Raw genomic sequence first — 56050 nt, forward strand, 5'->3', positions numbered from 1 at the left:
TGGGCGCACTGGGCGTTTTTGGCAAAGTCGGCTACGCCGTCACGGGCTGCTTCGCGACGAGGGTGAGCACGTCGTAGGTCGCGACGACCTCGTCGCGCTGGTTGCGGAGCACGGCATCCCAGCGCACCTCGCCGTAGTCGTCGGTCTCGCGCGGGGTGATCTGCTTCGCGGTCAGCTCCACCCGGATCGCGTCGCCCGGCGACACCGGGGTCACGAACCGCAGGTTCTCCAGCCCCGAGTTCGCGAGCACCGGACCGGGCTCCGGGTCGACGAACAGTCCCGCCGCCCACGAGACGAGCAGGTACCCGTGCGCCACCCGCCCCGGGAAGAACGGGTTCGCGGCGGCGGCCTCCTCGTCCATGTGCGCGTAGAAGGTGTCGCCGGTGAAGGCGGCGAACGTCTCGATATCGTCGAGGCTCACCGTGCGCGAGCCCGACGCGACCCGGTCGCCGAGGCGCAGCTCGGCGAGGCTCTTGCGGAACGGGTGCCGCCCGGCGTCGGTTGGCGCCCCCGGATGCCACACCCCGGTCAGCGCCGTGAGCATCGTGGGCGAGCCCTGGATCGCCGTGCGCTGCATGTGGTGCAGCACCGCCCGGATGCCGCCGAGCTCCTCGCCTCCGCCCGCGCGTCCGGGTCCGCCGTGCACGAGATGCGGCACGGGCGAGCCGTGGCCCGTCGACGTGCGGGCGTCGTCGCGGTCGAGCACGAGCAGCCGGCCGTTGTAGGGCGCGATGGCGGCCGCGAGCGCCACGGCGACCGCCGGGTCGTGCGTCGCGAGGCTCGTCACGAGTGAGCCGCCGCCGCGGGCGACCAGGCGGGCGGCGTCGGCGAGCCCGTCGTAGCCGAGCACGCTCGCCACCGGTCCGAACGCCTCGACGTCGTGCGCCGCGGACGCGTCGGGGTCGTCGAAGGTCAGCACGATCGGGGCGAGGAACGCCCCCTCCGCCCGCGCACCCACCGGATCGCCGACATCGCCGATCGCGATCCGGCCGCCGGCCGCCTGCAGCGCCGCCACCTGGCGGCGCACCTCGTCGCGCTGGGCGAGCGAGGCGAGCGGTCCCAGCGTGACGCCCTCGGTGCGCGGATCGCCGAGCACCACGCGCGCGTCGAGCCGGGCGCGCACGGCCTCGACCACGGCATCCACCCGGTCGATCGGCACGATCGCGCGCCGGATCGCCGTGCACTTCTGCCCCGCCTTGGCCGTCAGCTCGGTGACGAGCTGCGCGACGTAGGCGTCGAACTCGGGCGTGCCGGCGACGGCGTCGGGCCCCAGCACGGACGCGTTCAGCGAGTCGGTCTCCGACGTGAAGCGCACGCCGCCGGTCTGCACCGCGTCGTGGGACCGCAGGCGGTCCGCCGTGCTCGCCGACCCGGTGAACGCGACGAGGTCGCCGAGCCGCAGGTGCTCGAACAGCTCCGGCACGGCGCCGGAGACCAGCGAGAGCGTGCCCGCCGGCAGCAGGCCCGAGTCGACGAGGATCCGCACCCAGCCCTCCGTGAGGTACGCGGTCGGCGTCGCCGGCTTCACGAGCGTCGGCACCCCGGCCAGGAACGCCGGCGCGAACTTCTCCAGCGGCCCCCACACCGGGAAGTTGAACGCGTTGATCTGCACCGCGACACCGGGCAGGCGCGTGTAGACGTGCTGCCCGAGGAAGGACCCGTCGGCCGAGAGCGCCTCGGGCGGTCCGTCGACGTAGACCGTCGCGTTCGGCAGCTCGCGCCGCCCCTTCGACCCGTAGGTGAAGAGCACGCCGATGCCGCCGTCGACATCGATCGCCGCGTCGCGCCGGGTGGCCCCGGTGCGTGCCGACAGCTCGTACAGTTCCTCCTTGCGCTCGGTGAGGGCGAGCGCGAACTGCTTGAGCAGCAGTGCGCGCTGGTGGAAGGTCAGGGCGCCGAGCGATGCCTGACCGATGGTGCGGGCGTGCTCGAGGACGGCGGCGAGGTCCAGCCCACGGGTGCTGATCGAGGTGACGAGCTCGCCGGTGGAGGCGTCGCGCACCGGCGTGGCGTCGGCCTCGTCGGCGGGCATCCACCAGGCGTCCTCGACGTAGCTGGGCAGGATCGTGGTCATCGGGCGCCTTTCTCGGGATCGGGCCAGTCGAAGAACCCGGCACCGGACTTGCGGCCGAGCCGGCCCTCGGCGACCATGCGTCGCAGCAGCGCGGGCGGCTCGAACCGGTCGCCGAGCTCCGCGGCGAGATGCTCGGCGATGTCGAGCCGCACGTCGAGCCCGACGATGTCGGTCGTGCGCAGCGGGCCGGTCTGGTGGCGGTAGCCGAGCGTCATCGCGGCGTCGATGTCGTCGGCGCTCGCGACGCCGGCCTCGAGCATCCGGATCGCCTCCAGCGCGAGCGCGACGCCGAGGCGCGACGACGCGAAGCCGGGCGCGTCGGCGACCGTCACGGGGGCCTTGCCGAGCTCGCGCACCCAGGACTGCGCCGCGGCGACGATCGACGGCTCGGTCGCGGCGCCGCGCACCACCTCGACGAGCGACGACGCCGGCACCGGGTTGAAGAAGTGCAGGCCGAGGAAGCGCTGTGGACGGCGAAGGCCGGTGGCGAGGCCGTCGATCGACAGCGAGGAGGTGTTGGAGGCGAGCACGGCATCCGGGGCGAGCAGCGCCTCGACGCCGCCGAGGGCCTCCGCCTTGAGCTCGGGCAGCTCGGGCACCGCCTCGATGACGAGCTCGCGGTCGGCGAGCGCGCGCCGGTCGGCGACGACCTCGAGCGCGCCGAGCAGCTCGTCGCGCGGGCGCGAGGCTCCGTGGCGCTCGAGGCTGCGATCGACCGAGACCCGGATGCCGTCCCGCGCGCGGTCGAGCACCTCCGGCCGGTCGACCACCACGACCTGCGCCCCCGCGAGGAGGAACGCGTGGGCGATGCCGCCGCCCATCCGGCCGCCGCCGAGCACGCCGACGCGCGCGGGCACGCTCACGGCCGGCTCCGCCGCTGCAGGAACTCGGTCATGCGCCGCCGCTTCTCCGGCGACTCGAAGAGCACCGCCTGGGCCTCCTCGTCGACCCCGGGATGCTCCTCGCGCGGGGCGGCGAGCACCGACTTGGTCATCCGCGTCGCGAGCGGGTCGTTGCGCCCGATGCGGTCGGCGAGCTCGTGCGCCGTCGCGATGAGCTCCGCCGACGGGACGACCCGGCTGACCAGGCCGGCGGCGAGCGCCTCGGCCGCGTCCAGGATGCGGCCGGTGAGCAACAGCTCGGTCGCGAGCGATCGGCCCACGATCTCGGGCAGGCGCCACATCGCGCCGGCCGCGGCGATGATGCCCAGCCCGGTCTCGGGGTTGCCGATGCGCAGGCCCTCGCCGGCGATCCGGATGTCGGCGGCGTAGGCGAGCTCGGCTCCCCCGCCCAGCGTCCAGCCGTCGATCGCGGCGATCACCGGCATCGGCAGGCGCGCGATCCGGTCGAAGATCCGCGCGTTGATGCCGGCGAGCGCATCGGCGGCCCTCCGCTCACGCAGCTCGGCGATGTCGGCGCCGGAGGCGAATGCCGCGGTCGATCCGGCGAGGATCAGGATGCGCGGATCCGTCTCGAGCTCCGCGCAGACGGCGTGCAGCTCGTCGACCATCGCGCGGGAGATCGCGTTGCGCACGTCGGGGCGGTCGAGCACGACCTCGACGCGATCGGCGGCCGCGGTGATCCGGACCTCGCTCACGCCCGCTCCAGGATCAGGGACTGCCCCTGGCCGACGCCGACGCACATGGTGGCGAGACCGTACCGCGCGTCCTCGCGCTCCAGGCGGCCGAGGAGCGTCACGACGATCCGCGAGCCGCTGGAGCCGAGCGGATGGCCGAGGGCGATGGCGCCGCCGTCGGCGTTGACGAGCTCCTCGTCGAGGCCGAGCCGCCGGATCGAGGCGAGCGACTGCGTGGCGAACGCCTCGTTGAGCTCGATCGCGCCGAGGTCGCCCACCGTGAGCCCAGCGCGGGCGAGCGCCTTCTGCGTGGCGGGGACCGGCCCGAGGCCCATGATCTCGGGGGCGATCCCGGCCGCCGCCGAGCCGACGACCCGCGCCCTCGGCCGCAGCCCGTACCGCTCGACGGCCGCGCCGCTCGCGACGACGATCGCGGAGGCGCCGTCATTCAGCCCGCTCGAGTTGCCGGCCGTCACGACGCGGCCGCCCCGTACCACCGGGCGCAGCGCCGCGAGTCTCTCGAGGCTCGTATCGCGGCGCGGTCCCTCGTCGACCGCGACGACCCCGGTCGCGGTCTCGACGTCGACGATCTCGGCGGTGAAGCGCCCGGCCTCCATCGCGGCGACCGCGCGCCGGTGCGAGCGCAGGGCGAACGCGTCGGCCTCGTCGCGGCGGATGCCGTCGAGCCGCGCCACCTCCTCCGCGGTCTCGGTCATCGAATACGTCGCTTTGTCGCGGGCGAGCAGTCGCGGGTTGGCGAACCGCCATCCGATCGACGTGTCGAAGGACTCCCCCGGCCCGCCCCACGGCTTCGCCGGCTTGGCCTGCACCCACGGGGCGCGCGTCATCGACTCGACGCCGCCGGCGATCACGACGTCGGCGTCGCCCGCGCGGATCGCCTGCGCGGCCTGCACGATCGCCGTCATCCCCGAGGCGCACAGCCGGTTGACCGTGTACGCGGGCACCGCATCGGGCAGGCCGGCGAGCAGCACGCTCATCCGGGCGACGTTGCGGTTGTCCTCCCCCGCCTGGTTCGCGGCGCCGAGCACCACCTCGTCGATCGCGGCCGGATCGACGCCCGCCCGTCGCACGGCCTCGCCGACGACGAGCGCGGCCAGGTCGTCGGGCCGCACGCCCGCAAGCGCGCCGCCGTGGCGGCCGACGGGGGTCCGCACGCCGCCCACCAGGAATGCGTCGGCCACGCTGCCTCCGATTTACTGACCTGCCGTTCGGTTATGATTTCACACCGGATCGGGGGCGTCAACGTCCGTGCCCGGGCGACGGATTGCCGTCCGGCTCGAGCGGCGACCGCCGCATCCGGTCGATGGCAGGGCCTCGGTCGTGCCGATCATGCCTTGGTGCGTCGGCGGACGGCGGCTCGCCGGATCAGGCCGATGACGAGGGTCGCGACGAACAGGATCACGCCGATGATCGCCAGCCACAGAAGACCCTTGATGGCGAAGCCGACCACCGACAGGATCGCCCAGAGCACCAGCAGCACGATGACCAGGATCAGCATCCATTGACGGTAGGCGCAGGACGGAACGCGATCCGCATCGCACAGTCAACGCTCGGGCGCCCGGTGGGTGCGCTCCGCCCCGGAGGAGAGGCCTGCACCCGTCCGGTCGCGAAATGCTGGTCCGGCGGGCACCCGCGACACCGCGCGCCGGTAGACCTCCAGATAGTCGCGCACCATCCGGTCCACGGCGAAGCGGCGCTCGGCCGTGCCCCGGATCCGGATGCGATCGAGCCGGGCCGCGGGCTCGACGACGGCGTTCGCGGCGTCGAGGTCATCGACGACGTAGCCGGTGACGCCCTGGTCGATGATCTCGCGCATCGATCCCCGCCGGTAGGCGATGACGGGCGTGCCGCAGGCCATCGCCTCGACGACCGACAGGCCGAAGGGTTCGTCGAAATGGATCGGGTGCAGCAAGACGGCGGCCGAACCGAGAAGTCGCGACCGCTCCTCGGGGCCGATCGACCCGAGATACCGGACGTGCTCGCCGTCGAGGTGCGGGGCGACCTCCTCGTCGAAGTAGCGCTGGTCGTGGATGATGCCCGCGATGATCAGCGGCCGTCCGTTGCGCCGGGCGATCTCGATCGCATCCGCCGTGCCCTTGTCGGGATGGATCCGTCCGAGCGTCATCAGGGCGTCGCCCGCGTGCGCGCTCGCCGTCAACTCGGAGAGGTCGATGCCATGGTGGATGGTTGCGGCGTAGCTCAGCTCCGGGCTGCGATCGGAGTCCGAGATCGCGACGTAGTGGGCCGCGCTCGGCACCTGCTGGGCCGCTCGATAAGCCGGCAGAATCCGCGGTCCGGAGAATCCGTGGATGGTCGTGACGACGGGCGCGCGCCACGACCGGGAGAGGGCGAGCGGAAGCCAGTCGAGATGACTGTGGATCAGGTCGAAGTCGCCGGAGCGCGCGATCGCGTGGCCGACGTGCAGCGCCTCCTGCACCCGGCCGTCGAGCTCGTCGTCCTCGGCGTAGCCGTAGGGCACGACGGCATCCAGAGTGGCGCTCGTGACCGAGTCCGCGGTCGCGAACAGGGTCACCTCCTCGCCGGCGGCGACCAGGCCCTCCGCGAGCAGGCCGGCCACGCGCTCCCACGGCCCGTAGTGGCGCGGCGGGGTGCGCCAGGCGACGGGAGCCAGGATGCCGATCCTCATGCGGCGACCGGTGTCAGCGCAGCCAGCAGCTCGTCCAATCCGACCGAGCCGACGCGGATGTGCGCATCGCCCACGCCGTACGGCAGCCACAGCGTCCCGTCGTGCAGCAGCGCCCCGCAGGAGTAGACGACGTTGGGCACGTAGCCGTCGCGGAGCAGACCGTGGGGATACAGGAGCGGGTCGTCCAGCTGGGCGATGACGCGGCTCGGATCGTCCAGATCGAGCAGCACCATGCCGAGGCTGTAGGTGCGCATCGGTCCGACGCCGTGGATCAGCACCAGCCAACCTCGGTCCGTCTCGATCGGCGAGCCGCAATTGCCGCTCTGGACGACATCCCAGAGGCGGCTCGGGGCATGCACGATGCCGTCGTCCGTCCAGACCAGGCCGTCCTGCGAATGAGCCAGCGCGAGGTTCTCGCCATCGGTGCGGGTCAGTGCGAGCTGCCGGCCGCCGACGCTGCGCGGGAACAAAGCCATCCCCTTGTTGACCGCAGCGGCGCCGGACAGACGATGGATGCGGAAATGCCGTAGGTCGGCCGAGACGATCAAGCGGGGGGCGATCGTGCGCCCGTCGTAGGCCGTGTACGTCGCGCGGTACTCGCGGCTGCCGTCGTCGTTCTCGACCTGGACGAAGCGCGCATCTTCCATACCGTGGCTCTCCTCGGACGAGAAGGGCAGCAGCACTCGCTGCGTCAGGTCGCTGGAGTCGGCGAAGCGGGCGTGGTAGGCCGACCAGGCCATGGCCCGCACGACCTCGAGATCGCCGTGAAGGTCGCGGCGCTGGGCGAGGTCGACCGGGAGCTCGCGAATGGCGTCCTCGATCTGCCCGCTGCGAAAGGAGGCCGGCAGCCCGCGGACGATCGCGGCGGAGAGCTCATTGAGCCGCGTCTCCTGCTCGAGCGCCTCACGGAAGTGGTCACGCGTCCAGTCGCCCTCGCTGATGGTCGCGCTCGACAGCGGGAGGTCCCGATGCTCGAAGACCCAGCCGGCGGAGCCGATCACGGCCGAGGCGAACCCGATGGACGACACGTGGCCCTCGCCGATCGCCCGCAGCGCGACCGCGACGCGAAGCTCTCCGGGGGCCAGCCCGCTCTGGTCGGGGTGCGGCGTCGCGCTGGGGTTGCACAACGCGGCGCCTTCCACCGCGTACTCCATCGTGAAGACAGCGCCCAGCACGATGGTCTGCTCCGGGGTGAGCTGCGCGGGACGCGATCCGGAACCCGCGGACGCGACCGTCTCGGCATGGCGCGTCAGCAGGTCGATGAGCCCGTCGTGTCGTTCGCCGAAGTCGCGGACGATGGCCTCGGCGCTCTGCCGGAGAGTGATCGGAGGGAGGGCCAGGACGCGGTCGACGATCTCGCCGGCGCGAGAGCGAACCCGGGTCGGCCCCTCGCCCGGCAGGAAGAGCCTCGCGGTCACCCGCGCCGGGTCGGCGTGCAGCCCGGCGCCTGCGTCGGTCAGATCGAGCGCGCCCATCACAGGGTCCGGTGGTCGGTCAACGACCGCATGTGCTGAGACGTGCTGAGAGCGGCGAGCGTCGACTCGGCTCCGCGGTTCCGGTTGCGGCCGGCGGGTTGCAGCCCGTCGAATCCCGCCCCCACGGCGGGATCGATCATGGCGACCCCGGCATCGTTGTCGCCGAGGAACCAGGCCCACGCCATCCGCACCGTGTCCGCCCACCGTTCCCCATGTCCCAGGCGATGAGCGCATGCGGCCGCATCGGCGATGTCGCCGGCCTCGATCGGCTGCTGGTCGAACTGCGGGCCGTCGTCGCCGCGCCCCCGGCCGAGCGCGCCCGTGACGGAAAGGTGTCCTCGACGGGTCTGCACGAGCACCAGGAAGGAGAGCGCCGCGAGTCCGCGCTCGGTCAGGCGCCGGTCGCCGAGTGCCGCGCCCGCGACGAGCAGCGCGTGCGGGATCGTGCCGTTGCCGTAGCGCAGGCGGGGCTCCGGCCACGGCCAGGTCGCATCCTCGGACTCCGGGATCGCCGCGACGCCGTCGATCAGCAGCCGTCGTGCCGTCTCCGAGCGCGGATCGATCGCCAGCACCGACGCCGCACCGATCACGGCCGACGCCATGGCGCGCAGATGGGGGGATCGCTGTCGGGCGGCCCGCTCGAACGCCACCCGCGCGCGCTGTCGCACGGAAGGATCGACCGCGGAGGCGGCCGTGACGCCGAGGGCTCGGATCGCACGCCCCCACCAGTCGCCGAGGCCCTGCTCATCGGTCCAGGCGCCCATCCGGCTCAGCCGGTTGTGCGCCCGTCCGTTGAAGGCGATGGCGGCCTCACTGAATCGCAGGTAGGTCTCCAGGAGGTCGGCCGCCGTGGCGGAATCATCCTTCGAGCCGACCACCACCATCAACCCCCGGGCGACATCGTCGAGGCAGTAGCCGTGCTCCCGGCGAGGCGTCGAGTGATCGGCGTGCTCGAAGAGGCCCAGGTGGTCGCTCATGGACGCCAGATGCGTCAGGGGCAGCTCGGTGGTCTGTTCGACGAGACGACGTTCATCGAGTGCGATCATGCGGTGAGCACGGCGGCGTGTGCGATGAGGTCGTCGGCGAGAGTGCGATACCTCGGCGCGATGTCCGCCCAACTCGTCCCGGTGATCGCGGCGGCGACCGACCGATTCGGAGAATCGAGCCGGCCCAGCGCCGCCCGCACGCCGTCCGCGATGGCAGCCGGATCCTCATGGGGCACGACGGTGCCGACGCCGTCGCCGAGAAGCTCCACCGCATGGGGGAAGGCGGTGGCCACCACGGGCTTGCCCGCGGCGATCGCCTCGACCAGGACGCCGGATGTGACCTGCGTGCGGGAGTCGTAGGGAAGCAGCACCAGGTCTGCGGAGCCCACCCGCGCCGCGAGTTGTGCGGCATCCAGGTAGCGGTCCTCGAGGACGACCCGATCCTCCAGTCCCAGCTCGGCCACGAGGGCATGCAGGCTCTCGCGGTATGTCTCGCCCTCGTGCGCGACGACCTTCGGATGGGTCTGACCCGACACGATGTAGCGAACGTCGGGCTCACTGCCGGCCAGCGCGGCGATCGCGCGGATGCCGTGCTCGATGCCCTTGCCGGGTCCGATGAGGCCCCAGGTCAAGACGGAACGATGGTCGCCCGCTTCACGCGGTGCCGCCGCCCATGCGGGGACGCCGTGAGGGATCACGCTGACCTTGCGGAGGTCGATCGCGTAGTGCTCGCGGAGCCGGCTGAGCGCCGCCGCGGTCATCACGACCAGGGCGCTCGCCGACCCCGCGACCCGCTCGAGGACCGCGCGCTGGCCGGCCGTGGGCGCATCGAGCACCGTGTGCAGGACGACGATGCTCGGCACGGTCAGCAGCTCGAGCACCCGCACGGCATCCGATCCGTCCTCGCCGCCGAAGATGCCGTACTCGTGCTGGACGATGGCCACATCGCTCGCGCTCAGCGCCCGCGCCGCGGCACGGATCGCCGACTCATCGGCGGCTCCCACGGACGCGAGTTCCGCCACGATCCGCGAGCGGGTCCGGATCGCCGCGACCGCCGGCTGCGCGAGCTCATCCATCATGCGCACGATCCGTGCGTCCGGCTCGCCGTCGCGCGTGATCGCCATCGCGAGCGCCTCGGTGAAGGTCGCAAGGCCGCATCGCGTCGGGGGATAGGTGCTGAGGAAGCTGAATCCGGTCACGATGGACCTCTCACTCGTTCCGAGACGACGATGTCGTGATCGGAAGATGCGAGACGTCTACCGAACGGTATCTCTCGGGGAACAGCGCACCCTCGGGCCATCCGGTTCACCCCGCGGACCGGACCGCGCAGGCTATGACGTCCAGTGTACGCCGACCGTCTTGCGCACGGCCGGTGATTCCGCAAGCCTCTGCGATCGCGCGGGCAGCGGGGACAGAGTGGAGCGCATCCAACGAAAGGGAGATGCCACGATGTCCGGCTCTGAAGGACAACAGATGAACGACGAAGCCCTCCGCCGCGCGAAGCGACCGCTGACCCCGCTCGCCGGGCCCTACGGCCATCCGTTCCACTCGCTCCTGGTCACGGTGCCGATCGGCACCTGGATCGGGGCGCTCATCTTCGATATCGCCAGGGCGGCGGGTGCCGACCACGGGTACCGGGACGCCGCCGGCTGGTTGATCCTGATCGGCCTGATCGGCGCGGTGCTGGCCGCCGTCCTCGGCCTCATGGACCTCAGCCGGCTCCGCTCGGGCACCCGGGCGCAGCGCGTCGCACTGATCCACATGACCATCAACCTCGTCGTGGTGGTGCTGTTCATCGTGAACCTCATCGTGCGCGTGAACACCGACGGCATCGCCGGCCCGCTGACGCTCGACATCATCGCCGTGGTGCTGTTGGGCGTCTCGGGGTTCCTGGGCGGAGAGCTGGCGTACCGGTACGGCGTGCGGGTCGCCGACGAGGAGACGCAGCGCGCCGCCTACCAGGGCGCTCGACGCGGTTGAATGCCGGATGAGCTCCGAGGGCGTGCGGCGCACGGTGTCGGTCGTCATCCCGGTCCGCGACGACGCCGACTTCCTCGAGCGCTGCCTCGAGGCGCTCGACCGGCAGACCGTCGCGCCCGACGAGATCGTCGTGGTCGACAACCGGAGCAGCGACCGCACGCCGACCATCGCGCGGCGCCGGCGGGTGCGGCTTCTCGAGGAGCCGATGCTCGGGATCCCGCCCGCCGCGTCCGCCGGGTACGACGCGGCCTCCGGCGAGATCATCGCGCGGCTCGACGCCGACTCCGTGCCGCCGCCCGGCTGGACAGCTCGCATCCACGCCGCCTGGGACGCGGAGCCCGGCCTGGACGCGATCACCGGCCCGGGCCGGCTGGACTCCGTGCCGCGGCTGCTCCGGCCGATCGCGACGCTGCTGTACATGCGGTCGTACTTCGCGCTGTCGGTCGTGCTGCTCGGTCGCCCTGCGCTGTTCGGCTCGAACTTCGCAATGACGCGGGACGTCTGGGCGTCGGCCCGCTCGCGCGTGCATCGCACCGACCCGCGCGTCCACGACGATCTCGACCTGAGCTTCGCGCTGCCCCGCGGCTCGCGCGTGCGCTACGAGCCGGGGCTGGCCCTGCACATCTCGTCGCGGCCGCTGCGGACGCCGCTCGGGATGGCGCTGCGCATCGGGCGGGGGGTCCGCACGATCGCCGTGAACCGGGACGCCCTCGTCGGGCCACGCCGGCGCCGGTCCTGACGTCCGGCCCCGGCCGAGTCGTACGATCGAGGGGTGAACGCGATCCGGATGGAGGTCCTCGGCGCCTGCGCCGACCCGAGGTAGGTCCTGTCGACCCGCGTTCCCTTTTTCTTCTTCTCTCGACAGGACATCCCTTCATGCACGCCCTCTCCGAGGACGCCGTCCGCGCGTCCCTTCTCAACGCGAGCCTGCGCGAGCACACGGCGCTCGCGCTCCCGCCCGGATTCGCCGAGCTGCCCTGGCCCGACCTCGACTACCTCGGCTGGCGCGATCCGAAGCAGCCGCTCACCGGCTACGTCGTCGCGCTGGTCGACGACGAGCCGGCGGGCGTGCTGCTCCGGCAGGCGGAACGCGCACCACGCGCCCGGGCGCAGTGCTCGTGGTGCGACGACGTGCAGCTGCCCAACGACGTCGCCTTCTTCAGCGCCCGGCGCGCCGGGCACGCCGGGCGTCGCGGCGACACGGTCGGCACGCTCGCCTGCGCCGGCTTCGAGTGCTCGCGCAACGTGCGCCGGATGCCGGTGCTCGCCTACCCGGGGTTCGACCGGGAGGCCGAGCGCCTGCGCCGGATCGACGCGCTGCGGGAGCACGTCGGCGCGTTCCTGCGCCGGATCAGGGACGGGGACTAGGCCGCCGCGACCGGCTCGTCGGTGACGACGACGACCCCGCTCGGCGCATCCAGCAGGGCGACGGTCTTCTCCGCCGCCGTGTCGATCTGCACGCGGGGCGCGGCCGGGAGCTGCGCCTCGTTGTAGGTGCCGGGACCGTAGAACTGCCCGTAGCTGAGGAGCACGCCGCCCTCCGCGAGCACGCTCGACTCCAGCTCCCGGACGGCCAGCGCATCCGGGCCGTCCGGAAGCTGCCAGGCCACTGTCTGGGCGAGGATCTTCGGCGACCCGCTCGCGCGGGCCGCGTCGATGATGTTCCGGTTGCCGACCGTCCGGATCCGGGCGTTGCGTTCGGCGTGCTCGGGAATCCGCGTCACGTCGTCGGGGAGGTCGGTGAGCTCGTTCAGGACCACGTCCGGCCGGAAGGCGGCGACCGCCTCGATCAGCGCGTCGCGATCGAAGACGTCGACCACGACGGGTTCGGCGCCGAGGTCGGCGAGAAGCGCCGCGTTGCTCGAGGACCGCGTCATCCCGGCGACGGTGTGTCCGCCCTCGACGAGCAGCGGGATCAGCCGGCGGCCGATCACACCGGAGGCTCCGGCAAGGAAGATTCTGGACATTCGGGGGTACCTGCTCTCTTCTGGATGGATCACGGACCGGCTCACACGGTGCGCCGGAGTCGCAGCTGCGCCAGGAGGCTGACGAGCGTGAGGAGGATGGTGACGATCGTGTAGCCGACCACCGCGGGCACGGTCCCGAACGGGGTGGCGAGGACGCCCTCGACCACGATCGGCACGCCGAACGCGAGGTACGAGACGACATAGACGGCCGCGACCACGGCCGCACGCTGATGCGCGGGGGCGAGCGGCAGGATGAGCCGGATCGCACCGCTGAACGACGCGCCGAACGCGAGACCCGCGATCGCCTGACCCGCGAGCACGATCGCCAGGCTGTCCGCGGAGATGCCCGCGACGATGCCGAGGGAGCCGATCAGGGACGCGGCGATGCCGATCCCCGTCGCCCGTCCGGCGCTCATGCGCGTTAACAGCAGCGCGACGAGCGTCGCCACGGCTGGAGCCACGAATCCCGTGAAGCCGTTGACGAAGCCGCTGTCGAGCGCGAAGACGCTCCGGACCATGGCGGGCGCCAGCCCGCCGGAGAGGCCGGCCAGCATCCAGACTGCGGCGATCACGGGCGCGAGCGCCGCGAACTGGGCGCGCGCCGGGGCGGGAACGGTGACGCGAGGGACGAGGGACCGCGCCGTGCCGCCCTGCCCGCCGGCGGTCTCGGGCGAGGCGATCACGGCGACGCCGCCGACGACGGTGAGCACGATGAGGACGACGAAGACGATCTCGTTCGCGTCGGGACTGAACTGGAGCGCGAGGCCGGCGAGCAGCGAGCCGAGCGCGAGCCCTCCCGTCAGGCTGACGTTGCCGAGGACGGCGCCGAGGTTCTTCCGGCCCCGCGGCGCGAGCTCAACGAGCGCTGCGGTGAAGGCCGACGTCGCGGCCCCGCTCGCGACGCCCTGCACCACGCGGCCGGCGATGACCCAGCCGATGTCGGTGCCGACCAGGAACAGCACGTCGGATGCGAGCTGCACGACAAGCGCACCGGCGAGCACGGGTCGACGGCCGACGTGATCCGAGAGGGAGCCCAGCGTCAGCGCGGCGACGAGGAAGCCGACCGCGTAGACGGCGAAGGCGACGTTCAGCATCGCGGGCGGGAAGTCCCATCGCGTCTGATAGGCCACGAGCAGCGGCGTCAGGGCCCCCGCGCCGAGATAGAGGCTGGAGAAGGCGACCGCCGAACCGGCCGTGGCGACACCCGCGGGCAGGAACCGAGCGGAAGATGCGGAGGTCATCGGGACTCCTCGACGTGGACGACGACACCGAGGGATTTCGTGCCGACGACTGCCAAGCTAGTCAGATGTGGACTGGATTTACGGACCACTCACTCGCCGGGATTACAGACCACTTCCGGTGTCAGGATCGGGCTGTCCCCCACGACCTCGCAGAGCGACTCCAGCGCGGCGGGCCAGGCGCTGTCCGAGAGCGCCGAGAAGTTGACCACGAGCGCGTCGAGCGGCACCGACGCGGACTGGTCGGGATGGCGGAACTCGGCCATCCCGCTCACGACGAGGCCCCGGGCCTCCGCCGCCCGCACGGTCGCGGCCTCCCCGCCCGGCGGAAGCTCCAGCACCACCTGGAGGCCGGCGCTCATCCCGAGCACGCGGACGCGCGGCGCCGACCGTGCGAGCGCCTGGATCAGCTCCTCCCGGCGGCGCCGGTACTTCTGCCGCCGCGCCCGCACGTGGCGGTCGAATGCTCCCGACCGGATGAACTCGGCCAGGGTGAGCTGATCGGTGACGCTCACGGTCTCGACCCGGCCCTTGCCCTCGCCGACCATGGCGATCAAGCGTTCGGGCACGACCATCCAGGCCAGGCGCAGTGCCGGACCCAGCGATTTGCTGGCCGTGCCCAGGTAGACGACGTGATCGGGATCCCGGCCCTGCATCGCGCCGATCGGCTTGCGGTCGTAGCGGAACTCGCCGTCGTAGTCGTCCTCGAGGATCAGCCCGCCCGTCCTGCGCGCCCACTCGAGCGCGGCGATCCGCCGCTCCGCGGAGAGCGCGACGCCCAGCGGGAACTGGTGCGCCGGGGTCAGGAGCACGCCGCCGATGTCGGGGCGGGCGTCCAGTTCCCCGATCCGCGCGCCCTCGTCATCCACCGTGAGCGGCGGCGTGGTCAGTCCCTCGTCGTTGAGGGTGAGGCGGTAGATGTCGAGGCCGTAGCCCTCGACGGCGATGGCTCCGGTTCCGGAGCGGGCCAGCCCTCGCGCCAGGAGCGTCAGTCCGTGATGGAACCCGGAGGTGATCACGACCGTCTCGGGCCGGGCGATCACGCCGCGAGCGCGCCCGAGGTACTCGGCCAACGTCGTGCGCAGTTCCCTGCTCCCGAGGGGGTCACCGTAGCCGAAGGCGCTGTAGGGGGCTGCGGGCAGTGCCCGACGGGCGGCGGCCAGCCACGGACCGTGCGGGAAGTCCGCGAAGTCGGCGGCACCGGGGCTGAGGGTTCGCGAGGGCGCCGGTGCCGCCGGGGGCGCCGGATCCGGTTCGGCCGACCACGGGACCCGATCGGCGACGTGCGTCGCCGATCCGTGCCGGGCCGTCAGCCAGCCCTCCTCGACGAGGTCGGCGTAGCAGTCCGTCACCGTCGCGCGCGCGATGCCGAGGTCCGCGGCGAGCGCCCGCGAGGCCGGCAGCCGCGTCCCGGGCGCGAGCCGGCCGGTGCGGATCGCCTCGCGGAGCGCGTCGGTCAGCGACGCCCGGATTCGCGAGCCCCGGAGCTCCAGGTGCAGATCGATCCCGGCGCGCGCGAGCATCTCGACCGGCGCGCTGCTCGCGGCCTCCGGCATGCGTGCAGCGTAGCCGTCGATGTCCCGTCGCGTTCGCCGCGGGTCACGGCCGCCCCCAGAGCGTGACGACGTCCGCATCCAGGGACCACGCACGCTCGGGATGCAGCCCCGCCAGACGCAGGGCCTCGACCTGCGCGGCGCCGTGCCGGCTGCGGGTGACCAGCCAGACCCGGTCGGAACGACCGATGAGCCCCGGGGTGAGCGGTCGGGTGAGGTCCCAGAGGCCATCGGTGCGCTCGTACGGCGTGACGAGTCCGAGGTCGGTGACCCCGCGGAACGCGTCGGGGTAGGCGTGCAGGGCGAGGCGCGGACGACGGGAGTGCCGCACGCCGTCGTCGAACGCGATCCCGTCGCCGGGGTGCGATCGGGCCGCGATCAGCGCGGCGACCTCGTTCCAGTCCGTGCCGGCGTTGCGCGCGGTCGGTGCGCGCTGCGACACGACCGTCGGCGCGGCCAGGGCCGCCACGAGCGCGATCGCGACCGCCGAGGCCGGTGCCCGTCCGACCGCCGGGAGCCGGCGCACGGCCTCCTCGACCCCGACGGCGAGCAGGAGCGCGACCCACGGAGCGGTGAAGCCGACGTAGCGCGCGGCGTAGAACCCGCCGAGCGCCGCGCCGAGGGTCAGGATCACGACCGACGGCACGAGCGCGCCCACCAGTGCCACGATCCCCGCCCGGGCGAGCGGCGCCCGCCTGAGGACTGCGACGACGGCGAGCAGCAGGGACCCGCCCGCCGCGATCGCGAGCGCGGCGTCGCCGAACCACGGCGTCACGAGCACTGTGCGCGGCGTCGGGGCGCGGTCGGCGAGGAAGCCGACCTGGGAGCGCTGACGCCATCCCGCGATCACGACGGGCGCGCTCAGGACGAGGGCGATCCCCACGGCCGCGGCGAACCGGCGCAGCGCGGCGCGGCGCTCGGGGGCCCGGGTGAGCAGCACGACGAGCACGAGATGAGCCGCGACGACGAGCGCCGTGTCGAGGAAGAGCGTGACGAGCACGCCGAGCCCGACTCCGTAGCCGAGCCAGCGCCATCCGGGCCGCGCGACGGCGCCGCGCGCCAGGAGCAGGCTCAGGGCGACCACGCCCGCCATCTCGAGCGCCGCGGACCGCGCGTCGCTGCCCGCGTACGCGACGCGGGGCAGCACCGCGAACACGAGGCCGGCGACGAGCGCCGGACGGAGTCCGCCGCCGAGCGAGCGCACCAGGGGCACCATGCCCGCGGCCGCGAGCGCGACGGCGAGCGCCGAGAGGGCGCGCACCGCGACGGCGTCGGAGCCCGTGACGACGACCCAGACGTGCAGGATCGCGTAGTACAGCCCGTGCACGGCGTCGATCGAGCCGAGCTCGTCCGCGAGCGACCCCCAGGAGCGCCGCGCCGACATGATGCTGACCACCTCGTCGCCCCACAGCGACGGGATGCCGGCGCCGGCGAGCGCGACGGCGGCGCCGACCACGCCGACACCGCAGGCCGCGGCGATCGCGGGCCGCCGGGATGCCGGGGGCGCGTCGACCGGCACCGCGACGAGGGTCGTCACGCGGCCGCCTCGGCGGCGAACTCCCGCATGCCGTCCTCGAAGGCGACGACCGCGCTCCAGCCGAGCTCCCGTCGCGCCCGATCGGACGACGCGGTGATGTGTCGCACGTCGCCCAGGCGGTACTGCCCGGTCACCACGGGCGCGGGCCCCCCGACGGCCGCCGCCAGCGACGATGCCAGCTCGCCCACCGTTCGCACGACACCGCTGCCGATGTTGAACGCGCGCAGCCCCGGATCGGCGATCGCGGATGCCCAGTCGAGGGCGGCCAGGTTCGCGGCCGCCACGTCGCGCACGTGCACGAAGTCGCGGCGCTGACCGCCGTCCTCGAAGACCCGCGGCGCCCGGCCGTGCGCCAGCTCTGACCGGAACAGCGCGGCGACACCGGCATAGGGGGTGTCGCGTGGCATCCGGGGGCCGTAGACATTGTGATAGCGCAGGGCCGCTACGCGTCCGTCGACCGCCCGCGCCCACGCGCTCGCGAGCTGCTCCTGCGACAGCTTGCTGACGGCGTACACGTTGCGGGGATCCGGCACGGCCGACTCGTCGACGACCTGCGGCACGAGAGCGTGCCCGTCGTCGCCGATCGGGTCGAAGCGCCCCGCCTCCAGATCCGCGACGGATCGCGGGGGCACCGCGACCGGGCCGCGGGCGTCGCGGTACGCGCCCTCGCCGTAGACGACCATCGACGACGACAGCACCAGCCGGCGCACCTCCGCGCGCGCCATCGCCGCCAGCAGCAGCGCCATTCCCGTGACGTTGACGCTCGTGTACTCGGGCGCGTCGTCGAAGTCGACCCCGAGCCCGACCTTCGCCGCGAGGTGCACGACCGCGTCCATCCCGCGCAGCGCGGAGTCGGCGGCGCCCGGACGGGTCAGGTCGTCGTGCATCAGCTCCACGCCGGCCGGCACCCGGCCGATCGCGCGATCGAGCACGCGCACCGTGTGCCCGCTCCGGATCGCCCGCTCGACGACGTGCGATCCGATGAACCCGAGGCCGCCGGTCACCAGGATGCGGCTCATCGGGCGAGCACCGCATCGATCGCGGCGGCCGGCAGCAGGCGGCGACCCGCGTAGTCGTCGGGGATCGCCGCCACGATCGCCGCGATCGCGGCGCGGATGCGCGGAGCCGCCTGGGCCATCCGGCGCAGCACGAGCTCCGCGTCGGCGCCGTCGCCCGTCGCCGCGCCGTCGCGTTCGGCATCGATGTCGGCATCGATGTCGGTCACGAACGAGAGCGCGACGAGGCCGACGCCGAGCTCGGCCGCGAGCACGGCCTCCGGGTACTGGGTCATGTTGACGATCTGCGCGCCGGCCGCACGGAACCAGCGGGACTCGGCGCGTGTGGAGAACCTCGGACCCTGCACGACGACGCTCGTGACGCCGTCGACCGGGCTCTCCCCCGCGGCGCGCAGGGCCGCCGCGGCGAGGCGCCGGAGCTCCGGATCGAACGGATCGGCCGCCGGCAGGTGCTGCACGTCGTCGTCGAAGTAGGTGTCGGCACGCCCCCAGGTGCGGTCGATGAGCTGCGACGGGAGCACCAGGTCGCCGGGGCGCAGCGCCGGATCCACGGCGCCGACCGCCGACGACGACACGATGGCCCGCACACCCAGGCGGGCGAGCGCCCAGATGTTGGCGCGGGCGTTGATGCGATGCGGCGCGAGCCGGTGCCCCTCCCCGTGCCGGGGCAGGAACGCGACCCGCCGGCCGGCCAGCTCGCCGATCGTGACGGCATCCGACGGCGACCCGTACGGCGTCTGCAGGTCGATCCGCTCCGGATCGTCGAACAGCCGGTACAGTCCGGAACCGCCGATCACGGCGATGGCGACGGACGCGGTGGCGCTCATCGGGAGGTCCTCTCGGGCAGGGGCGCGCGGGCGCCGAACGGGAGTCGAAGGCGGGAGACGACCGCCGGGATCTCGGCCCGGTGCCGGACGGCGAGCGCGACCAGCAGCACGATCACGGCCGCTCCGAAGGCGGCGCGACTGGTCGCGAGGCCCGGATGCAGCTGCCGCACCGTCATCGCGACGGTCACGACGAGCCATTCCGGCCTGCCCGCCATCGCCGCGAACGGCACGAGCAGAAGCGCGTACCAGGGGTAGGCGGGGGTGACGATCAGCAGCGTCGCGCCGACGACCGCCGCCTGCACGCCCCACGGGCGCTCCGGATCGGCACGCCAGACCGCGAACGCCGCCACCACCGCGACCAGGACCGCCGCGCCGACGGTCGACCACGATCCGGGCAGCACGAGCGAGAGCAGGGCCGAGCGCGATCCCGACTCGTACCCCTCCTCGGAGAAGTACCCCGGCAGGTATCCGATCACCTTCGGACCGCTCGCCAGCAGGTAGGGCGCGTAGACGGCGGCGACGGCGCCCGCCGCGGCCAGCACCACCGCCACCGGACGCCGGCGCAGCAGGGGTGGAGCGACCAGACCGGGGATGAACTTCGTCGCGACGCCGAGTCCGAGCAGCACGCCGCCCACGACGGCACGGCGACGGCGGAGCACCGGCACCGCGAGCACCCCGGTGGCGGCGACCGCGAACAGCACGCCCAGCACGTCGACGTGCGAGTCGGTCACCGCCTGGTCGAGCACGAACGGGCACCACAGCCACAGGGCGCTCCACCGCGGATCGCGCCCGCCGCGGCGCAGGAGGAGGGCGAGCAGCGCGCCGACCGCGCCGACCAGCAGGAGCCCGCCGACCTGGAGCGGCGCGTACGCGGCGGTCGTCGGCACCAGCGCGCGCACCGCCGCGAAGTACGCCTCGCTCACCGGGGGATAGATCGTCGGCACCCGGGGCCGGTTCAGCGCGGTGCACAGCAGGGCGCCGCCGGGCTCCTCGCGGGTGCTCATGATCCGCTGGCCGGCGCAGCGCCCGTCCACGGGCGCCGGGTACAACCACCCCGGCCGCAGCCCGGCCAGCGCCGACGAGGCGGGCACGTGCTCGTAGGGCGAGACGCCGGCATCCTGCACGATGCCGTCCCAGGCGTAGCGCGCCGAGTCGGTGCTCAGGTGCGGGGGCCCCGCGAGCGCGGCACCGCCCAGCACCGCCGCGCCGACGACCACGAGCACGAGCGCGGCGCGCCCGCGCACCCGGAACAGCAGCGTGACGGCCACCGCGAACCCCGCGAGCGCGATGGCGCCGACCGCCGTCAGCGGCCAGGCGCCGGAGCGGTCGAACAGCTGGAAGGCGTGCCCGACGACGACCGCCGCGACGGCCACCGCGAGCGCCGCCGCGGCGCCCACGATCGGCAGCACCACGCGCATCCCTCGATGCTCGCCTGCGGGTCGCGGCCATCCGGCCCGAACGCGGCATCCGTTCGCGGACCGTAAGAACTGCCGCGCCCCGCTCGGGCCGGCACCGGCGAGCATCGACTCGTGACGCAGCTGACCGAGCGCCTGGGCGATGCCCTCGAGGCCCGGATGCGACGTGCGCAGGGCGGGCTCGGCTCCCCGGTGCGCCGCCCCCGCTCCGCGGTCGTGCTCGGCCGGCTGCTCGGGCCCGCGTTCCTGATCTGCTTCCTGACCGGGCTGTACAGCCACTTCCTGCAGGATCCGCTGCCCGGCATGGTGTTCCCGACCCGGCCGGCGTGGATCTACCAGCTCACCCAGGGCGTGCACGTCACGGCCGGCCTGGCGCTCGTGCCGCTGCTGCTCGGCAAGCTCTGGTCGGTCTACGGCCGGCTGTTCGAATGGCCGCCGCTGCGCGGGGTGCTGCACCTGATCGAGCGCGGACTGGTCGGCGTGCTCGTCGCGACGGCCCTGCTCGAGCCGGCGATCGGTCTGATCAACACGTACCAGTGGTACCCGTGGCCGTTCCCGTTCCGGCAGACGCACTTCGCCCTGGCCTGGGTGCTCGTGGGCGCGCTCGCGGTGCACGTGGGCGTGAAGCTGCCGATCATCGTGCAGCACTGGTCGCGGCGCGAGCGCCCGCGGCCCGACCGGCCGCCGATCGAGCGCCACGGAACGGAGGGTCGGGATGCCGACATCAGCGCCTGAACCGCGGCGCGACCTCCTGACCCGCCGGGCGTTCTTCGGGACGATCGCGGCGGCATCCGGCGCCCTCGTTCTGCTCACCGCGGGCCAGAGCTTCGCACCGTTCGACGGGTTCAACCTCTTCGCGCCGCGGCGGTACGGAGCCGGGCCGCAGAGCCTTCCGATCAACCGGACGGCGCGCAAGGCGGGCGTGCGGGATGCCGCCCTCGACCCCGGCTGGCGGCTCGAGGTGGAGGCGGACGGGCGCACCGCCGCGTTCAGCCGCGCCCAGTTGCGTCGCCTGCCGCAGACGGAGGCCGTGCTGCCGATCGCGTGCGTGGAGGGGTGGAGCACGTCCGCGCACTGGCGGGGTGTGCGGCTCGCCGAGCTGTTCGCGCACGTCGGGTCGACGACGCCGCGGGGCATCCGGGTGCGCAGTCTGGAGACCCACGGCGCGTACCGGGTGACGACGATGGAGACCGAATTCGCGCGCGATCCCACGGCCCTCGTCGCGCTCGAGCTGAACGGCGAGGCCCTCGACCTCGACCACGGCTACCCCGCGCGCATCATCGCGCCCGGGCGTCCCGGGGTGCTGCAGACCAAGTGGCTGGCCCGCCTGGAGGCGCTGTGAGCGCGGCGCCGCGGGAGCTGTCCGCCGGGGCGTTCTGGGCGATCCGGCTCACGCTGTACGGGATCGGCGTCGCGCTGCTGGTGACCGGAGCGGTGCTCCTGTTCGGGCGGCCGACCGGACCGCGGCTGACCGGGATCGTGCTGTGGCTGGGCTGCGCGATCGTGCTGCACGACGCGATCCTGGTGCCGACGCTCACGCTGGTCGGCCGGGTGCGCGACGCCGCGGGCCGCCGGATCGGGATTCCATCCGCGGCGGTGCAGCTGGTGAGCGGCGCACTCGCGATCGGCGCCCTGCTGACGCTCGCGGTGATCCCCGAGCTCTGGGCTCAGCACCTCGGACCGGCCAACCCGACGGTGCTGCCCGGCGACTACGGGCCGCGCCTGCTGCTGGTCTGGGGGCTGCTCGCCGTGCTCTGCGCGGCGGGCATCGTGCTCATCACGCTGCGCGTGCGCCGGCGCTCCTTCGCAGCACGCTGAAGCTGCGTCCGCCCCGGGTCCACTGCTCGTCGAGGCTCAGCCCCGCCTCCGCCGCCACGGCCGCGAGCCGGGCCGCGCCCAGCTCCGCCCACGGGAACACCGGACCCCGGCGTCCGGTGTCGTCGCTCAATCGCGCCAGATAGCGCCGATTGCGGCCGGCATCGACGTGGGTCTCGACGTGGATCCGCCCGTCGGGGGCCATCAGCTCGCCGCAGCGCCGGAGCAGCGCGCACGGGTCGCCGCCGATGCCGATGTTGCCGTCGGCGAGCAGCACCGCGCCCCATTCCCCGTCGCGCGGCACGGCGCCGAACACCGAGCGGCGCAGCACGGGCAGGCCCTGTCTGATCGCGTGGCGGACCGCGGCCGGCGAGACGTCGACGCCGAGGGCGATGCGCCCCGCCAGCACGGCGGCCCGCACCAGGCGACCCGGACCGCATCCGACGTCGAGCAGCGAGCCGCACGTTCGGCGGACGAGGGCCGCATCGACGTCGTCGTGCCGCATCCACCGCCCCACCTCCAGCGCGTCGGCGCGACCGCCGGTCAGCACCTGCACCCGCAGCAGGCCGCCGCCCCGCTCGAGGGCCGCCTCGTACGGATCGCCCCCGAACGCCGCCGGCTCGCGACGCTCGCCGACGACGACGCTGTGCCGGATCACGATGCGGCCGGCGCCGCGGAGCGCGCGGCCGCGGCGAACGCGGCGGCCGTGCGACTGGCCGGGATCGCCCGCGCCACGGCGACCAGATCGGCGATGCCGTCGATGTCGCTCAGGGTGGGCAGCGGCCGCACCCGCAGACCGGCGCTCCGCAACCGACCGACGGTGCGCTCACCGGTGTCGTTGCGCGACATCGGGATGCCGCGCACGAGCGACCCGTCCGGTCGGCGCACCCCGAGCGCCCAGAACCCGCCGTCAAGCGCCGGACCGAACCACGCGTCGACGTCGTCCGGCCACGGCCGCAGCACCGGCCGGATGGCGGGGCCGAGCTGCGGGGTGTCCATCCCCACCAGCACCATGGGCTCGTCGAGCCGGTCGAGCAGAGCCGCGAGGCGCTCGTCGAGCGTTCCCCCGGGCTGGCGCAAGAGCTCCCAGCCCGACGCCGATGGCGGCGGATGCCCGGCGTCGCTGTACAGGATCCGGCGGCTTCCGAACCCCTCGAGAGCCGCCAGGGTGTCGTCGAGGCTCGCCGCGGCGACGGCGGCCGCGGCCGCGAGGCTGAGGGGCGGATGCAGGCGCGTCTTCACGCGACCCGGCGCCGGGTGCTTGGCGACGACGACCACGGCGGTCATGCGCCGGCCGCCCGCAGCTGGGCCGTCATGTCGCGCACGGCGCTGATCGCCCCGCGCAGGTCGCCCGACACCTTGGAGCGCCCGATCCGCGGACGGTACGGCACGTCGAGCTCGGCGATCCGCCACCCCGCGCGCGTCGCCGCGACCAGTGTCTCGAGCGGGTAGCCGCTGCGCCGATCGGTCAGGCCCAGGCCCAGCATCGGCTCCCGCCGGAACACTCGGAACGGCGGCACGTCGTGCACGGCGATGCCGAGCCGGCGGCGCAGCCGCCAGGCGAGCAGCTCGTTCGAGAGCCGTTGCGGTGCCGGCCACGCGGCACGGGACACGGGCCGGCGGCGACCGAGAACCAGATCGGCGGTGTCGAGCAACGCGACCGCGGCGGGCAGCAGCCCGGGGTCGAGCGAGCCGTCGGCATCGAGCACGGCCACGACCTCGGCGGTCGCCGCGACCAGGCCGGCGTGCACGGCGGCGCCGTAGCCGCGACGCTCCTCCCGCACCACGACCGCGCCGGCGGCCGCCGCCACCTCGACCGATGAGTCGCGCGAGCCGTTGTCGACGACGATCGCCCGGTATCCCCGCGGCAGCGCCGCGAGCACGCCGGGCAGTGCCGCCGCCTCGTCGAGGCAGGGCAGGACGACATCCACGCAGGCGCTCACGCCGCCACGCTAAGGAGGGCACAGCGCGGGCGGGCCGCCGAACCCTTACGAAGTGGAGACGGACGCCCTGCGGCGCCGTCTCCACCGGCTCGGCGCCGGCCGGGCGCGCGAGAATGGCGTCACCATGAATTCCGCGACCGCCGACATCACCGACCGCCGGGTGCTGGTCGTCGACGATGACCCCGCGGTGCGCGACGTGGTGTGCGACTACCTCGACGCTGCGGGCCTCATCGTCGACCGCGCCGCCGACGGGTTCTCGGCGGTCGAGGCGGTGCGCCGCACCCGGCCGGACGCGATCGTGCTCGACCGGATGCTGCCCGGGATCGACGGCCTCGAGGTGTATCGCCGGCTCCGTGCCGAGGTCGGCCCGATCCCCGTCGTGATGCTGAGCGCGCTCGGCGCGACCGATCAGCGCATCGACGGCCTCGAGCTCGGCATCGACGACTACCTGCCCAAGCCGTTCTCGCCGCGCGAGCTCGTGCTGCGGGTCTCGGCGCTGCTGCGCCGCAGCGTCGACGACACGACACCCGAGGCGCCCTTCCGGCTCGGCCGCTTCTGGCTCGACGCCTCGAACCACCTCGTGACCCTCGACGGCGAGCCGCTCGTGCTGTCGATGCGCGAGTTCGACCTGCTCGCGTACCTGCTGAAGCACCCGGATCGGGTGCTGAGTCGCGACCAGCTGCTGCGGGCCGTCTGGGGCTGGGAATTCGGCGACCGATCCACCGTGACCGTGCACGTGCGGCGGCTACGGGAGAAGGTCGAGGCCGATCCCTCGAACCCGACGACGCTGCAGACGGTGTGGGGCGTCGGGTACCGCTTCGTCTCGGAGGTCGCCGCGTGACGATCGGCGACATCCTGGCCATCGTCGGCATGGCCGCCTCCGCGGCGGGCGTCGTCGGCCTGGTCGCGATCTCCCTCCTCCTGGTGCTGCGTCGTCGCACCCTCACCCTGCAGCTGCAGGTGGTCTCGGCGGCGGGGGTCGTGGCGATGGTCGCCGGGATCGCCACCGTCTCGCTGGCGATGTACCTCTCGTCCCACGACCTGCTGGTCTCGCTCTGGGTCAGCGGCGTCGCCGCCGTCGTCTCGCTCGCGATGGCCACGGGGCTCGGCGTCGTGCTGCGCCGCTCGGCAGGACGGCTGCGCACCGCCGTGCGCGCCGTGGGCGACGGGGAGCTGGTGCCGGTGGCGTCGTCGTCGGGGTCGGAGCTGTCGGCACTCGCCGCCGAGCTCACCTCGACGAGCGAGCGGCTCGCGAGCGCGCGGGAGGAGATCGCGCGGATCGATGCCTCGCGGCGCGAGCTCATGGCGTGGATCTCGCACGACCTCCGCACGCCGCTCGCCGGCCTCCGCGCGATGTCCGAGGCGCTGGAGGACGGGGTCGCTCGCGACCCGGCGAACTACTACCGGCAGATGCGCGACCAGGTCGACCGCTTGAGCGCGCTCGTCGACGACCTGTTCGAGCTCTCGCAGATCCAGGCCGGTGTGCTGCGCGTGGCGGCGGCGCCGGTTCCGCTGCGAGCGCTGCTGACGCAGGCCGCCGCCGAACTCGCCCCGATCGGCCTGCCCCGTGGCATCCGGATCGAGGTCGACGCCGACGACGCCGAGATCGTCGCCGACGCGCGTCTGCTCTCGCGCGTGATCGCGAACCTCGTGGTCAATGCCGTGCAGCACTCCCCCGACGATTCCGTGGTGCGCGTCACCGCGCGACGGCGCGACGACGGCCGCGCGCACCTGACCGTGCAGGACACGGCCGGGGGCATCGCCGCCGAGCAGCTCGAGCGGATCTTCGACGCCGGCTGGCGCGGCGATCCCTCGCGCACGCCGGAGCCGCTGGTCGGCCGCAGCGCCGGCGCCGGGCTCGGGCTCGCGATCGCCCGGGGCATCGTGTCCGCCCACGACGGCCGCATCGAGGCGAGCAACGTGGCCGGCGGTAGCCGGTTCGACATCCACCTGCCGAGCCGCGCGATCGGCGAGCCGGCCGGAGCCTGACGCCGCCGGGTCAGAGACCGAGCGCGTCCAGCTGCGCGAGCACCTCCGCGGGCTCGGTGCGGGTCGTGTGATCCGGCCGCGCCTCGATCCAGCGCAGCACGCCGTCCGCATCCAGGATCGCCGTCGTCGGCATCGGCAGCCGCGGTGTGCCGTCCGCGTTGGTGGCCGCCACGTCGAGCCCGTTCTCGAGCTGCAGCGCGCGGGACTCATCACCGGGCTGGGTCACGACGCCCAGATCCTCGGCGATCCGGTTGCCCGGGTCGGAGAGCACCGTGAAGGTCAGCGCGTGCTTCTCCTGCATCGTGAGCGAGCCGTCCGGGTGCTGGGGGCTGATCGCGACGAGCCGGATGCCCCGGGCGGCGAGCGGCTCGACGAGCTGCTGCTGGTACACCCGCAGCGCGACGTTGCAGTATGGGCACCAGGCGCCGCGGTACAGCACCACGACGATCGGCGAGCCGGCGGCCGCGGCGGCGAGCGAGGTCGGCTCGCGGTGCACGTCGAGGAGGGCGGCGTCGGGGAAGGGCTGCCCGATCCGACCGCTGAGGTCGGGCCGCGGCAGGATCGCCAGCGCGACCTGCTCGCGGGAGTACGCGCTCTCCGGGCGGCCGGCGTGCGGGGCGCTCACCTCGTCGGCGATGGGGGTGCTGGTCATGTCTCCTCCAGGGGGTCGGAGCTCCATCCCAGCCGCGACAGAATGTACTGGCGAGTACAATCGTCGAATGAGCACCTCAGCCCCCGCGCTCCCGGCGACCGCGAAGGGCCGCGCGACGCGCGAGCGCATCGTCTCGGCGGCGGCGCGGCTGATGCTCGTCGACGGCGTCGCCCGCACGACGCTCGACGACGTCGGCGCCGAGGCGCGCGTGGGCCGGTCGCAGCTCTATCACTACTTCGACGACAAGGCGCGGCTGGTCGAGGCGGTGATCGCGCACCACGCGGAGTCCGTCCTGGGCGGCGACGAGCTCGTGCGGCTCGACGACTGGGAGGCCTGGCGGGCCTGGCGCGACGCGGTCGTGGCCGGCCAGGAGGCGCAGGCGTGCGTCGGCGGATGCCCCCTCGGCTCGCTCGCGAGCGAGCTGTCCGACATCGACGACCGGGCGCGCCGCGCCCTCGGCGTGACGTTCGACGAGTGGGAGCGCCGGTTCCGCCGCGGGCTGGAGGCGATGGCGCGCCGCGGCGCGCTCGCGACCGGCGGCGCACCGGGCCGACTGGCCACGACGGTGCTCGCCGCCCTGGAGGGCGGGCTCCTGCTGGCTCAGCTGCGCCGCAGCACCGCCCCGCTCGAGGCCGCGCTCGACGGCGTCCTCGAACTGCTCGGCGCGCCCGAGCGGCCGTGAGCCGATCGGGTCAGACGGCGATGGGGCCCAGGCGGTCCTCGGCCGCCTGGCTCTCCGCGATCAACGCCAACCGATGCAGGTCCGCCTCGATCTGCCGGCGGTCCAGGTCGACGCGAACCGCCGCCTGCGCCCAGGCCGCTCGCGGAGTCCATCGGAGGACCACGTCGACACGCGTGTGGTCCTGATCGATCGGCGCGAACCGGATCTCGCCGCTCGACGCGCTGCCGCGCCAGCGGAAGGCACCGGGTCCTGCCGCCAGGGCCGCCCGGTACTCGTGGCGGAAGGGGCCGATCGCGATCGTGCCGCTCACCGAGTCCATGCGCACCTTCGCGGTGCCGAGACCGTGCACGACGTGGTGGCGCACCGCGTCCCAGCAGCACTCGCGGACGACCGGGAGGGGCGCCGCGACGAGACGGGAGACGACGACCTCGCGCGCCCGGGGAACAGGACGGGGAGCACGGAGTCCGCCGACACGGGCACGGACGGCGGTGGCGATCGACATGTCCCGACGGTACAGCGCCCGGGCCGCCGCGGGGTGCGATCCTGAGAGGACGCGCAGTCGGGATCGGCGATCCGGGTCAGGCGCCCACCAGGATGGCGGCGACCGTCTCCCGGGCGATCTGACGCTCCTCGTCCGTCGGAACCACCAGCACCTCGACGCGGGAGCCCGCCGCGGCGACGCTGCGGGGTGCGCGCGACGGGGACTGGTTCGCAGCCGCGTCCAGGCGGATGCCCAGGAACTCCAGCCCCGCGACGGAACCGGCGCGCACGACCGCGCTGTTCTCCCCGACGCCGGCGGTGAACACCACCGCGTCCAGCCCGCCCATCTCGGCGGCGTAGGCGCCGATGTAGTGCCGGATGCGGTGCAGGTAGACGTCCAGAGCCAGGCGGGCGGCGGGGTCGCCGCTCTCCGCGGCGTCGACCAGCTCCCGCATGTCCGCTCGGCCGGCCAGCCCGAGGAGGCCGCTTCGGCGGTTCAGGAGGTCGTCGAGCTCGTCGGTCGTCATGCCCGCGTTCCGGGCGAGGTAGATGAGCACGGCCGGATCGATGTCGCCGGACCGGGTGCCCATCACGAGCCCCTCGAGCGGGGTCAGGCCCATGGACGTGTCGACGGAGCGCCCGCCGGAGACGGCCGCGACCGAGGCGCCGTTCCCCAGATGCAGCACGACCATCCGCAGGTCGGCGAGCGGGCGCTCGAGCAGCTGCGCCGCACGCTCGCCGACGATCCGGTACGAGGTGCCGTGGAACCCGTAGCGACGGATGTGGTGCGCCGCCGCGAGCTCCGCATCGATCGCATAGGTGAACGCCGCGGGCGGGAGCGTGTGGTGGAAGGCCGTGTCGAAGACCGCGACGTGCGGCACGTCCGGCAACGCGCGCCGCGCCGCCCGGATGCCGGCGAGCGCCGCGGGGTTGTGCAGCGGAGCCAGCGGCGACAGCTCCTCGATCGCCTGCTCCACCGCGTCGTCGATGATGGTCGCCGCGCGGAACCGATCGCCGCCGTGCACGACGCGGTGACCGACGGCGTCGATCCGGGGGCCCCCCAGTTCGGCGAGTATGCCGTCGACGGCATGGGCGTGATCCGGCGCGTCCGTCCCGGAGGGGCCGATGCGCTCCACCAGGCCCTGCGCACGCGTCTGGCCGGAGTCGGCGTTCAGCAGCCGGTACTTGACCGAGGACGACCCGGTGTTGAGGACGAAGACCTCCGGTGAGGTCATGCCGGCTCGTCGCCCTGCGCCTGGATCGCGGTGATGGCGATCGTGTTGACGATGTCGCGCACCAGCGCCCCGCGCGAGAGGTCGTTGATCGGCTTCGCCAGGCCCTGCAGGATCGGCCCGATGGCGACCGCACCGGCACTGCGCTGGACGGCCTTGTACGTGGTGTTGCCGGCATCCAGATCGGGGAAGACGAACACCGTCGCGCGGCCCGCGACATCCGAACCGGGCAGCTTGGCCTTCCCGACCTCGGGGTCGGCGGCGGCGTCGTACTGGATCGGCCCCGCCACCGGCAACTCCGGAGCCCTCTGCCGCACCAGCGCCGTCGCGGCCCGCACCCGATCGACCTCGGTCCCCGTGCCGGACTCGCCCGTCGAGTAGCTGAGCATCGCGACCCGCGGCTCGATCCCGAACAGCCGCGCCGTCGCCGAGGACGAGATGGCGATGTCGGCCAGCTGCTCGACGGTCGGCTCCGGGATCACCGCGCAGTCGCCGTACACGAGCACCCGGTCGGCGAGCGCCATCAGGAAGACGCTCGACACGGCCGAGACCCCCGGCCGCGTCTTCACCACCTCGAAGGCCGGCCGGATGGTGTGCGCGGTGGTGTGCGTCGCACCGGACACCATGCCGTCCGCCAGGCCGAGCAGCACCATCATCGTGCCGAAATAGGCGACGTCGGTCACGAGCTCCGCCGCCCGCTCCAGGGAGACCCCCTTGTGCGCCCGACGGCTGCGGTACTCCGCCGCGAACCGGGCCACCAGTTCGGGGTCGCGGGGCGATACGACCGACGCGGCGTCGATGTCCAGCCCGAGCTCGGCGGCGCGGGAGCGCACGCGCACCTCGTCGCCGAGCAGCGTGATGTCGGCGATCCCGCGTTGGAGCACGATCGCGGCGGCGCGCAGGATCCGGTCGTCGTCGGCCTCGGGCAGCACGATCCGGCGTCGGTGCGCGCGGGCGCGCTCCACGAGCGTCTGCTCGAACCGCAGCGGGGTCATCGTCGGGTCGACCTCGATGCGCAGGAGCCGGATCAGCTCCGGCAGGTCGACGTGCCGCTCGACGAGGCCGACCGCTCTCGCGTGCCGGGCGGGCGAGTCCGCGGCCAGCCGGCTGTGCGCCCGGGTCGCGCGGATCGCGGTGTCGAAGGTTCCCAGCCGGGTACGCGCGATCGGGAGCGACGTGCCCATCCCGTCGAGCAGGCGCATGACGGGCTCGGAGAGTTCGAACCCGCCGTTCAGGATGACGCCCGCGACCGTGGGGAAGGTCGCCGAGGCATGGGCGATGACGCTGCCGATCAGCACGTCGACGCGATCCCCGGGGACGATGACGACGGCGCCCTCCTGCAGGCGCGGCAGCACGTTCTCCAGGGTCATGGCGGCGATGACCGTGCCCGACACCGGACGGTCCAGCAGCTCCTGCTGTCCCCGGACGAGCTCCGCATCGGTCGCCGCGAGGACGGACCCGAGCAGCGGCGCCGTGAGCGCGGCATCGTCGGGAACGCCCCACGCGGGCATCCCGCAGCGTTCCCGCACCGCGCGGGTGACGGCATCCAGCTCGCCCGGATCGACCCGGTTGACCACGAGTGCCACGAGGTGGGCGTGCTCGGCCCGCAGCTCCGCCATCGCGGTGAGGCCGATCTCCGCGATCTGGTCGGCCGTGCGCGGCGAGCCATCCGGGTTCCGCGCGTTCAGCACGAGCACGACCGAGGCCGCGAGGGTCGCGGCCACCCGGGCGTTCATCGCGAACTCGGTCGGCGTGCCGACGTCGGTGTAATCGGACCCGACGATGAGCACGGCATCGTGACCGCGCTCCGCCTCCGCGCAGCGCTCCAGGATGCGCGCGAGCGCCGCATCCCGGTCGGCGTGAACGGCCGCATAGTCGACGCCGACGCCGTCGCCCTCCGAGGCGCCGGCATGGGAGCGCAGCATGTCGAGCACGTAGTCGACGCCGCCGCGCCCGATCGGCCGGAACACGCCGACCGAGCCGACCGTCCCCGTCAACGCCTCCAGCAGACCGGCGGCGATCGTCGACTTGCCCGAGCCGCCTTCGGCCGAGGTGACCATGACGCGTGTGGCCATGTCATCACGCTACGCGCTCCGGTGCGGCGGTCGTCGGGGAGCCGTTCGAGGGGGACCCGAGCGCACCGACCGGCCGGCTGCTTCTGGTCACGGTGTGCACGGTCGTGTTGTCGCCCTTGTCCTCGCGCCGTCGCCTGCGATCCGGCCAGCCTGCGCGGCACGATCGGGGGGCCCGGCTACGTGTGGCTCGTGGTCCCGCGCCGAGCAGCCGCGTCGGCCGCCGCACGGAGCCGTTCGCCGATGTGGGCGATCTCCTCAGCCGTGAACTCCGCCCCGCCGCCGAGCACGTTCATCCCGATGACGGTGTCACGGCCCGGGAGCACCACGGGCGCGACGACGCTGTACACCTCATACCGGCCGCCCGGCTGGAGCGGGATGGGCATGAAGTTGAACTCCGGGTCGCCCACGATCCCTTGCGCGCCCCGCAGCACCTCCTCGCCGGGCATCGCCTCGTTCGCCGCGCTGTCGAGCAGATCCTGAATCCGCATGAAGTCGGTGTCCTTGGTGAACCACGTCCAGCCGTCCTCCCGCAGGCGGCCGAGCATCGCGAGGTAGCCCTGGCGGACCTCGTCGGTCAGCGGCGCCGGGGAACGCGCAAACCACGCAGCGAGCTCGGACTCCGTGGCCCACGCCATCAGGGCCGGCCCGATGGGCGGGACGAGCGGGATGCGGTACCCGACCGGCGAACCGACCAGTTCCGTCGACTGGGGGGCGACCCTGGCGAGCACCACCGAGGCGTCGCCGATCGCCGCCGTGACGGTGCACTCCAGCCCGAGTTCGGCCGTGAGGTCGGTGATGACGTCGTGCGAGAGGTCGACGAGCTTGAGCGCGTCGAGCAGATCGCGGTCCGGCCACGAGTAGAGAGCCCGGGGGTTGAACTCGCCGTAGCCCCGGCGGTGGAAGATGAGCGGCGGCGCGGGATCGTCGGTCCCGAGCTCGCGCACACGGCCGACGACCATCTGGTGATCTCCGATGCGCGAGATCGACTCGATGTCGCAGTCGATCCATGCGACGACACCGTCGAGGATCGGCGACCCGGACGCCGCCCGGCGCCACTCGACATCGGCGAACCTATCCGCGCCGCTCTTCACGAATTGGCGGACCAAGGGCTCCTGGGTGCGGCTCAGCACGTTGACGCAGAACGACGCGGAGCGACTCAGCGTGGCGAAGGTCTGCGAGCGGTCGTCCCCGAAGAACGAGACGAGCGGGGGATCGACCGAGACCGAGCTGAAGGAGCCGACCACCATCCCCAGGAGGTCCCCATCGACGTCGGCGGTGATGATGGAGACCCCGGTCGGGTAGTGGCCGATCACCTGCCGGTAGTACGAGCCGGGATCGACCGGAGCCGTCTCGTTGCCGCCCGTGCCGACCGACATCTCCGAGCGCTGCTCCGTGATCATGAGGCCCCAGCACCCGGGCGCTCCAGCCCGAGATTCTCGCGCAGCGTCGTGCCCGTGTACTCGGTGCGGAACAGCCCGCGCTCCCGGAGCACGGGGATCAGCCGGTCGGTGATTCCGTCGAGGCCTCCCGGCATGTAAGACGGCTGGAACATGAACCCGTCGGCCGCGCCGTGCGTGAAGAAGGACTCCATGACGTCGGCGACCTGCTCGGCGGTTCCGACGAGCCGGAGCGCGTCGGAGACCCCGGCTTTGAAGCGGATGAGCTCGCGCACGGTCGCCCCGGTGATGGCGCGGTCGTAGATCTGCCGATACCGGGTCTGCGCCGCCTGCACCTGCTCCGGCGGCAGCAGGCGCTCGGCCGGGATCGGCTCGTCGAGGTCGAGGTCGCTGATGTCGACGGGCGTGATGAAGCGCTGCACGTCGGCCCGCCCCGCCTCGAAGTCGATGAGGTCGAGCAGCTCCTCCGCGATTCGCTTCGCTTCTGTCTCGGTGTCACCGATGATCACGACGAGAGCGGGCAGGATACGCACGGCGTCGGGGTCGCGGCCGGCGTCGACGGCGCGCTTCTTCACATCCGAGTAGAACCGCTGCGCGCCCTCGAGCGCGGGCTGGGGCGTGAAGATGAGGTCGGCCCACTTCGAGGCGAACGCGAGTCCCGCAGCCGAGGAGCCGGCCTGCGCGAAGACCGGCCAGCCCTGCGGCGGCCGCGGAACGTTGAGGGGTCCGCGCACCGTGAAGTACTCACCAGCGAAATCGATGGGGTGGATCCGGGCGGGATCCGCCCACATGCCCGTCGACTTGTCGTCGACGATCGCGTCGTCCTGCCAGCTGTCCCATAGCTGCGTGACGACCGCCATGTACTCGTCGGCCATCCGGTACCGCTCGTCGTGATCGATCGCCGCTGCCGAGAAGTTGTCCGCGCCGAGGAAGGAGGTCACGATGTTCCAGCCCGCCCTTCCCCCGCTGAGATGGTCGATGGAGGCCATGTACCTGGCGAGGTTGTAGGGCTGGGTGAAGGTCGTCGATCCGGTCGCGATCAGACCGATCCGGTCGGTCAGCGCCGAGAGGGCCCCGAGGGCCGTCATAGGCTCCTGCGGGTAGTTGAGGGCCTGTCGGAAGTCCGACGGCCCCGTCGACACGTTGTCGGCCAGGAAGAGCGCGTCCATGCAGGCGCGTTCGCACTGCTGGGCGATCTCCGCCAGCAACGGCAGTCCGAGCAGCCGCTCCGACGTCGAGCCGGCTCGCCTCCACGATCCGACACTGAGGCCGCCCGAGGCGTTGTAGAGGGCGAGGTTCATCTGGCGGGGGCGCACGGCCATCCGGGTGCTCCTTCCTTCCTTCGTGGCGTACGTTCAGCTCGCTCGGCCGCGGGGGCGCGCCAGTCCGAGATGCTCACGGAAGGTCGTGCCGATGTACTCCGTGTCGAACAGACCACGGTCCTTCAGCTCTGGGACCAGCCGCTCGGTGATCGCATCGAGCCCGCCCGGCATGTAGGGCGGGATCAGCATGAATCCGTCGCTACCCCCTTGCGTGAAGTAGGCCTCCATGAGGTCGGCGGCCTGCTCCACGGTGCCCGTCACGTGTGCGTGGTCATTGAGACTCGACTTGATGCGGATGAGCTCGCGCAGCGGCGCACCAGCTGCCGCCGGCTCGTAGTACTGTGCGTACTTCGTCCGCCCCGTCTGCACCTGGTCCGGCGGCAGCAGGCGTTCGGTCGGGATCGGCTCGTCCAATTCGAGGTCGCTGATGTCGACCGGCGAGAGGAACCGCTGGAGGTCGGCCCGTCCGGCGTCGTAGTCGATCAGATCGAGAAGGTCGCTCGCGAGCTGCTCCGCCTCGCGCTGGGTCTCGCCGATGATCGGCACGAAACCCGGGAGCACTCGCACGGAGTCCGGATCGCGTCCGGCTGCGGCAGCCCTCTCGCGGACGTCGGCGTAGAACCGCTGCGCGCCGTCGAGCGTCGGCTGTGGCGTGAAGATGATGTCGGCCCACTTCACGGCGAGGCCGAGCCCCGCCGGCGAGGACCCGGCCTGCGCGAACACGGGCCAGCCCTGGGGCGACCGGGGGATGTTCTGAGGTCCGGCGACCTTGTAGTACTCGCCCTCGAAATCGATCCGGTGGATCCTGGCGGGGTCCGCCCACATCCCCGCCGCCTTGTCGTCGACGATCGCGTCGTCCTGCCAACTGTCCCAGAGCTGGGTGACGACGTCCATGTACTCGTGCGCCTGCCGGTACCTCTCGTCGTGGTCGAGGTTCGGCGCGGAGAAGTTGTGAGCTCCCGACACCGAGGTCACGATGTTCCACCCGGCGCGCCCATTGCTCAGATGATCGATCGACGCCATGAACCGTGCGAGGTTGTACGGCTCGATGTACGAGGTCGACCCGGTCGCGATCAGCCCGATCTTGCTCGTCACCGCGGACAGTGCGCCGAGCACCGTCATGGGCTCGAGAGGGTAGTTGAGCGCCTGGCGGAAGTCGTCGGGTCCGGTTGAGACGTTGTCGGCGAGGAAGAAGGCATCGATGCCGGCTCGCTCGCACTGGATGGCGATGTCCGCGAACAGCCGGAGCGTGAGGACCCGATCGGAGGTGCTGTCGTCGCGCCGCCACGACCCGATGCTGATGCCGCTCGGGGCGTTGTAGAGCGTGAGCGCCATTCGGCGAGATGCGTCGTTCACGGGGTGCAGCCCTTTCTCTCGGTGTCTGCGATCAGGCGAGCAACTGGTAGACGTCGCAGATTGACTCGACCATGTGCTTGGCGATCTTCTGATGCAGCGGAGGCTTCTGGTCGTCGCGGCGCGTGGAGAAAGACAGCATGCGCGGGCTGTTCAGCGCATCGGGGCTGTCGATCTCGTACATCGCGAAGAAGTTCGGGATGCCGTCCACGGCCTTGAAACGCCGGGTGCGGAGGTAGCCGGGGCACGACATGAGCTCGTCAACGTGCTCCTCGTCCATCCAGTCGTTGTAGAGATCGATGTACTCCCGCTCAGGGCTGTGGGAGACCACGAGCATCCCGCCGACCGGGGTGGTGGCGGCCTCCGGGTTCACGTGATCCCTGATCTGAACCGCCGTGACCCGCATGAACTGGTCGAAGACAACGGGGGCGCCGTTGACCTCGATCTCCAGCCCGAAGCCGCGGCCGACGGCATCGAGGAATGCATCGGTGTGCGCGACGGCGATGTCCTCGAGCTCGTAACGGACGATGTAGCCGGGGTACGGAGGGCCTGCGATCTTGCCGCCGCCCTCCCGGTTCCTGAACGACACCACGACCTCCCATTCGGTCGCGCTCGATACCCCTGGGACGGCGAGCACCGCCGGGGTCCTGACGGTCGCGCACCACTGGCGCAGAGCAGCGAGGTCATCCCCCGGGTCGATGGCGATCATCACGAACCCTGGCTGAGCGGTGTGGTGGGACATTGATGTCGGCGCCTTTCTCTTCGGTGGCGTGTCGATGTTCGTGGCGAAGAGGGCAGCGGACCCGACCCCTTCCCAGGAGCCGAACCCGCCGCCTCTGCACAGATCAGCCGGCCGAGCGGCCCAGCAACTTCAGGACCTTCGCACTTTCCGCCGCCGTAGGTGTCCACGCCGGGGTGTAGCCCTTCGGGATCGACGGGCTGTAGACCGAAATGCCGATCGAGCCCTGCGAGGAGTCCTGACCGGATTTGCTGAGCAGCCAGTTCGCGAACAGCTTGCCCGCGTTCGGGTGCGGCGACTTCTTGGTGGCGGTCAGCATGACGTTGAACGCCGGACCCGATGTGATCGGAGGCAGGACACCGTCCACCGGCGCTCCCGAGCTCTTGAGAGCGGCCATCACGGCCGGCAGTGCCGGGACGGTGATCCCCCCTTGTCCGGCGACCATGGCCTGGCCGGCGGCGGAGATCGTGTTGAAGTACTGCGGCTTGTTGGCAGCGATTCCTGTCAGCACGGAGTCGCCGTACTGCTTGGCCTGGTTGACGAAGAACGACATGATCGTCGCCGAAGCCGTCGGATCCGGCAGTGTGAGCAGTCCCTTGTACTTCGACTTCGTGAGGTCCTTGAACGTCTTCGGGATCATCGACCCGGAGATCGTCTTCGTGTCGTAGATGATCTCGAACGCGCCGATGCCCATGGTGGCGGAGACGAAGCCCTTGCCGTCGGGGGTCGCCTGCTTGTACGCCTTCGGGTAGGTATTCAGCTTGAAGACCGGCAGCTTCGCCGAGCTCAAGTTCATCGCATAGTTCTTGGACACCATCTTGTTCATGAATTCCGTGTCTGCGGACATCGTGACGACGTCTGCGGCAGGGCTGCCCGACTGTGCTTCGGCCTCATATCGCTGCGTCAGGGGGCCACTGTTGAGGGCGACGTACTGCACGTTGATCCCGAATTTCGCCTTGAAGGCCGCCACGGTCTGATCATCGAGAGCCGGGGGCTCCTCGGTGTACCAGACCACGCTCCCCTCCTTCTTCGCCGCCGCCTCGAGGGCCGTGATGTCGCCCTGATCGCCGGTCGCCTTCGACCCTGACGAGCTGGACGGCGTGGTTCCGCCGGGCGCGGAACAGCCTGCCAGGGCGATCACGGCGATCACCGGCAATGCGATTGCCCAATGCAAATGATGGGTCATGTGAATCTCTCCTTAGGTGTGTTGCTGCACTCCGGTGGGCAATAAGACACTGCGGGCTCGGGTTCGAGCGTATGATCTTCGCCCTTGGTATGTCAATGGATTGACTTGAGCGTCGCGTTGTTCGCAAGGTTCTTTCCATTGGCCTTCCTCGAAGCGGGGTGGGCCAGGTTCTCTGTCCCTCCACGTCCGTAGCTTGCTCTTCGGTTGAGAAGAATCAAACGATTGAATTATGAGCGGCAGTCGGCGACAGTGCCGCGCCGGGCCTACACGCCCTGCAGGGCCGAGCTGAGCTCGGTGATCGGGGTCTGCGGGTCGCCCACGATCAAGCCGATGACCTTCTCGATCCGCTCAGCCGACCATGTCCTGTCGGCGAGTTCGCGCACCTTGGCGGACATCGTCGCGATCGATGGCGCGTGCGCGGCTGGATTGTCCCGCTCACTCACGATCGTCGACCCATCGCGCAGGGTCACCTCGATCGTCGCGACCGCGGTGCCGGTGGCATAGCGCCCCTCCTCACCGACCGAGGAGATCCGTTGGGCGAGCTCGAGAACCTCGGGGTCGTTGAAGTTCCGCATCGTCGCCAGCGACGTGAGCGGACGCCCCAGTAGGCCGGCGGCCACCAGGAACTGCGTGCTGTCCTGTGCCTCGTACATGTTCTCGAACGGGCCCGTGTTGTCGCCGCCCGGGAACGCATGCACCTCCGCCGGCTCGCGCACCAGCACGTGGTCGATCTGCGACGGGTCGACGCCCTGCTCGAAGACCGCCGCAGCGCTCTCCATCATGTTGGTCTTGCCCCCCGCCGCGGGATACGTCTTGGCGATCACCGTGGGCAGCGCCCAGTCGTCGGGGAACGTCTCCCGAGCGAGGTCCCCGTCGCCGAAGACCGAGAACCAGCCGGAACCGCCCTCGAACGTCGGCGATGCCGCCTCCACGCCGCCGTAGCCCATCCACCCGGCGAGCAGGCCGTTCTGCGCGGCGATGCCGCCGTGGATGTAGGGCTCCATGGTCCCGTGGCCGAAGCCCTCGAGGAAGCCCGACGAGAGATTCGCACCCATCGAGAGCGCGACAGCGGTGCGCTGCGCGGACAGGCCGAAGGCGCTGGCCGACGCGGCGCTCGCGGCCACGGCGCCCACGACCGGGGTCGTGCGGAACCCGCGGAGCCAGATGCGCTTGCCCGACATGAATCCGAGCCGGACCTGGATCTCGTAGCCGGCCACGACCGCGACGAGGAGGTCGCCGACCGTGCCCGGACGACCGCGCAGCGCAGTCCCGGACTCCGCGGCCGCGAGAGCCGCGGGCACGACGGCCGCGCCGGGATGGTCGCCGCTCGGGGCGTTGTAGTCCTCGAAGAGCAGAGAGTGGACGGCCGTGCCGTTCACGAGCGCGGCGTCACGCGGCGCCGCGGTGCCTCCGGTCGGCAGCACGGTGCTGCCGCCGGCGTCGCCGCCCGCCGCCACCGTTGCCAGGATCGCCTTTGTGACCGGCATGTCGTGGCCGCCGACCGCCGTGCTGACGGCGTCGAGCACGCGATCACGAGCACTGTCGAGGATGCTGCTGGGAATGGTGTCGAGGCTGAGGTCGGCGACGAAAGCGGCCATGGTGTCGGCGAGCGCCATTGTGTTCTCCTGTCGAATCAACGAGTATGTTGCGGATCAGAACGGAAGGACCCGGAGGTCCTCGGTCGCGACTCCGACCCACGCCGCGGTCCCGGTCTCGAAGAGCACCGAGTCCGATCGCCAGAGGCGAAAGTCGCGGTCCGCGAAGGTCACGACATGCTCGGTGCGAGAGCCGCTGAAGACGCTCGCCGTGACCGTGACCTGCCAGCGGTTCGCGATGTCGTTCGGCTCCACCAGGTTGAGCTCGACGCGTTCCGGGCGGCAGGAGACGACGACGAGATCGCCCTGCTTCACCCCATCGGCGACGGAACCGGCCGAGAGTTCGCCCACCTCGGTGTCGACGACCGCCGTTCCGTCGGGGTCGATCCGCCTCACCGTGCCATCGATCTCGTTGAGCGTCCCGACGAAGCCGCCGACGTAGCGCGACGACGGCTTCCGGTAGATCTCCTGGGGGCCGCCGGACTGGGCGACCTTGCCCTTCTCCAACACGGCGATCGAATGCGCGAGCTCCATCGCCTCCGACTGATCGTGGGTGACGTAGAGGGCGGCGAATCCGAGCTCGCGCTGCATCGAGAGCAGCTCGAAGCGGAGCTGCTCTCGCACCTTGGCGTCGACGTTGGACAGTGGCTCGTCGAAGAGAACGAGGTCGCTGTTGGAGACGAGTGCCCTGGCGAGCGCCACGCGCTGCTGCTGGCCACCGCTCAGCTGGCTGGGGTACTGCTTGCCGAGCTCGGGGATGCCCACCATCTCCAGCGCACGCGCCACGCGTCCGGCGTGCTCGCTCTTCTTCACCTTCTTGCAGACGAGCGGGTAGGCGATGTTCGCCGCCACCGTCATGTGCGGCCAGAGCGCATAGGACTGGAAGATCATGTTCAGTCCGCGCTTCTCGGGAGCGAGGTTCACCTTCGTCGCCGCATCGAACACGGTGCGACCACGGATCTCCACTCGTCCACCGACGGGGTGCTCCAGGCCGGCCACGCAGCGCAGCAGGGTGGTCTTCCCGCACCCGCTCGGGCCCAGCAGCACGGTGAACTGCCCCGGCATGACCTCGATGGAGACGTCATCGACGGCGTTCACCGTCGTGCCGTCGGCACGACGGAAGTGCTTGACGAGGTTCGACACCTTCACCATCGGAGCGTCAGCCGCCTGCGCGGTCTCTGCAGCCATCGAATTCCTCTCCACCAGCAATTGATCTGACATCAGCGGGCACCCTCCATCGGTGCGGTCATGGTCACACGGCTCCCGGACGGAGTCGCCCACCCCGGAGCCGTCGCGCGAGGAGGTTGGCACCGAGCAGGACGATGACGCTGATGATGGTGACGATGATCGCCAGCGCGGCGAGCTTGCCGAAGTAGCCCTGGAAGTAGAGCAAGTACATCTGCTCGCCCAGCACGGGGTTGGAGGTCCCGGCCAGAATGATCGAGGCGTTGAGCTCGCCGAGCATCCACAGGAACAGCAGCGACCACCCGGCGATCAGGTCGGGGAGCATCAGCGGCAAGCTGATCCGCAGGAACGTCCTGCCGTCGCCGCCTCCCGAGATGTGCGAGGCCTCCATGAGCTGCGGACCGACCTGAGCCGCCGCGGCGTCGGCGTTCACCGTCGCCTGCGGCATGAAGTGCACGAGGTAGGCAAGCAGGAGGATTCCAAATGTCCCGCCGAGGTGCCACGGGGCGCCGCCGAACGCGAGCAGTACGCCGACACCCAGGACGACCGCCGGAATGGGCGCACCGACCTTGATCAGGATGTCGACCGCGCGACCGACGCGGCCGGGCGAGCTCCGCACGAAGCGGGCGATGATCGCAGCGACGAACATGCCGACAGTCGCGCCGAGAAGGGCGAGCAGCAGGCTGGTTATGAGGGCGGTGCTCGAGAACGCATCGCCGAACAGCACTGTCGTGTACTGCGTGAGCGACAACGTGGTGAAGTCCCAGTCGAACGACCAGAACCCGCGGAACGACACCCACAGCAGCGCGAGGAATGGCAGCACCACCGCGATCAAGGCGTACAGGATGATGACCAGTCGCCCCAGCCACCTCAGCTTGCCGAGGTGGATCTCGGTGGCCTTGCCCCGTCCGTTGATCGTCGCGTAGTTGGACCGGCGCAGCACCCTCGTCTGGATCCACCAGACGATCGCGACTGCGACGAGCATGAAGGTGCTCAGGCCGACTGCGCCCGCCGTGTCGGCCGGGTAGCTGAAGCTCAGGATGTTGGCGATGCGCACCGAGAGGATGTCGATTCCCGACGTCGTGCTGAGCACCGCCGGGCCCGCGAAGAAGGCGAAACCGAAGAACACGGTCAGCAGCATCGCGGCGCCGAGACTCGGCCGGACGGACGGGATGGTGACCCGGAAGAGCGTGCGGAGCACCCCGCCGCCGCTCACCCTGGACTGCTCCTCGAGCTGAGCATCCGAGTTCTCCAGGCCGGCCGAGACGAGGAGGAAGGTGAACGGGATCATGTAGATCGTGTAGACGAAGATCATGCCGCCGTAGCTGTAGACGTCCAGCGGGCCCTGGTCGAGATGGACGCCGAGGGGGCTGAGGATGTTGCGGATCAGGATGTTGACGAGGCCCGTCTTGGGCGAGAGCAGCATGGCCCACCCCATGGTGCCGACGAGCGCGGGCAGGACGAACGGGAGCAGCGGGAGGATCCCTCCAAGCCAGCGGATCCTCGCGTCGGTGCGAACGACGAGCCACGCCAGCACCGAGCCGCAGACGACCGCGATCGCGCCGCTGACCACCACGATCACGAGGGTGTTGAGAAGCATCTGCCAGAGACCGGGCAGACCGAGAACATGGCTGAATACCGCACCGGGGTTGAACGTGCCGTCCGTGAAGAAGAGCCCGGCGATCACCGACAGGATCGGGTACATCGCGAGGAGCATGAAGACGATCGCAAGGGCGAGGCTGATGCCGCTGAACAGCGTGAAGCGGCTGCCATCGGATCTGCCGGCCGCCGGCTGCGTGCCGGGTGCCGCGCCCGCGGGCAACGTCTCCGGGAGCGCCGTCACGTCAGTCCCACCCACGCAGCTGCATGGCCGATGCCGGCGACGCGGAGCCCTTCTCGCTTCATTGCACATCTCCTCTGTTCCCGCGACGCCGCTATGAGCCGCCGAGGACATCCGATACGTCGGGGAGCCTAACCCGCCCGTGCCGAGAAATCAAAGGATTGATTTCCATGATTGTTGTGAGCGATGGGCCCGCCTTACGATACGGTGCCACACAGATTTTAGGTGGGCTCACCGATCAAGTGCGGTTAGAGTGTCACTAAATCAACCGATTGATGGGAGTTGAATGAGGATCACCGCCGTGACGGCCGTCCCCTTCGTGCTTCCGTACCGTCGTCCGTTCCATATGGCGAGCGGCACCGTCCTCGAGGCCGCGCATGTCCTCATCCGGATCGAGACGGACGAGGGGCCGATGGGTGTCGCCGAGGCGGTGTCGCGGTCGATGATCTACGGCGAATCGCAGGCCTCCATCGTCGAGGCGGTGAGATCGTGGTTCGCGCCCGCGCTCGCGGGTCTCGACCCGTTCGAGGTGGAGAGCGCGCAGAAGGTGCTGCGCTCGGTCGTCGCCAACGACACCACCAAGGGGGCGATCGACATCGCCCTCCACGATCTGCGTGGTAAGGCTGTCGGCGAGTCCACCTGGCGACTGCTCGGCGCGGCGTCGACCTCGCTCCGGGTGACGCACATGCTCGGCACCGGCTCGGTCGCCGATGTCGTGGCCGAGGCCGCCGCCGCCCGACAGGACTCGGGCATCGACGCGTTCAAGGTCAAGGTCGACACCCGGATGAGCTCGAGCCTTGCGCTGCTCGCCGCACTGCGTCGCGAGCTGGGCGATGACGCCCTGCTCTACATCGACGCCAACCAGAGCCTGAGCGCCGAGGAGACGGTCGCATCCCTCGGCCGCTTGGCCGAGCTCGGCGTCCACCTCGTCGAAGAGCCCGTGCCGTCCACCGATCTCGTCGGCAAGGCGCGCATCGCCGCTGCGGGTGGGGTCGCCATCATGGCCGATGAGAGCGCGACGACTCTCGAGACGGCCGCGGTGCAGCTCACGACCGGCTCCGCGCGTGCGCTGAGCATCAAGCCCGCTCGCACCGGCTACACCACCAGCTCGCGGATCCTCGGCCTGGCGCGCGGGCTCCACGCGAGGGCCATCATCGGCAGTCAGGGTGATTCGGCCATCGGCACCATCACCTCCGCCACCTTCGGCGCCGCGTTCGAGTGGACCGCCAGGGAGCCGGCCGAGCTGGACTACTTCCTCGGGCTCGGCGACCAGATCGTGACGAGCGCACCCGTGATCCGGGCCGGTCGGGTGCACGTCGATCCGACCGTCGCCGGCAACGGGGTCGAGATCGACGAGGACAAGCTCGCACACTTCCGCGTGGATTCCTGAGACAACCGAAACTGTACGAGGAGTTCGTCATGACCTGGGACAGGCCCCCTGCACCCTTCGATCTGCTGTCGCAGATCGCGGGGGACTCCGAGATCCAGGCGATCTTCTCCGAGCGCGCGGTGATCGACGGGTGGCTTCGCACCGAGGTGGCGCTGGCCTCCGCTCAGGCCGAACTCGGCATCCTGCCCCGCCACGTACGTGACGCCCTCGCGGCGGCCGCCGACGCCGATCGGATCGACCGGGAGCGGCTGTGGGACGAGACCCGCGTCGTCGGCTACCCGATCCTCCCCCTCGTCCGGCAGCTCGACGCGCTGTTGCCACCGGCCTCTCGCGGCACGACGCATCTCGGCGCCACCACCCAGGACGTCATGGACACCGGGCTCGTGCTGCAGCTGACAGCCGCATCGGACCACCTCATCGGCCTGCTCGACCGGATCGGCGACCTGCTGGCGCAGCGGGCGGTCGAGCATGTCCGCGACATCATGCCCGGCCGCACCCATGCGATGCATGCGGTCCCGACCACCTTCGGCGCGAAGCTCGCGGGGTATCTCGACGACTTCACCCACCACAGGGCGCGAGCGATCCAGACCCGGCGCGGGGTGGCGACCATCTCTCTGTACGGCGCCGGAGGCACATCGGCCGCGTACGGCGAGCAATCGCAGCAGATCCGTCGACTCGCCGCCGCCGAGCTCGGCCTCGAAGCCGGAGACGTGCCCTGGCACGTCTCGAGGGGACGCCTTGCCGAATGGGCGCAGTCCTGGATCCTCACGATCGGCACCGCGGCGCGATTCGCGCGCGAGGTGATCGACCTGTCCCGGAACGAGATCGCCGAGGTCTCTGAGCGCCAGGGTCATCACCGCGGGGCCTCCTCCACGATGCCGCAGAAGCGCAACCCGATCACTTCGGAGACGATCGTGGGGTGCTCGATCATCGCAGGCGCGCTGAGCGCGGCCGTCGCGCGCATCATGGAACCGGGTCATGAACGCGCAGCCGGCGAGTGGCACGCGGAGTGGTTCGTGCTGCCGACGCTCGCGTCGCTGGCGGGTGCCTCGCTGAGCGGCATGGTCGACTTGGTCACCGGGATGCAGATCGACGCCGACCGGATGCGCGCGGATCTCGACTTGGACCACGGGCTGATCATGGCCGAGGCGTACATGATCGGTCTGGCGCCCGCCTTCGGCCGCGAGCGGGCGCACGACGTGGTGTATGAGGCCGCCCAGACCTCGCGTTCCGAGAACATCGGGCTGCTCGACGCGCTCGTACGCACCGTTCCCCGAGATCAGCTCGACGCCGTGCATTCGATCGACCCGGCCGCCTATGTCGGCGAAGCGCCACATGTCGTCGAGACCGCCGTGGCCGCCTGGACCGCCGGAAAGGGCCCGGTGCGATGACCACGGCGGGCACAGGGCCGTTCCCCCTTCACTTCGAGGACCTCGCCACCGGGCTGGAGCTCGTGTCGGGCGCCCGCACGGTGACCGAGACCGACCTCGTCCAGTTCGCGATGCTCTCCGGCGATTGGAACCCGATCCACGTGGACGAGGAGTTCGCCCGCGACTCGGTGTTCGGTCGGCGCGTCGTCCACGGAGTGTGCGGGCTCGCGATCATGGGTGGGCTGATCTTCTCGGCCGGATGGTTCTCGACGACCGTCGAGGCGTTGCTCGGCTTCGACGAGATGCGCTTCCGCACCCCCCTGTTCGTCGGCGACACCGTGCGATGCCGGTTCACCGTCGCCGAGTTGCGGATCACGAGCACGGGTCGCGGACTCGTCACGCGCCGGCTCGAGCTCGTCAACCAACGAGGTGACGTGGTGCTCGAAACGCTCAGCCCCATATTGATCGCGCGCGCTTCGGAACGCGCAGACGGAAAGGCCGACGATGCCCTCTGAACTCCTCCTCCCCGGGAAGACGGTCGTCATCACGGGCGGCGCCGGAGGCCTTGGACAGGCGATGGCCACGCGCTTCGCTTCCGAGGGCGCACGCGTCGTGATCGCCGATCTCGACCTCGCGGCGGCCGAGTCGGTCGCCGGCGAACTCTCCGGCGAGGCGCTCGCCGTGCGCACCGACATCAGCGATCCCGATGACGTGGCGCGGCTGGTGTCGACGACGGTCGAGGCCACCGGCTCGTTGGATGTGCTCGTGAACAACGCGGGCATCACCCGCGACGCGTCGATCCGCAAGATGACGATCGAGCAGTGGGACCTCGTGCAGTCCGTGCATCTGCGGGGAGCGTTCCTCGCGACAAAGGCGGCGGCGGAGGTCATGCGCGAGCAGCGGAGCGGGGCGATCGTGAACATCTCGTCGCTATCGGGCAAGGTCGGCAACTTCGGGCAGGCCAACTACAGCACGGCGAAGTCCGGTCTCATCGGGCTCACCAAGGTCACGGCGAAGGAGTACGCCCGGTTCGGCGTGCGCGCCAACGCGGTTCAGCCCGGCCTGATCCGTACCGCCATGACGGAAGCCCTCTCCCCGGAGATCTGGAACCAGAAACTCGCCGAGATCCCGCTGGGTCGCGCCGGCGAGCCGGATGAGGTGGCGAAGGTCGTGTTGTTCCTGTCGAGCGAACTTTCCAGTTATATGACGGGTGCGGTTCTCGAGATCGGCGGCGGGAGGTACATGTGATCCCGGACACGATGACCGCATGGCGGATCGACGGCTTCGGCGCGCCCGACGTGCTCCAGCGCCGTCGAGAGCCCGTCCCCTCGGTCGACGGCGACGAGGTGCTCGTCGAGGTCGCCTACTGCGGCGTATGCCGCCACGATCTCCTCACACGATCCGGCGCCTTCCCCAACGTGCCGCTCCCGCTCACCCTGGGCCATCAGGTGAGCGGCACCGTCGTGGCGGCAGGTCCGACGGCGACGTGGGCGCCGGGAACGCGCGTCATGTCGACGATCTTCATGGGGTGCGGGCACTGCTCCGCCTGCCGCTCCGGCGACCAGGCGGTATGCCTGACGGTCCGCGCCCAATTCATGGGCGATGACTTCGACGGCGGGTACGCCGAATATCTGGGGGCCCCGTCGCGCGCGTTCATCCGCGTGCCCGACACGCTCTCGCTCGAGGTCGCCGCCGTCGTCAACTGCACCCTCGGCACCGCCTACCACGCAGCGCACACACGCGGGCGGCTGGCGGCGGGCCAGGATGTCGTCATCACCGGCGCGAGCGGCGGGATCGGCCTGCACGCGATCTCGGTCGTGAAACAGGCCGGAGCACGCGTGATCGCGATCACCTCCCGTCCTGGCCAGACCGGAATGCTTCTGGAGCATGGAGCGGACGAGGTCGTCGCCGATCCCGAGCTGAAGTTCGCCCACGCGGTGAAGGGGCTGACGGGCGGCATCGGCGCCGATCTCGTGCTCGAGGTCGCCGGTGACCCCACCCTCGCACAGTCGTTGCACGCGGTGCGCACCGGCGGTCGCGTCGTCGTCATCGGAAATGTCAGCGGCAAGCCGTCGGAGGTCAGGATCGCCCACCTGGTCATGAAGGAGATCAGTCTGCTGGGCACGAAGTCGTGCTCCAATGCGGAGCTCGGCGAGGTGATGGAGCTCGTGGCCGCTGGCGAGCTCTCGGTCGACATCAACCGGACCATCCCGCTCGACTCCGTCCGGGACGCGCATCGCGACATGGAGGAGCAACGCACCTCCGGCCGGATCGTCCTCGCCGTCGGTGGAGATCCGGTGGCACCGAGCGGAGAGGCAGCGGCATGAAGCCCTTGGACGGAGTGCGCGTGGTGTCCCTCGAGCAGGCCGTCGCGGCCCCGTTCGCGACGCGCCATCTCGCGGATCTCGGCGCCGAGGTCATCAAGGTCGAGCGCACGGACGGTGGCGACTTCGCGCGCGATTACGACTCGTCCATTCGAGGTGGTCTCGCGACGCATTTCGCGTGGCTGAACCGCGGTAAGCAGTCGATCGCCCTCGACCTCGCGGCGGATGATGGCAAGAGCGTGCTCGGCGACCTGCTGGCCACCGCGGACGTCTTCCTCCACAACCTCGGCCCGGGCGCGGTCGGCCGTCTCGGGTTCGATGCGGACACCGTCCGGCAGCGCTTTCCGAGACTCATCGTCGCGGAACTGACCGGCTACGGCACAGCGGGCCCCATGAGCCGGCGCAAGGCATACGACCTCCTGGTCCAGGCCGAGGCCGGCTTCGTCTCGATCACGGGCTCCCGCGATGCCCCCGCCAAGGCCGGGATCCCGGTGGCGGACATCGCAGCCGGGACCTATCTGCTCGAGGGCATTCTCGCGGCCCTCCTTCTCCGGCAGCGCACCGATGCCGGAGAGCACATCCAGGTCAGCCTCTTCGACGCGCTCGTCGAATGGATGGGGTATCCCATCTACCGTCAGCTCTACCTCGGGTCCCCGCCCCCACGTGTCGGGCTCGGCCACCCGACGGTCACTCCCTATGACGCGTATCCGACCGGCGACGGGACGGCGGTGCTGATCGGCATCCAGAACGACCGCGGCTGGTCCGCGTTCGCTCGCCAGGTGATCGAGCGGCCGGACCTCGTGGACGACCCCCGCACCAGCACCAACATCGCCCGTACCGAGAACCGCGACTTCGTCGACGACCTGATCGCCCAGAAGACCCGCGCGATGACGGCTGCGGAGCTCGGCGCGCGCCTCGACGCGGCCGGTATCCCGAACGGCCTGGTCAACGACATGGCGGCCGTCGTCGAGCATCCGCAGCTCACGGAGCGCGGCAGATGGACCACCATCGGCTCCCCGGTCGGCGAGATCGCCGCGGTGCTGCCCCCGGTCCTGAGCTCCGCATACTCGCCATCCATGGGGCCAGTCCCTGCCCTTGGCGAGCACACCGATGCCGTGCTTGAAAGCATCGGCCGCGACGCCGAGGAGCGCCGGCGACTGCGTCACGAAGGCACCGTCTCGTGATGGGTGAGCGCATCGGGATCTCTCCCGCCGCGGTGTACGCCGAGGGGCTCGTCGGTGGACGGTTGCGCTACCAGCGCTGCACGCGCTGCGGCCATGCGGTGTTCTTTCCCCGTGTCGTGTGCCCGCACTGCGGTGACGCCCGGCTCGAATGGGAGGACAGCGCGGGCTCGGGGGTGGTCTACTCGACGACGACCACCCGCAGTCGTTCCGGTGACTACAACGTCGCCCTGATCGATCTCGACGAGGGCTTCCGGATGATGTGCACGGTCCGCGATGCGGGTGACGGTCAGGTGCGGATCGGGGACCGGGTGCGCGCGATCGTCCCGCCCGGCACGACCGCCGAGACCCTCGAGTTCAGTCGGATCGCGGAGTCATGAGCGACGCGTTGCGCGGATTCGCGGCGATCGCGGGTGCCGCCGAATCGGACCTGGGCCGCGTCGCGGAAGGTCTCACGAGCCTCGATCTCGCTGCGCAGGCGTCCGCAGCCGCAGCGAGCGACGCCGGCATCGAGCTTCATGAGGTCGACGCGGTGTTCTGCGCCACCTCGCACTACGCGATGTCAGCGCTCGAGCTCGCCGAGTATCTGGGCATCCGTCCGCGCTATTCCGACTCGAACAACCTGGGCGGAGCGTCCTTCGTCTCGCACCTGCTCCACGCGATCTCAGCGATCCGAGCCGGCCTCTGCTCCACAGCGCTGATCGCATACGGCAGCACCCAGCTCTCCGACGGCGGCAGGCTGGTGACCGCGTCGGCGCCGAACCTCTACGAGACGGCGTACCGGCCGAGATATCCGGTGACCATGTACGCGCTCGCCGCAGCCCGCCACATGTTCGAGTTCGGCACGACCCGCGAGCAGCTCGCCGCCGTCGCCGTCGCCGCCCGCGCGTGGGCGCATCTCACGCCCGGCGCGTTCGCGAGGGGCCCGCTGGCTCTGCAGGACGTGCTCGACTCTCGGATGGTCAGCGATCCGCTCACCGTCGCGGACTGCTGCCTGGTCACCGACGGCGGTGGCGCGATCGTCGTCACCACGACCGAGCGGGCACGAACGCTGCGCCAGCCGCTCGTGCCCGTGCTCGGGGTGGGCGAGGCGCATTGGCACCGGAGCATCTCGCAGATGCCGTCCCTGACCACGACAGCAGCGGTCGACTCGGGCGCACGGGCGTTCGAGATGGCCGGTCTCGGTCCCGCAGATGTCGACGTGGTCGAGCTCTACGACGCGTTCACCATCAATGTGCCACTGTTCCTGGAGGACCTCGGCTTCTGTGACAAGGGCGAGGGCGGCCCCTTCGTCGCCGACGGCAGCATCGTTCCGGGCGGTCGATTGCCCGTCAACACGAATGGCGGCGGCCTGTCGTATACGCATCCCGGAATGTACGGGATCTTCATGCTCATCGAAGCGACCCGGCAACTGCGGCGGGCCGCGGGCGCTCGGCAGGTATCGGGGGCCGACGTGGCGCTCGTTCATGCGAACGGCGCGGTGCTGTCCGCACAAGCCACGGCGCTTCTCGGTGGCGTGGCTACACTCTAGGTTCCAACCTCGGCATGAGCCGAGCACAGTGATGCGGGGGTGAGGCGGTGGCAAGCAGCGAGAACACCGGGTCGTCGGTACGCCGTGTCACCATGCGCGACGTGGCTCAACTCGCCGGGGTGGATGTCGCAGTCGTCTCGAAGATGCTCAGCGGGGACGCGTCTCTCTCGGTGCGGGAGTCCACTCGCGAGCGAGTGCTCCGGGCCGTCGCCCAGCTCGACTACCGGCCGAACTATGCCGCGCGTTCGTTGCGGCGGTCGCGAGCCGACGCGTTCGGGCTCGTCGTGCCGGATTTTCATAACAGCGTGTACTCCGGGATCATCGACGGCGCCCAGAGCGCTGCGAATGCGATGAACTACGCGCTGCTGACCGTGAGCGCGTCGCCGACCTCCGACGAGGAGTCCCGACTCGCAGCCCTGTTCGGCAACGGGACCATTGACGGGCTGCTGGTAGCCGGCGCTGCCCGGGCCGACGAGTTGGTGCGGCTCTTCCGCAAGCGCGGACAGCCGGTGCTGTCGGTGAACCGCCGCATCCCCGGCCTCGACCGCTACGTCATCCTCGACGACTTCGCGGCAGCACGGCAGGCGGTCCGTCATCTCGTCGAGCTCGGTCACACCCGGATCGGGCACATCGGGGGCCCCCGCGACCTGGACACGTCGACGCGACGGCTCGACGGCTTCTTCTCGGCGATGCAGGATGCGGGGCTTGCGATCCCGACTTCGTACATCGTGAACGCCGACTACACGCCACGCGGCGGGTATCAGGCGATGCGGAGCCTGCTGGAGCTGAGCGAGCCACCGCAGGCTGTCCTCGCCGCGAACGTCACCTCGGCGCTCGGCGCGATGAGCGCCGCGTACGAAGCGGGCGTCAGCATCCCGAACGACCTGTCGCTCATCTCGATCCACGACCTCGACCTTGCCGAGTACGCGTCCCCGGCGCTCACGGTCATCCGCATGCCCATCTATGAGATGGGTCGGCTGGCCGTGCAGCTGCTCGCCGACACGCCTCCGAATGACGCGATCGAACAGGTCGTCGACACCCCGCTGGAGCTCATCGCACGTCACTCCACGAGCAGGCCGCACGCCTGAGACGGCGGACTGGACGACCGCCGCGCGCCGGGACGGCGGTCACCACTCCTGCTTCCACGCCTCCGGGTGGTAGCGGTACACGCCGTTCTCGCGGCTGACGTACCCGAAGCCCGGATAGTGCAGATGGGCGCCGGTGACGAGCACCCGCTCCTGCTCGGCGAGATCGAGAATCCGGCGCCGCGATGCCTCGGCCATACCGGGGTCGAGGTCGGGCACCATGACGATCTCGGGCCGTGCGAACTGGATCTCGGGGATGTGGATGATGTCGCCCCAGATCAGGAGACCCTCCCCGCCCGACTCGACGAGGTATCCGGAGTGGCCCGGCGTGTGCCCGGCGAGCTCCACGGCGGTCACCCCCGGCAGAACTTCTCCGCCTGAAAACGTGCGCATGCCGTCGAGGTACGGCGTCACCTGCTCGCGCGTGTACTGGAAGTGGATCCGCTTGTAGAGGTCCGAGGCTCGAGCCATCTGCGCGTCGTCGAACCAGTGGCGCGGCTCGTTCTCGTGGACGAGCAGCTCCGCGTTCGGGTAGATCGCCGATCCGGAGGCCACATCAGTCAGCCCCGCCGAATGGTCCGGGTGCATGTGCGTCAGGAGCACCGTGTCGATCTCCTCGGGTGCGACGCCCGCTGCCCGGAGGTTCTCCAGGACATGCCCGGTCGCGCTGCCGAAGTACGCGCCCGAGCCGGTGTCGATGAGAGCGATTCGATCACGCGTGCGAAGGAGGAAGGCGTTGACCGAGAACGCCAATCGTCGCCGGAAGCCGCTCGCCAGCGCGCGCGACAGCTCGTCCTCCGAGAGGTTCCGCGTCATCGTGTGATCCGGGATCATGAGGCCGTCGCTGATCGCGGTGACGACGATGTCGCCGATACGACGGTGGTAGATGCCGGGAATCTGCTTCTGCGGTACCGCGATCACGACGTGCTCCGTCCGTTGGCCGAGGGTTCGACAACCGATTGACTTAGCAGCCAGAGTACCGAGTCCTATCCATGATCAGATCTACTCGAGCAGGGCAAGACTGGTGCACTCAACGGATTGATTTCCGCCGTGAATCCTGATGTGCTGGGTGCCATGCCCGCCGCCAGCGCATCAGCCCGCAGTGAGACGGCCCCGCCTGGCGGGACGATGCGGGCCGCAGTTCTCCGTGACCGAGAGCCCGGGCTCGAGATCGTCGAGCTCGCGATTCCCACGCCGAAGGCCGGTGAGGCCCTGGTCAAGATCATCGCCTGCGGCGTCTGTCACACCGACCTCCACGTGATCAAGGGCGAGGTGACGTTCCCGCGCCCCGCCGTTCTGGGCCACGAGATCAGCGGCGCGATCATCGAGATCGGCGCAGGTACGAGCGATGCTCGCGGCCTCGCGGTCGGCGACACGGTCGTCGGTGCGTTCATCATGCCCTGCGCGACGTGCCCGGCCTGTCGCCGCGGCCGCGACGATCTGTGCGAGAACTTCTTCGGCCAGAACCGGCTGAACGGCACGCTCTACGACGGCGAGAGCCGGCTCGCGATGCCGGACGGCTCGTTCCTGGCCATGTACTCGATGGGCGGACTCGCCGAGTACGCGGTCGTCCCCGTGACCGCTCTCGCGAAACTCGCCCCCGGACTCGATCCCGTGACCTCGGCCGTGCTCGGCTGCTCGGCTCTCACCTCCTATGGAGCGGTTCACCGCGCCGCCCGGGTGGAGCCCGGTGAGGCGGTCGCCGTCGTCGCCGTCGGCGGGGTGGGCAGCGGCGTCGTGCAGATGGCCAGGGCCGCCGGGGCCGTTCCGGTCATCGCGGTCGACGTGTCTGCCGACAAGCTCGAAGCCGCGCGGGCGCTCGGCGCCACCCACGTCGTCGATGCGTCCACGGCCGACCCCGTCGCGGCCGTGCGCGAGATCACCGGCGGGCGCGGTGTCGACGTCTCGTTCGAGGCGCTCGGTCGCCCCCAGACGTTCCGGCAGGCGGTCGACATGTTGGCCGACGGCGGACGGATGGTGGCGATCGGGATCGCCGCCGGGTCCACGACCGCCGAGATCGAGATCACTCCTCTCGTGCGTCGCGCCACCACGATCTCCGGTTCCTACGGTGCGCGTACGCGCGAGGATCTTCCCGCCGTCGTCGCCCTTGCCGCCGACCGCGGATTCGACACGGAGCACCTCGTCACCCGCCGCTTCGGACTCGAGGACGCCGCCGCCGCGTACGAGACGCTCGCCCGCGGCGAGATCACCGGACGAGCTGTCATCGTCATGGCATGACCGATCTCGACCTGCTCATCTCAGGAGGTCGCGTCCTGGATCCATCGCGCGCCATCGACCTCTTTGCGGATCTCGCCATCCGGGACGGACGGGTCGTCGAGATCGCGAGCCGTATCGAGCGCGCGCGTGCCGCTCGTGTCGTCGACGCCACGGGTGCCCTGGTGACCCCGGGACTGGTCGATCTGCACACGCATGTGCTGGGCGGCGTGCTCGACTCATGCGCCGATCCCGACGACGTCGGCATCCGCTCCGGTGTGACGACGGTGGTCGACGCGGGGAGCGCGGGGGCGGGCACGATCGGCGCGTTCGCCAACTGGATCATCCCGAACCGGCGAACTCGGGTCATCCCGTTTCTGCATATCGCGACGACCGGGTTCGCCACGAACCCGGAGATCACCGCCGAGTCCGACGTCGACTTCAAGCTCGTCGAGCGCTCCCTCACGCAATACGAGGGGCTCATCGGCGGCCTGAAGGTCCGGATGGTCAACCCCGCGCTTCGGATCCTCGGGATCGAGATGCTGCGAAGGTCGGTTGAGATCGCCCACGCGGCCGGTCTGCCCGTGATGGTGCACATCGGTGACGTGCACGGCGAAGGTCCGGCCGACCTCGGCGCTCGAACCCTGGAACTTCTCGGGCCGGGTGACATCGTGACCCACCTGTTCACACCGCACCCCGGCGGCATCCTCGATGGACGGCGACGAGTGATCCCCGAGGCGTTCGCGGCGGCGGAACGCGGTATCCGCTTCGATGCGGCGCACGGCCGCGGCAACTTCAGCTTCGACGTCGCTCGCGAGGTCTTCGATCAGGGAATCCGGATCGACGCGATCAGCACCGACATGACGGCGGCGGGGCGCCGCGACGTCGTCTACACGATGACCGAGGTGATGAGCCGGTACCTCGGGCTGGGCTTCGACCTCGCCGAGGTGATCGCGCTCAGCACGTCGGGGCCGGCCGATGCCGCCCGACGAGACGATGTCGGCTCGCTCACGATCGGCGGCACGGCCGACGTCTCGATCCTCGACGTCGTCACCGGCAGCTGGGAAGCCGTGGACTCCGTGGGACAGACGCTCCGGCTCGACCGACTGATCCTCCCGCGGACGACTGTCCGTGCCGGCGAACTCATCGCTCCCGGGCCGGGTCCGCACGCTCGCGGATGGCTGCCCGACTCCTTCGAGCCTGGTTAGGCACCGCTGGGGTGGCGACCCGTGTCCCTTCCCAGCGTCGCCTGCAGGTACCGCGCGTTCGTCGTGACCCAGGCTTCGACCGAGCGGTCGACCTCATCCATGTTGTCCGTCACGAAGTAGAGAGCCCGGGTGGGGACACTCGCTCCCAGCTCAACGAGGAGGGGACGAAGGTGCGCCTCGGGCGCCATGGCGTGCGCCAGGGAAGCGCCGGTCATGACGGGGATCGCGACGACCCCGTCCAGGGCACCGGGTCCGTAACGATCGAGGAACCCCTTGAGAAGTCCGGTGTATGCGGCCTTGTACGTCGGTGATGCCACGATCACGACGTCGGCGCCCGCGACCACCGCGATCAGCTCGTCCATGTCGTTGGACGGCCAGGCGAAGATCGAATCGGCGTGCGCAGCCAGGTCGATGGTCACGATCGAGATTCCGGGGAGCAAGGCGGCCGCGAGCGCCTCAGCCAGGGCGAGCGTCCGGGAACGAGGCTTCGGGTTGCCGCAGAGAACGACAGCTTTCAGCATCATCAGTCCCCCTCCGCCACCCACAGACGCGACGGTCATATCAGTTTATCGAACGTCGATCGCCGTCGACCGCCGCTGGCCGATCGAGGCGCCGCCCGCTACCCGGCGCGGGTGACCAGTTCCGCGACACGGAACACGGACCGCCACATGTCCGGCTTCTCCCAGCCGCCCGGCAGGAAGTAGGCGAAGAACCAGCCGTCCTCGAGAGCGGCGTGCGCGGGGCGGCGCTTGTCGGTGAGCGCGGCGATCAGCTCATCGGTGAAGAACGCGCGGACCTCCCGCACATCGTCCTTCTCGCACAGGAGCTGAACGCGACCGCGACCGAGCGCGTTCACCCAGGCGAAGGAGCGCGGCGACGGGTTCGACATCGAGCGGCCGCAGAGGAACGTCGCGGTGGGGAGCGCGTCGCGGACGGGGATCGCCAGGTATCGCAGCCTCATCCCCACCGAGGAGCGCGTGCCCGTGGACGAGTCGACGTACTCGCCGGTCTCGACCTGCACGCCCCGCTGTTCCCACGTCAGGAACCGGAAGACGCGACGGTACCGGAAGGTGCGCCGGCCCAGTGGTCCGGGGGTGCGCGCCGGGTCCGCGACCGGCCGACCGATGAAGCCGTTGGCGTCGGCGAAGGCCACGAACCGCACGAGACGGAGCCAGCCCCGAGGCTGCACGACGCGGCGGACGAACGCGTAGACCGCGAGGCAGACGAGGGCGATGACGGCGATGCCCTCGAGCCCGATCACCGCCTCAGGACCCTTCTCCTGCGCGGCTTCGACGATGGTGGTGATCGCCAGGATCACCGCCAGGGTGCCGCCGACGACCGCGATCGGCACGATCGCCCGGGTCCGCTCGGATCGGACCTCGTCCACCGTCTCGGGGCCGAGATCCCCCGCGAGCGCCCTCGCGTGCACCTCGGCGGCGAGCGACGCGGATGGCGAGGAGGTCAGCGGACCGAAGTCGACGCGCTCGAGGTCCACCGCTCCACGGTATCGGGAGCGCAGGACCTCGGAGACGCGGGGCTCAGTGACGCCGGTAGCGCAGTCGCATCACGCCGTTGCCGAAGCGGTGCTCGTCGAGGAGCTCGAACTCGATCCGGAGGTCGGTCGGCATCGCGGGCTTGCCGGCCCCGACGCTGACGGGCACGACATAGAGCTGGACCTCATCCACCAGTCCCGCCCTGAACGCCTGGCCGGCGAGCTCGGCGCCGCCGATCAGGAGATCACGGGTCGCCGCGGCCTTCAGATCCCGCACCGCAGCAGCGGTGAACGTCGATTCGATCCGGGTGCGGGCGGTGGCGACCGCGGCCATGGTCCGGGAGTAGACGATCTTGCGCGGCGCTCGCCAGGCTGCGGCGAAGTCGGCGAACAGGGGGGAATGGGCGGCGAGGTCGGTGTCGGTCTCCCAGACGGCCATCGCCTCGTAGAGCCGCCGC

General features: G+C 71.2%; 55 protein-coding genes (1 of these 55 running past the window's edge). 20 read left to right on the plus strand and 35 right to left on the minus strand.

From position 1 onward, the window contains the following. Positions 1-31 precede the first annotated feature (31 nt). From paaZ to ABD285_RS01570, 9 genes are all read right to left on the minus strand, one after another. On the minus strand, positions 32-2074 hold the full coding sequence (gene paaZ, locus ABD285_RS01530) for a phenylacetic acid degradation bifunctional protein PaaZ (RefSeq protein WP_284253504.1): 2043 nt from the start codon (positions 2072-2074) through the stop codon (positions 32-34). Next, positions 2071-2937: a 3-hydroxyacyl-CoA dehydrogenase family protein gene (locus ABD285_RS01535; RefSeq protein WP_284253505.1), complete on the minus strand. Its 867-nt coding sequence runs from the start codon at positions 2935-2937 to the stop codon at positions 2071-2073. The genes paaZ and ABD285_RS01535 overlap by 4 nt, the downstream gene beginning before the upstream one ends. Then, positions 2934-3671, minus strand: coding sequence for an enoyl-CoA hydratase/isomerase family protein (locus ABD285_RS01540; protein WP_344199686.1), 738 nt, complete (start codon positions 3669-3671; stop codon positions 2934-2936). The genes ABD285_RS01535 and ABD285_RS01540 overlap by 4 nt, the downstream gene beginning before the upstream one ends. Further along, positions 3668-4852: a thiolase family protein gene (locus tag ABD285_RS01545; RefSeq protein ID WP_344199689.1), complete on the minus strand. Its 1185-nt coding sequence runs from the start codon at positions 4850-4852 to the stop codon at positions 3668-3670. The genes ABD285_RS01540 and ABD285_RS01545 overlap by 4 nt, the downstream gene beginning before the upstream one ends. Positions 4853-4998: 146 nt before the next feature. Further along, a complete protein-coding gene (locus ABD285_RS01550; RefSeq protein WP_284253506.1) occupies positions 4999-5169 on the minus strand; it encodes a hypothetical protein in 171 nt (56 codons plus the stop codon). Positions 5170-5214: 45 nt separating this feature from the next. After that, positions 5215-6318: a glycosyltransferase family 4 protein gene (locus ABD285_RS01555; RefSeq protein WP_284253507.1), complete on the minus strand. Its 1104-nt coding sequence runs from the start codon at positions 6316-6318 to the stop codon at positions 5215-5217. After that, positions 6315-7793 carry a glycoside hydrolase family 130 protein gene (locus ABD285_RS01560; RefSeq protein WP_344199693.1) on the minus strand — a complete coding sequence of 493 codons (1479 nt, stop codon included), beginning with the start codon at positions 7791-7793 and terminating at the stop codon, positions 6315-6317. Before ABD285_RS01560 ends, ABD285_RS01555 begins: the two co-directional genes overlap by 4 nt. Beyond that, entirely contained in the window at positions 7793-8839 is a 1047-nt protein-coding gene (locus ABD285_RS01565; protein WP_344199696.1) for a glycosyltransferase, read from the minus strand. Before ABD285_RS01565 ends, ABD285_RS01560 begins: the two co-directional genes overlap by 1 nt. Beyond that, positions 8836-9978 carry a glycosyltransferase gene (locus ABD285_RS01570; RefSeq protein WP_284253512.1) on the minus strand — a complete coding sequence of 381 codons (1143 nt, stop codon included), beginning with the start codon at positions 9976-9978 and terminating at the stop codon, positions 8836-8838. The genes ABD285_RS01565 and ABD285_RS01570 overlap by 4 nt, the downstream gene beginning before the upstream one ends. A 274-nt stretch (positions 9979-10252) precedes the next feature. Here ABD285_RS01570 and ABD285_RS01575 point away from each other — a divergent pair, with 274 nt between their 5' ends. The 3 genes from ABD285_RS01575 (at position 10253) to ABD285_RS01585 (ending at position 12127) form a co-directional block, all read left to right on the plus strand. Then, positions 10253-10759 carry a DUF2231 domain-containing protein gene (locus ABD285_RS01575; RefSeq protein ID WP_284253513.1) on the plus strand — a complete coding sequence of 169 codons (507 nt, stop codon included), beginning with the start codon at positions 10253-10255 and terminating at the stop codon, positions 10757-10759. Between the two features lie 7 nt (positions 10760-10766). Then, positions 10767-11498 (plus strand): glycosyltransferase family 2 protein, encoded by a 732-nt coding sequence (locus ABD285_RS01580; protein ID WP_344199703.1) that lies wholly within the window; start codon positions 10767-10769, stop codon positions 11496-11498. 137 nt (positions 11499-11635) lie between these two features. Further along, positions 11636-12127, plus strand: a complete 492-nt coding sequence (locus ABD285_RS01585; protein ID WP_284253515.1) for an FBP domain-containing protein — start codon at positions 11636-11638, stop codon at positions 12125-12127. Here ABD285_RS01585 and ABD285_RS01590 read toward each other — a convergent pair. The 7 genes from ABD285_RS01590 to ABD285_RS01620 all read right to left on the minus strand — a co-directional run bounded on the left by ABD285_RS01590 (position 12124) and on the right by ABD285_RS01620 (position 20315). Then, on the minus strand, positions 12124-12726 hold the full coding sequence (locus tag ABD285_RS01590) for an NAD-dependent epimerase/dehydratase family protein (protein WP_284253516.1): 603 nt from the start codon (positions 12724-12726) through the stop codon (positions 12124-12126). The two genes, ABD285_RS01585 and ABD285_RS01590, sit on opposite strands and share 4 nt — an antisense overlap. 41 nt (positions 12727-12767) lie before the next feature. Continuing rightward, positions 12768-13967, minus strand: coding sequence for an MFS transporter (locus tag ABD285_RS01595; protein ID WP_284253517.1), 1200 nt, complete (start codon positions 13965-13967; stop codon positions 12768-12770). Positions 13968-14056: 89 nt separating this feature from the next. Beyond that, positions 14057-15520, minus strand: coding sequence for a MocR-like pyridoxine biosynthesis transcription factor PdxR (pdxR, locus tag ABD285_RS01600; protein WP_284253518.1), 1464 nt, complete (start codon positions 15518-15520; stop codon positions 14057-14059). Positions 15521-15563: 43 nt separating this feature from the next. Further along, entirely contained in the window at positions 15564-17054 is a 1491-nt protein-coding gene (locus ABD285_RS01605) for a hypothetical protein (protein ID WP_284253520.1), read from the minus strand. Next, the gene (locus tag ABD285_RS01610; RefSeq protein WP_344199710.1) at positions 17051-18073 is read right to left on the minus strand and encodes an NAD-dependent epimerase/dehydratase family protein; all 1023 of its coding nucleotides are present in this window, start codon (positions 18071-18073) and stop codon (positions 17051-17053) included. The genes ABD285_RS01605 and ABD285_RS01610 overlap by 4 nt, the downstream gene beginning before the upstream one ends. Next, positions 18070-18897, minus strand: coding sequence for an MTAP family purine nucleoside phosphorylase (locus ABD285_RS01615; RefSeq protein WP_344199713.1), 828 nt, complete (start codon positions 18895-18897; stop codon positions 18070-18072). The genes ABD285_RS01610 and ABD285_RS01615 overlap by 4 nt, the downstream gene beginning before the upstream one ends. After that, positions 18894-20315: a glycosyltransferase 87 family protein gene (locus tag ABD285_RS01620; RefSeq protein WP_284253523.1), complete on the minus strand. Its 1422-nt coding sequence runs from the start codon at positions 20313-20315 to the stop codon at positions 18894-18896. Before ABD285_RS01620 ends, ABD285_RS01615 begins: the two co-directional genes overlap by 4 nt. 111 nt (positions 20316-20426) lie before the next feature. Between ABD285_RS01620 and ABD285_RS01625 the strand changes: the two genes are divergently transcribed. From ABD285_RS01625 to ABD285_RS01635, 3 genes are read left to right on the plus strand one after another with little or no spacing between them, the layout of a single operon-like run. Further along, positions 20427-21047, plus strand: a complete 621-nt coding sequence (locus ABD285_RS01625) for a hypothetical protein (protein ID WP_344199717.1) — start codon at positions 20427-20429, stop codon at positions 21045-21047. After that, complete coding sequence (locus tag ABD285_RS01630) at positions 21028-21654, plus strand: molybdopterin-dependent oxidoreductase (protein WP_284253526.1); 627 nt, start codon at positions 21028-21030, stop codon at positions 21652-21654. The genes ABD285_RS01625 and ABD285_RS01630 overlap by 20 nt, the downstream gene beginning before the upstream one ends. Beyond that, a complete protein-coding gene (locus ABD285_RS01635; RefSeq protein ID WP_284253527.1) occupies positions 21651-22130 on the plus strand; it encodes a hypothetical protein in 480 nt (159 codons plus the stop codon). The genes ABD285_RS01630 and ABD285_RS01635 overlap by 4 nt, the downstream gene beginning before the upstream one ends. Here ABD285_RS01635 and ABD285_RS01640 read toward each other — a convergent pair. The 3 genes from ABD285_RS01640 to ABD285_RS01650 are packed head-to-tail and all read right to left on the minus strand — an operon-like array spanning position 22090 to position 24070. Then, positions 22090-22785: a class I SAM-dependent methyltransferase gene (locus ABD285_RS01640; RefSeq protein WP_284253528.1), complete on the minus strand. Its 696-nt coding sequence runs from the start codon at positions 22783-22785 to the stop codon at positions 22090-22092. The genes ABD285_RS01635 and ABD285_RS01640 overlap by 41 nt on opposite strands. After that, complete coding sequence (locus tag ABD285_RS01645; protein WP_344199724.1) at positions 22782-23414, minus strand: TIGR04282 family arsenosugar biosynthesis glycosyltransferase; 633 nt, start codon at positions 23412-23414, stop codon at positions 22782-22784. The genes ABD285_RS01640 and ABD285_RS01645 overlap by 4 nt, the downstream gene beginning before the upstream one ends. Next, positions 23411-24070, minus strand: coding sequence for a glycosyltransferase family 2 protein (locus tag ABD285_RS01650; protein ID WP_284253529.1), 660 nt, complete (start codon positions 24068-24070; stop codon positions 23411-23413). Before ABD285_RS01650 ends, ABD285_RS01645 begins: the two co-directional genes overlap by 4 nt. A 124-nt stretch (positions 24071-24194) precedes the next feature. Here ABD285_RS01650 and ABD285_RS01655 point away from each other — a divergent pair, with 124 nt between their 5' ends. Together ABD285_RS01655 and ABD285_RS01660 are read left to right on the plus strand one after the other, a co-directional pair. Then, on the plus strand, positions 24195-24911 hold the full coding sequence (locus tag ABD285_RS01655) for a response regulator transcription factor (protein ID WP_284253530.1): 717 nt from the start codon (positions 24195-24197) through the stop codon (positions 24909-24911). After that, complete coding sequence (locus ABD285_RS01660; RefSeq protein WP_344199730.1) at positions 24908-26059, plus strand: sensor histidine kinase; 1152 nt, start codon at positions 24908-24910, stop codon at positions 26057-26059. Before ABD285_RS01655 ends, ABD285_RS01660 begins: the two co-directional genes overlap by 4 nt. Positions 26060-26069: 10 nt before the next feature. Here the strand turns inward: ABD285_RS01660 and ABD285_RS01665 are convergent, their stop codons facing one another. Continuing rightward, positions 26070-26711 (minus strand): peroxiredoxin-like family protein, encoded by a 642-nt coding sequence (locus ABD285_RS01665; RefSeq protein ID WP_284253532.1) that lies wholly within the window; start codon positions 26709-26711, stop codon positions 26070-26072. 67 nt (positions 26712-26778) lie between these two features. Between ABD285_RS01665 and ABD285_RS01670 the strand changes: the two genes are divergently transcribed. After that, entirely contained in the window at positions 26779-27393 is a 615-nt protein-coding gene (locus ABD285_RS01670; RefSeq protein ID WP_344199733.1) for a TetR/AcrR family transcriptional regulator, read from the plus strand. 10 nt (positions 27394-27403) lie between these two features. Here ABD285_RS01670 and ABD285_RS01675 read toward each other — a convergent pair whose 3' ends face one another. The 11 genes from ABD285_RS01675 to ABD285_RS01725 form a co-directional block, all read right to left on the minus strand. Next, a complete protein-coding gene (locus ABD285_RS01675) occupies positions 27404-27895 on the minus strand; it encodes an SRPBCC family protein (RefSeq protein WP_284253535.1) in 492 nt (163 codons plus the stop codon). Positions 27896-27971: 76 nt separating this feature from the next. Next, positions 27972-29108: an acetate/propionate family kinase gene (locus tag ABD285_RS01680; RefSeq protein ID WP_344199736.1), complete on the minus strand. Its 1137-nt coding sequence runs from the start codon at positions 29106-29108 to the stop codon at positions 27972-27974. Next, positions 29105-31180 carry a phosphate acetyltransferase gene (pta, locus tag ABD285_RS01685; protein ID WP_344199739.1) on the minus strand — a complete coding sequence of 692 codons (2076 nt, stop codon included), beginning with the start codon at positions 31178-31180 and terminating at the stop codon, positions 29105-29107. The genes ABD285_RS01680 and pta overlap by 4 nt, the downstream gene beginning before the upstream one ends. Positions 31181-31356: 176 nt before the next feature. After that, the gene (locus ABD285_RS01690) at positions 31357-32580 is read right to left on the minus strand and encodes a flavin reductase (RefSeq protein ID WP_344199742.1); all 1224 of its coding nucleotides are present in this window, start codon (positions 32578-32580) and stop codon (positions 31357-31359) included. Beyond that, the gene (locus ABD285_RS01695) at positions 32577-33899 is read right to left on the minus strand and encodes an NtaA/DmoA family FMN-dependent monooxygenase (RefSeq protein ID WP_284253538.1); all 1323 of its coding nucleotides are present in this window, start codon (positions 33897-33899) and stop codon (positions 32577-32579) included. Before ABD285_RS01695 ends, ABD285_RS01690 begins: the two co-directional genes overlap by 4 nt. Positions 33900-33932: 33 nt before the next feature. Then, on the minus strand, positions 33933-35255 hold the full coding sequence (locus ABD285_RS01700; RefSeq protein WP_344199747.1) for an NtaA/DmoA family FMN-dependent monooxygenase: 1323 nt from the start codon (positions 35253-35255) through the stop codon (positions 33933-33935). A gap of 31 nt (positions 35256-35286) precedes the next feature. After that, positions 35287-35961: a hypothetical protein gene (locus ABD285_RS01705; protein WP_344199750.1), complete on the minus strand. Its 675-nt coding sequence runs from the start codon at positions 35959-35961 to the stop codon at positions 35287-35289. A gap of 136 nt (positions 35962-36097) precedes the next feature. Continuing rightward, on the minus strand, positions 36098-36961 hold the full coding sequence (locus ABD285_RS01710; protein ID WP_344199753.1) for an ABC transporter substrate-binding protein: 864 nt from the start codon (positions 36959-36961) through the stop codon (positions 36098-36100). 479 nt (positions 36962-37440) lie between these two features. After that, positions 37441-38793, minus strand: coding sequence for an MmgE/PrpD family protein (locus tag ABD285_RS01715; protein WP_344199756.1), 1353 nt, complete (start codon positions 38791-38793; stop codon positions 37441-37443). 36 nt (positions 38794-38829) lie between these two features. Then, complete coding sequence (locus tag ABD285_RS01720) at positions 38830-39960, minus strand: ABC transporter ATP-binding protein (protein WP_284253547.1); 1131 nt, start codon at positions 39958-39960, stop codon at positions 38830-38832. Between the two features lie 64 nt (positions 39961-40024). Next, the gene (locus ABD285_RS01725; RefSeq protein ID WP_284253548.1) at positions 40025-41800 is read right to left on the minus strand and encodes an ABC transporter permease; all 1776 of its coding nucleotides are present in this window, start codon (positions 41798-41800) and stop codon (positions 40025-40027) included. A gap of 298 nt (positions 41801-42098) precedes the next feature. Between ABD285_RS01725 and ABD285_RS01730 the strand changes: the two genes are divergently transcribed. The 9 genes from ABD285_RS01730 to ABD285_RS01770 all read left to right on the plus strand — a co-directional run bounded on the left by ABD285_RS01730 (position 42099) and on the right by ABD285_RS01770 (position 50681). Next, complete coding sequence (locus tag ABD285_RS01730) at positions 42099-43187, plus strand: mandelate racemase/muconate lactonizing enzyme family protein (protein WP_284253549.1); 1089 nt, start codon at positions 42099-42101, stop codon at positions 43185-43187. A gap of 29 nt (positions 43188-43216) precedes the next feature. After that, on the plus strand, positions 43217-44578 hold the full coding sequence (locus ABD285_RS01735) for a class-II fumarase/aspartase family protein (RefSeq protein ID WP_344199761.1): 1362 nt from the start codon (positions 43217-43219) through the stop codon (positions 44576-44578). After that, on the plus strand, positions 44575-45072 hold the full coding sequence (locus ABD285_RS01740) for a MaoC/PaaZ C-terminal domain-containing protein (RefSeq protein WP_344199764.1): 498 nt from the start codon (positions 44575-44577) through the stop codon (positions 45070-45072). Before ABD285_RS01735 ends, ABD285_RS01740 begins: the two co-directional genes overlap by 4 nt. Continuing rightward, a complete protein-coding gene (gene fabG, locus ABD285_RS01745) occupies positions 45062-45805 on the plus strand; it encodes a 3-oxoacyl-ACP reductase FabG (protein ID WP_284253553.1) in 744 nt (247 codons plus the stop codon). Before ABD285_RS01740 ends, fabG begins: the two co-directional genes overlap by 11 nt. 11 nt (positions 45806-45816) lie before the next feature. Further along, complete coding sequence (locus ABD285_RS01750) at positions 45817-46884, plus strand: alcohol dehydrogenase catalytic domain-containing protein (RefSeq protein WP_284253554.1); 1068 nt, start codon at positions 45817-45819, stop codon at positions 46882-46884. After that, positions 46881-48065, plus strand: a complete 1185-nt coding sequence (locus ABD285_RS01755; protein WP_284253555.1) for a CaiB/BaiF CoA transferase family protein — start codon at positions 46881-46883, stop codon at positions 48063-48065. Before ABD285_RS01750 ends, ABD285_RS01755 begins: the two co-directional genes overlap by 4 nt. After that, on the plus strand, positions 48065-48442 hold the full coding sequence (locus ABD285_RS01760; RefSeq protein WP_344199770.1) for a Zn-ribbon domain-containing OB-fold protein: 378 nt from the start codon (positions 48065-48067) through the stop codon (positions 48440-48442). The genes ABD285_RS01755 and ABD285_RS01760 overlap by 1 nt, the downstream gene beginning before the upstream one ends. Further along, complete coding sequence (locus ABD285_RS01765; RefSeq protein ID WP_344199773.1) at positions 48439-49593, plus strand: acetyl-CoA acetyltransferase; 1155 nt, start codon at positions 48439-48441, stop codon at positions 49591-49593. Before ABD285_RS01760 ends, ABD285_RS01765 begins: the two co-directional genes overlap by 4 nt. A gap of 101 nt (positions 49594-49694) precedes the next feature. Next, positions 49695-50681, plus strand: coding sequence for a LacI family DNA-binding transcriptional regulator (locus tag ABD285_RS01770; RefSeq protein WP_284253559.1), 987 nt, complete (start codon positions 49695-49697; stop codon positions 50679-50681). A gap of 39 nt (positions 50682-50720) precedes the next feature. Here ABD285_RS01770 and ABD285_RS01775 read toward each other — a convergent pair whose 3' ends face one another. Beyond that, the gene (locus tag ABD285_RS01775; RefSeq protein WP_284253560.1) at positions 50721-51599 is read right to left on the minus strand and encodes an MBL fold metallo-hydrolase; all 879 of its coding nucleotides are present in this window, start codon (positions 51597-51599) and stop codon (positions 50721-50723) included. Positions 51600-51806: 207 nt separating this feature from the next. Between ABD285_RS01775 and ABD285_RS01780 the strand changes: the two genes are divergently transcribed. Both ABD285_RS01780 and ABD285_RS01785 read left to right on the plus strand, forming a co-directional pair. Beyond that, positions 51807-52916, plus strand: a complete 1110-nt coding sequence (locus ABD285_RS01780) for a zinc-binding dehydrogenase (protein ID WP_284253561.1) — start codon at positions 51807-51809, stop codon at positions 52914-52916. Continuing rightward, positions 52913-54100 (plus strand): amidohydrolase/deacetylase family metallohydrolase, encoded by a 1188-nt coding sequence (locus ABD285_RS01785; RefSeq protein ID WP_284253562.1) that lies wholly within the window; start codon positions 52913-52915, stop codon positions 54098-54100. Before ABD285_RS01780 ends, ABD285_RS01785 begins: the two co-directional genes overlap by 4 nt. Here the strand turns inward: ABD285_RS01785 and ABD285_RS01790 are convergent. The 3 genes in view from ABD285_RS01790 to ABD285_RS01800 are tightly spaced (at most 59 nt apart) and all read right to left on the minus strand, a layout consistent with a single transcriptional unit that may run on beyond the window. Continuing rightward, positions 54097-54660 carry an NADPH-dependent FMN reductase gene (locus ABD285_RS01790; RefSeq protein ID WP_344199779.1) on the minus strand — a complete coding sequence of 188 codons (564 nt, stop codon included), beginning with the start codon at positions 54658-54660 and terminating at the stop codon, positions 54097-54099. The two genes, ABD285_RS01785 and ABD285_RS01790, sit on opposite strands and share 4 nt — an antisense overlap. A 59-nt stretch (positions 54661-54719) precedes the next feature. Then, positions 54720-55595, minus strand: coding sequence for a hypothetical protein (locus ABD285_RS01795; RefSeq protein WP_344199782.1), 876 nt, complete (start codon positions 55593-55595; stop codon positions 54720-54722). Positions 55596-55638: 43 nt separating this feature from the next. Next, positions 55639-56050, minus strand: partial view of a dihydrofolate reductase family protein gene (locus ABD285_RS01800; RefSeq protein WP_344199785.1) — the 3' portion only. Its footprint extends 146 nt past the window's final position; only the last 412 of its 558 coding nucleotides appear in the window; its start codon lies off the right edge, out of view; its stop codon occupies positions 55639-55641.

This window comes from Pseudolysinimonas kribbensis (assembly GCF_039531715.1).
GTDB lineage: Bacteria > Actinomycetota > Actinomycetes > Actinomycetales > Microbacteriaceae > Pseudolysinimonas > Pseudolysinimonas kribbensis.

Coding starts and splice junctions, on each gene's coding strand:
- ABD285_RS01665 (WP_284253532.1), bottom strand. CDS start 26,711: ATGACCAGCACCCCCATCGCCGACGAGGTGAGCGCCCCGCACGCCGGC.
- ABD285_RS01715 (WP_344199756.1), bottom strand. CDS start 38,793: ATGGCGCTCGCCGACACCATGGCCGCTTTCGTCGCCGACCTCAGCCTC.
- ABD285_RS01705 (WP_344199750.1), bottom strand. CDS start 35,961: ATGATCGCCATCGACCCGGGGGATGACCTCGCTGCTCTGCGCCAGTGG.
- ABD285_RS01550 (WP_284253506.1), bottom strand. CDS start 5,169: ATGCTGATCCTGGTCATCGTGCTGCTGGTGCTCTGGGCGATCCTGTCG.
- fabG (WP_284253553.1), top strand. CDS start 45,062: ATGCCCTCTGAACTCCTCCTCCCCGGGAAGACGGTCGTCATCACGGGC.
- ABD285_RS01580 (WP_344199703.1), top strand. CDS start 10,767: ATGAGCTCCGAGGGCGTGCGGCGCACGGTGTCGGTCGTCATCCCGGTC.
- ABD285_RS01590 (WP_284253516.1), bottom strand. CDS start 12,726: ATGTCCAGAATCTTCCTTGCCGGAGCCTCCGGTGTGATCGGCCGCCGG.
- ABD285_RS01785 (WP_284253562.1), top strand. CDS start 52,913: ATGACCGATCTCGACCTGCTCATCTCAGGAGGTCGCGTCCTGGATCCA.
- ABD285_RS01565 (WP_344199696.1), bottom strand. CDS start 8,839: ATGATCGCACTCGATGAACGTCGTCTCGTCGAACAGACCACCGAGCTG.
- ABD285_RS01630 (WP_284253526.1), top strand. CDS start 21,028: ATGCCGACATCAGCGCCTGAACCGCGGCGCGACCTCCTGACCCGCCGG.
- ABD285_RS01780 (WP_284253561.1), top strand. CDS start 51,807: ATGCGGGCCGCAGTTCTCCGTGACCGAGAGCCCGGGCTCGAGATCGTC.
- ABD285_RS01720 (WP_284253547.1), bottom strand. CDS start 39,960: ATGGCTGCAGAGACCGCGCAGGCGGCTGACGCTCCGATGGTGAAGGTG.
- ABD285_RS01735 (WP_344199761.1), top strand. CDS start 43,217: ATGACCTGGGACAGGCCCCCTGCACCCTTCGATCTGCTGTCGCAGATC.
- pdxR (WP_284253518.1), bottom strand. CDS start 15,520: ATGCCGGAGGCCGCGAGCAGCGCGCCGGTCGAGATGCTCGCGCGCGCC.
- paaZ (WP_284253504.1), bottom strand. CDS start 2,074: ATGACCACGATCCTGCCCAGCTACGTCGAGGACGCCTGGTGGATGCCC.
- ABD285_RS01690 (WP_344199742.1), bottom strand. CDS start 32,580: ATGATCACGGAGCAGCGCTCGGAGATGTCGGTCGGCACGGGCGGCAAC.
- pta (WP_344199739.1), bottom strand. CDS start 31,180: ATGGCCACACGCGTCATGGTCACCTCGGCCGAAGGCGGCTCGGGCAAG.
- ABD285_RS01560 (WP_344199693.1), bottom strand. CDS start 7,793: ATGGGCGCGCTCGATCTGACCGACGCAGGCGCCGGGCTGCACGCCGAC.
- ABD285_RS01670 (WP_344199733.1), top strand. CDS start 26,779: ATGAGCACCTCAGCCCCCGCGCTCCCGGCGACCGCGAAGGGCCGCGCG.
- ABD285_RS01755 (WP_284253555.1), top strand. CDS start 46,881: ATGAAGCCCTTGGACGGAGTGCGCGTGGTGTCCCTCGAGCAGGCCGTC.
- ABD285_RS01790 (WP_344199779.1), bottom strand. CDS start 54,660: ATGACCGTCGCGTCTGTGGGTGGCGGAGGGGGACTGATGATGCTGAAA.
- ABD285_RS01675 (WP_284253535.1), bottom strand. CDS start 27,895: ATGTCGATCGCCACCGCCGTCCGTGCCCGTGTCGGCGGACTCCGTGCT.
- ABD285_RS01645 (WP_344199724.1), bottom strand. CDS start 23,414: ATGACCGCCGTGGTCGTCGTCGCCAAGCACCCGGCGCCGGGTCGCGTG.
- ABD285_RS01595 (WP_284253517.1), bottom strand. CDS start 13,967: ATGACCTCCGCATCTTCCGCTCGGTTCCTGCCCGCGGGTGTCGCCACG.
- ABD285_RS01760 (WP_344199770.1), top strand. CDS start 48,065: ATGGGTGAGCGCATCGGGATCTCTCCCGCCGCGGTGTACGCCGAGGGG.
- ABD285_RS01610 (WP_344199710.1), bottom strand. CDS start 18,073: ATGAGCCGCATCCTGGTGACCGGCGGCCTCGGGTTCATCGGATCGCAC.
- ABD285_RS01750 (WP_284253554.1), top strand. CDS start 45,817: ATGACCGCATGGCGGATCGACGGCTTCGGCGCGCCCGACGTGCTCCAG.
- ABD285_RS01765 (WP_344199773.1), top strand. CDS start 48,439: ATGAGCGACGCGTTGCGCGGATTCGCGGCGATCGCGGGTGCCGCCGAA.
- ABD285_RS01575 (WP_284253513.1), top strand. CDS start 10,253: ATGAACGACGAAGCCCTCCGCCGCGCGAAGCGACCGCTGACCCCGCTC.
- ABD285_RS01555 (WP_284253507.1), bottom strand. CDS start 6,318: ATGAGGATCGGCATCCTGGCTCCCGTCGCCTGGCGCACCCCGCCGCGC.
- ABD285_RS01615 (WP_344199713.1), bottom strand. CDS start 18,897: ATGAGCGCCACCGCGTCCGTCGCCATCGCCGTGATCGGCGGTTCCGGA.
- ABD285_RS01655 (WP_284253530.1), top strand. CDS start 24,195: ATGAATTCCGCGACCGCCGACATCACCGACCGCCGGGTGCTGGTCGTC.
- ABD285_RS01620 (WP_284253523.1), bottom strand. CDS start 20,315: ATGCGCGTGGTGCTGCCGATCGTGGGCGCCGCGGCGGCGCTCGCGGTG.
- ABD285_RS01680 (WP_344199736.1), bottom strand. CDS start 29,108: ATGACCTCACCGGAGGTCTTCGTCCTCAACACCGGGTCGTCCTCGGTC.
- ABD285_RS01585 (WP_284253515.1), top strand. CDS start 11,636: ATGCACGCCCTCTCCGAGGACGCCGTCCGCGCGTCCCTTCTCAACGCG.
- ABD285_RS01695 (WP_284253538.1), bottom strand. CDS start 33,899: ATGGCCGTGCGCCCCCGCCAGATGAACCTCGCCCTCTACAACGCCTCG.
- ABD285_RS01740 (WP_344199764.1), top strand. CDS start 44,575: ATGACCACGGCGGGCACAGGGCCGTTCCCCCTTCACTTCGAGGACCTC.